This is a genomic window from Streptomyces sp. NPDC000941, from assembly GCF_053599555.1.
Genome location: NZ_JBSFMM010000055.1, coordinates 1 through 54,511, shown reverse-complemented (window position 1 = coordinate 54,511; position 54,511 = coordinate 1). Strand labels below are relative to the sequence as shown.

The window sequence follows — 54,511 nt, the reverse complement described above, 5'->3', positions numbered from 1 at the left end:
GGGGGGGGGGGGGGGGGGGGCCGGCCTGTCCCCCGAGGACGGCCGGCCCGCCGCCCCGCGCGCTCGCGTCTCCGCGCCTCGGGCGGCCGCCCAGGCCGCCCGAAGCCGACGCGAACCGCGCATGTCGGCTGCGTTGTTGGCCGCGCGCGTCGGGTGTGCCCCGAGAGGCACCCTGTGCGGCCATTTCCCAGCGCGGCGCCGACCGGTAGTGGCAGGCTGCTGAACAGCATGAATCAGCAGTACGAAGCCGGAGGTGCACGTCCCGTGACATCGAACGTCGGACCCACGGTCAGGCGACGCCGATTGGGCCAGGAACTCCGCAGGCTCCGCCAGGAGAAAGGGATGACGGCGGAGGAGGTGGCCGAGGAGCTGATGGTCTCCCAGTCGAAGATCAGCAGACTGGAGAACGGCCGCCGCAGCATCAGCCAGCGCGACGTACGCGACCTGTGCCGCACCTACAAGGTCGAGGACAAGGCACTCGTCGATTCCCTTATGCAAATGGCCAAGGAGTCCCGCCAGCAGGGCTGGTGGAACGCCTTCGGTGACGTTCCGTACAGCGTCTACATCGGATTCGAGACCGACGCGGCATCGCTGCGGGTCTATGAACCGCAGGTGCTCCCGGGCCTGTTGCAGACCCCGGAGTACGCCGAGGCGGTGATCAGCGGCGCGCTGCCGGAGGCCCCGCAGGAGCAGATCGCCCAGCGGGTCCAGGTCCGCCTCAGGCGGCAGGAGCGGATCACCGAACCGGCCGCCCCGCTGCGGCTGTGGGCGGTCGTGGACGAGGCGGCGATGCGCCGGGTGGTCGGCAGCCCGAAGGTCATGAGCGATCAGCTGGACTATCTGGTGCGGATGAGCCACGAGCCGCATGTGACGGTGCAGGCGCTGCCGTTCGGCATGGGCTCCCATCCGGGGATGAGCGGGCAGTTCACCATCCTGGAGTTCTCGGACGAGTCGGACACCAGCGTCGTCTACCTGGAGGGCGTGACCAGCGACCTGTATCTGGAGAAGCACACCGATGTGCAGAGCTACAGCATGATGTATGAGCATTTGCGGGCCCAGGCGCTGAACGCGGACCAGAGCCGTCAGTTCATCACGGAGGTGGCGCGGGACCACGCGAACCGGCGCGAGGAGAGTCGCGAAGAGAGCTGAACCGAGAGCTGAACCGCGCGCTGAGTGGACGCCAAAAGACCGGACCCTACACCTCCGCACCACGGCGCGGAAGGGGCCAATGGAATATGCCATCCGGTCGAGTGAACAACCGGCTTTCCCGACGATGTTGACGAGTAACGTCGGTCTCGCCTCCAAACGGGGTGCATCTCATCAACAAAACGTATCGGAGCAAAAGTGTCCATTCAGCAAGGAAAGACGAGTATGTGGGTGAAATCCTCGTACTCGGCGGGAAATGGCGCCTGTGTGGAAGTAGCCTCTCCCGTCGTCGACGAGGTGGCCGTACGCGACTCCAAGGACCCGTACAGCCCGACCCTCAGCTTCGCTCCGGGTTCGTGGTCGACCTTCGTCTCCGACGTCCGCCGCGGGGCCTTCGACCTCGGCTGACCTCTGCCACCCGCCCTTCGGGCACCGAGCCCTCTCGTCCGGCCGCCGTCCCTGCCGAGAGGGCTCGCCGCTGTCTGTGGCACATCACCGCAGTTCGTCGACGTAGCGGTCGGTGCCGGGAACCGTCGGGATGAACGGCGCGACCAGTTCGACGCGGCCGAGCCCCGAGCGGGCCACGTCCTCGTCGAGCCCGGTGAAATGCTTCTCCCAGCACTCGCGCGGATCCCGCTGCAGGAACCACAGCAGCGTCAGCCGCGTGTCCACCCCCTCCACCTGCTTCACATACGACATCCGGTCCAGCGGCAGCGGCGTCGGCCGGAAGACGGTGACCATCGCCGCGGGCGAGCCCGCCAGGCGCTTGGGCAGATGCCTGGCCCGCAGCCACTCCAGAAGCTCGGCGCGGGCCTCGGGACCTTCGGCGTCCACGACCTCGACGACCAGCCCGGCGTAGGGGTGGTCGAGGGCGTGGAAGTCGCGGGGGCCCGCCGCGCCGTCCCGGTAGACGGTCGCCTCATGGTCCTGGAACGCCGTGAAGACATGCGTACGGTCCTGGTAGACGCGGCCGTCCCGGTTGAGCCGCTTGTTGATGCCGACGGTCCACTTCATATGCTCCGCGTAGCGTCCCTCGGTGAGCCAGTAGACCGTGATGTAGCAGCCCGCGGCGACCGGTTGGGCGACCGCGGACTTCTCCGGGTAGCGCAGCTGCCGCAGGTCCCGGGTGGCGACCCAGCGGCGGCCCGCGAACATCCACGGCATGGCCATGGCCCCGGCGATGAAGTGGTCGTCCTCGTACCAGCGGTTGTAGGCGTATTCATGACCGGGGTGCGGCTCGACCATGGTGATCAGGGCGTGTCCCGGGCGCACTCCGTACGGGCCCACGGAGGCCAGTTCCGCGTACGCCTCGGCGCGCGTGTCCTCACTCGAGTCACTGCTCATGTCCCCCATATGTAGCTGACGTCACGTCAGATGGGGAGGGTCGCGACCGTATCGCGGACAAAGCGGTTGCCGTGTGCACTGATCTCTTTAGGCTGCATGCGACAGCGGAAACGTCCGCGCCGACGTCCGCACCAGCGAATCCGTACCAGCGAAGGAGCCCCATGCGCGCCGACCTCCCCGCCCTCGCGACCCGCGCCACCTCGGTCGCCGGCTCCCCGGTACGGGACATCCTCGCGCTCACCGCGCGCCCCGAGGTGATCTCCTTCGCCGGCGGGCTGCCGGCGGCCGAGCTCTTCGACGCGGAGGCGATACGGGCGGCCTTCGACCGGGTCCTCGCCGAGGCCCCGCGCGAGGCCCTCCAGTACTCGACGACCGAAGGCGACCCCGCCCTGCGCGCCGCCACCGCGGCCCGCCTCACCGCCCGCGGGCTGCCGACCGACCCCGACGCGCTGCTCGTCACCAGCGGCTCACAGCAGGCGCTGACCCTGCTGGCCACGGCGCTGCTGGAGCCTGGCGACACGGTCGTGGTCGAGGACCCCACCTACCTGGCCGCCCTGCAGTGCTTCTCCTTCGCGGGCGCGCGGATCGTGTCCGTGCCGAGCGACGAGGACGGCCTCGATCCGGCCGCGCTCGACGCGCTGGTGGAGCGGGAGCGGCCCAAGCTCCTCTACACCATCCCGACCTTCCAGAACCCCACCGGCCGCACCCTTCCCGCCGAGCGCCGCCGCGCGGTGGCGGAGGTCGCGGAGCGGCGCGGGCTGTGGATCGTCGAGGACGACCCGTACGGGGAGCTGCGCTTCGCCGGCGAGCCGGTGCCGTGGATCGCGAGCCTCCCGGAGGCCGCCGACCGCACCGTACTGCTCGGCAGCTACTCCAAGATCATGGCGCCGGGCCTGCGCCTCGGCTGGCTCCGCGCCCCCGCGACCCTCCGCCGCGCCTGCGCCATCGCCAAGCAGGCCGCCGATCTCCACACCCCGACGGTCACCCAGATGGCCGCCGCCCGCTACCTGACCGACGCCGACCTGGACGCCCACCTCGCCCACGTCCGCGACGCCTACCGCGACCGCCGGGACGCCCTGCTCGCGGGCCTCCCCGAGGCCCTGCCCGACGGCTCCCGCTGGAACCGCCCCGACGGCGGCATGTTCGTCTGGGCCTCCCTGCCCGAGGGCTACGACGCGACGGAGCGACTGCGGGTGGCGGTCGCACACGATGTGGCGTACGTGCCGGGCGCCCCGTTCTTCGCGGGCGCCCCGGACCCGGCGGCGATGCGACTGTCGTTCGTCACGCACACCCCGGACGAGATCGCGGAGGGCCTGCGCCGCCTCGCAAAGGCCCTGCACTAGGCGGCTCCCGGCGGCGCGGGTATGGCCTTCTCGGTGTGCGCGTCCTAGCCTGACGGCCCCGATCTGACGCTGCGTCAGTTCACTGGCGCCGTCAGGTCATCGCGATCACCCCGGGGAGGCACCCCATGCTGCTGCGCGACAAGACCGTCATCGTCTCGGGCGTCGGCCCCGGTCTCGGCCTGCGGGTCGCGGCGGCGTGTGTGCGGGACGGCGGCAACGCCGTGCTCGGGGCGCGGACGGAGGCCCAGTTGGCGAAGGCCGCCGCCGAGGCCGACCCCGGGGGCGGGCACACCGCGTGGCGCGCCACCGATATCGCGGACGAGCGGCAGTGCGAAGCCCTCGCCGCGCTCGCGGTCGAGCGGTTCGGGGGAATCGACGCCGTCATCCATGTGGCGGCGCTGGACAGCTATATGGGCGGGCTGGAGGACGCCGACTTCGCCTCCTGGAGCCAGGTCGTCGACACCAACCTGTTCGGCACGCTCCGGATGACCCGCGCCTGCCTGCCCGCGCTCAAGCGGCGCGGCGGCTCGGTGGTGATGATCGGCACGCAGTCGTCGGTCGCCGCGCCCACCCAGGTGCGACAGGCCGCGTACGCCGCGTCCAAGGGCGCGCTCGTCTCCGCGATGTATTCGCTCGCGCGCGAGCTGGGCCCGCACCGGATCCGGGTGAACACCGTGCAGCCCGGCTGGATGTGGGGTCCGCCGGTGCAGGCGTACGTCACGTACGCCGCGCACTCCGAAGGCGTACCGGAGCCCGAGGTGCTGGCCCGGCTCGCCGATCGGATGGCGCTGCCCGAGCTGGCGACGGACGGGGATGTGGCGGAGGCCGCGGTGTTTCTGGCCTCCGACCGGTCGCGGGCGATCACCGGCCAGTCATTGCTGGTCAATGCCGGTGAACTGATGCGGTGACGCGAGCGTCGCAACAGAGATTGCCATAGAGCGGTTGCTATAGCGGGGTCGCACAGAGGGATTGCACGGGGGTTGCGCCCTCCTTCTCCGGCCTGACGGGATCCCGCTCCCGTACGGCCCGTCCGTTGGTGCGGTCGAGCGTGGGCGTGCGCCTGGCGAAGTGCCCGCTCATCGTGGGTTCGCGGACGCGTTCACGACAACCGTCGGGTAGGTCAAGAAAGCGCAAATTCGTTCTGTGCTCTGATTTGCGTTCACATTCATGACCGGAAACATCTTGACCGGCCGCCCGAACAAGCGGTTCAATCCCGGAAGTACCCCGCTCCCGCTCGGGGGAACCCGCCCATGACGAACGTCGCGGCGAAGTGCGGTCCTGTTCATAAGACGGACCCCTGGAGGGGGCATGAACAGCCTCGACTGGACCGTACTCATTGGCTACTTCGGCGTGATGGTCGCCATCGGAGTCTGGTCCCACAAACGTGTTGACGACGTCAGCGACTTCTTCACCGCCGGCGGCAAGATGCCGTGGTGGCTCTCCGGTATCTCCCATCACATGTCCGGCTACAGCGCGGTCATGTTCACCGGCTATGCGGCCATCGCCTATCAATACGGCATCACGTCCTATGTCACCTGGTCATTCCCGATCGCCATCGGCATCGCGATCGGCTCCCAGCTCTTCGCGCCCCGGCTCAACCGGGTGCGCAGCAAGCTGCGCGTCGCCTCGCCGCTCGAATACCTCAAGAGCCGCTACAACGTGCCCACCCAGCAGGCGCTCGCCTGGTCCGGGGTGCTGCTGAAGATCGTCGACGTGGGCGCCAAGTGGGCGGCCATCTCGACCCTGCTGTCCATCTTCACCGGCGTCTCCCTCAACCAGGGCATCCTGATCACAGGCGCGGTCACCGCCGTCTACTGCACGGTCGGCGGGCTGTGGGCCGACGCGCTCACCGAACTGGGCCAGTTCGTGATCCAGTTCATCGCGGGCATCGCCATGCTGGTCGCCGTGCTCCATGAGCTCGGCGGCATCAGCACGCTGTGGAACGTCTGGGACGACCTGCCGGACACCCACCGCGAGCCGACGGTCGGCCCCTACACCCTGACCTTCCTGCTCGCCTATCTGTTCATCAAGACCTTTGAATACAACGGCGGGATGTGGAACCAGGCGCAGCGCTATATGGCCACCGACAGCGCCCACTCCGCCAAGCGCTCGGCCCGGCTGTCGGCCATCCTGTGGTTCGTCTGGCCGCTGGTGCTCTTCTTCCCCATGTGGGTGGCGCCGCTGATCGTCAAGACCGACAAGCCCGCCGACTCCTACGCGCTGATGGCCGAGCAGCTGCTGCCGCACGGCCTGCTGGGGCTGGTCATCGTCGGCTTCTTCTCGCACACGATGGCCATGTGCTCCTCGGACGCCAACGCGATCGCGGCCGTCGTCACCCGCGACATCATGCCCGCGATCTTCAAGTCCGTACGGGGGTGGAGCAGCCGCACCGGGCTGCTCGCGGCGCGCTATGCCACGCTGCTCTTCCTCGCCCTGTCCATGGCCATCGCCACGCAGGTCAACTCGGACTTCTTCGGGGACATCATCACCGTGGTGATCAAGTGGGTCGCCGGGCTCATGGGACCGATCGCGATCCCGCTGATGCTCGGTCTGCTGCGTGCGTTCCGCAAGTCGGGTCCGACGGCGGCGCTGGTCAGCTGGGCGCTGGGGCTGTTCGCCTTCTATTTGGTCAACTACCCGATCAACGACGCGATCGACGGTGGAGTGAACCTGGAGTACCAGGTCTCCGTCCCGCTCGCGGTCTCGCTCGTGCTCTTCATCGCCATCGGCTACATCAAGCCGGAGGACACCCCGGAGCGCGACGCCATTCTCGACTCGCTCAACTCGGATGACGACGGGCCGGGTTCGGCGAGTGCCGCGCTGTCGGTGCCGAAGCGGGGTGCGACCGACCAGAGCTCGGTCGCGGGCGCGACGGACTGAGGCGCGGCGGCAGGCACCCGCGGGGCGGGACCGCTCATCCCGCCCCGCGGGTGCCCCCGCGGACGCTCACCACCAGGGCCCAGGCGAGCAGGCCGAACGCCGCGGTGGAGGTGACCGCGCGCACCACGTTCCAGCGCACCCACCGCTCCTCGAACCGCTCACGCACCGCCGCCAGGTCCAAGTCGCCGATCCGGTCCGGATGGCCGGCGTCGGCCAGCGCGTCGTTCAGCGGCACATTGACCCGGAAGGTGATCACCAGCATCACCAGGTAGAGGGCGACGGCGGCCACGATCAACGGCAGCGCGGACCGCCCCGCTCCGCGCAGATGCGCCGCGGCGGCCAGCGCGGAGAGCAGCAGCGCGCCGCCGAAGATCAGGGCGAACCAGCCGTTGAGGATCGCCACGTTGATCCGCTGCATCGCGTCGACGAAGGTACGGTCGTCCGCCTGCCCGAGGCCGGGCATCACGGAGCACGCGTATCCGTAGAAGAGGCCCGCGCTCAGCCCGGTGGCCACGGTGGCGGCGATCAGCACGGGGGTCTGGAGGGCGTGGTGGTACGTCATGCCGTACAGCCAAGCGCGGCGCGGCGAGACGGGCCATGGCCGAAAGGCTCGATGACATAAGCGAGCGTCTCAGGTCACGGCGGACGATATGAGGTCGCTCAGGCGTCGGTGGTGCAGGCCACCGCGAACATCCGGCTGTCCTCGTATACGCAGTAGCGGACGATCAGCCCGTCCTCGACGGTCACCCGCACCGCGAAGGGAGACCGGTAGCGCTTGCCCGTGGCGCGTACGGTGCCGGCCAGGGTCCCCGTCACCATCGCCTCGGCTTCCTCCACCACGATGACGTCGATCGTGTTTCCCTCCGGGTCCGGGGCCAGGCTCTCGCCCAGCTCGCGGAAGTGGGCGACGGCGTCGGCGCGGGTGGCGCGCGGGCGGATCCACGGGACGTCCGGGTTCTCGGCGATCTGCCAGTCGACCCGCTCGGCGAACAGTTCGCCGAGGCCCTGAAGGTCACCGGCCGCCATCCGCGCCAGGAACTGCTGGACGGTGGCGCGGGTGCGCTCGCTGATGGTCATGTCGGCGGCGGTGGCGGCCATATCGGTCTCCTCGGTGCTGGTGCCGTGCGGTCTGCTGCGCACGATGTTCGCGTGGCCCGGGGAGGAACGTCGATTACCGGCGAGGTAATGGGCGCGAGGGGCCGCCGGCCGGGATACGGCTACGTGCCGGGATACGGCTACGTGCGGGGATAGCGGGCCAGCCAGGCGGGGGCGGAGGCCGCCGGGCCGTGCAGGGCCGGGCCCTGCGTCATCTCCATCGCGAAGTCGTCGGCCAGCTCCAGCATCGTGCCGCGCCCCTCCAGCTCCGCCAGCCACGCGGGCGGCAGCGCGGTCTCGCCGTGCAGCGTGCCCAGGAGGTTGCCGCACACCGCCGCCGTGGAGTCGCTGTCCCCGCCGTGGTTGACGGCGAGCAGCAGGCCGTGGTGCACGTCCTCGGCGACCAGCGCGCAGTACAGCCCGATGGCCAGGGCCTCGTCGCCGGTCCAGCCCTCCCCCAGGGACGCCACCCGCTCGGGCGTGGGCAGCCCCTGCCGTACGGCGCCGAGCGCGTATCGCAGCGCGTCGGTGGTCTCCTCGTGGCCGGGCCGGGTGGCCAGGTGGGCCAGCGCCCGCTGCACCGCCCCGTCCAGCGCGTCGCCGCGCGCGAGCCCGTGCACGATCAGGGCGAAGGCCCCGGCGGACAGATAGCCGGTGGGGTGCCCGTGGGTCTGCGCCGCGCACTCGATGGCCAGTTGGAAGACCAGCTGCGGCTCCCAGCCCACCAGCAGCCCGAAGGGCGCCGAGCGCATGACCGCGCCGCACCCCTTGGAGTCGGGGTTCTTGGGGCTGTCCAGGGTGCCCATGGTCTCGTCGGCCAGCCCGGTCAGACAGGCCCGGCCGGGCGCCCGCTGGGCGTACAGCCACTCCTCGCGGGCCAGCCAGCCCCCGTCCGTCCGCCGCTCGTCGGGCCCCCAGTCGCGCTGGGTGGCGTACCAGCGGCGGTGGGCGGCGTGGATGTCGGTGGGCGGGTGCCAGGCGCCGGTGTCGCGCCGCACCTGGGCGCGGATCAGGCCGTCCACGGTGAAGAGCGTCATCTGGGTGTCGTCGGTGACGCGGCCGCGCCGCCCGTACGCCGGGAGGAAGTCGGTGACGCCCTCGGGACCGTGCTCCGCCCGGATGTCGGCGAGCGAGGAGAACTCGACCGCGGCGCCCAGGGCGTCCCCGAGCGCACCGCCGAGCACACAGCCGCGCACCCGGCTGCGGAAGTCCTGCTGCTCGGCGCGGCCCCATACGCCGGTCGCCGCACTGGCGGTTGCCGTCACGACGTTGCCCCTTCCCCATCGACGCACGTACGGCCATTGGACTGGCTTTCGCACTGTAATCGACACCGAATGATCGCCTTCAGTCCGCCGATGATTGTGAAGGCGTCGACACGGAGGGCACTCGGGATCGCCGCATTCCGAGACACCGAGCCAACAGAAGGGGGCTGTGGGGGCGCGGCACGCAGAGGAGGCCGGGCCCGGACTTCCGGACCCGGCCTCCTCAGGCCACACGGCAGGGCGTGCCGCTAGGCGGCAGGCTTCCTGATGTCCTCGATGACGCTCGCGAAGCCGTCACCACCACGCCCATCGGCGATCGCCCGCCCCATCAGGGCACGGACAGCCGCGAGCGGTCCGGAGTCCAGGCCCCGGGCCTCGCTCGTCTCCAGGATGTGGTCGACCCCCGCCGCCTCCATCGCCAGATTGCCCAGATCCCCCGGATAGTCACGGTTGTCGATACCATCCGCGACCTGGTCCGCCATTGCGGGAAGCAGGGCGAAGAATTCCTTGATGTACGGCAGGAATTCCTTGGCCGTGACACCGTCCGCGCCCACCAGAGCGAGGGAATGGACCATGGCGGCCATGCTGGAATAGAAGACATTGAGCAGCGCCAGGTCGTACAGCGGCGCGACCCCGTGGTCCGCGCCGAGATAGCGGTTGTTTCCGCCCAGCGCCTTCAGCGTCGTCTCATACGCCTCGAACACCGACCGCGACCCGCTGTACAGAAGCAGGGCCTGCGGCGAACCGATGACCGGGGTGGGCACCATGATCGCCCCGTCGAGGTAGTCGATACCGCGGCCCGCCGCCCACGCGGCGGCCTCGCGGGCCCGCTCCGGGGTGTCCGAGGTGAGGTTGACCAGCGCCCGCCCCGCCAACTCCGCCCCCAGCGGCTCGAGGATCGCCTGGCTCACCTCGTAGTCCACGACGCATACGACCACGAGCTCGCCGGCCTGCACCGCCTCGGCGGGCGTCCGCGCCCGCACCGCTCCGCGGGCGACGAGGGCATCGGCCTTGTGCGCGGAGCGGTTCCATACGGTCGTGGGATGGCCCGCCGCCAGGAACGCCCCGGCCAGCGCCTGACCCATCGCGCCAAGACCGACGACCGTCACCGGCGCTCGGTTTTCACCTGCCATGACAGCACCACCTATTTCTTGCTTTCGAGTCCTTGATAAATCGCCTGCGCGCGCTGGGCTCTCATCGATCCTGTTATCCGCCGGGGCCGGACTCAAGTACCCACAAAAAAGTGCGTACTTACCCCGAGGTACGCGGGTGCGCGGCCACCCCGCTACGTTGGCCGGCATGTTCGACAAGAGCTTCTACGATCTGGCCTTCGGCGTGGACCCGGGCGGAGCCCGCAGGGACGCCCATTTCATCACCGCCACCCTGGACGAGGTGAAGCGCGAGCTGGCGTCGGACCTCGCCCAGGGAGTCAACCTGTACCTGCTGTGCTGGTACGGCGCACGCCTGACGCTGGACGTCTACCAGCAGGGGGAGCTGACGGAGTCCATAGACCTCCACCCCTTCATCACCATCTCCGTCGAGGGCTATCCGGACGTCACCTTCACGGGCCCGGGCGAACCCGTCGGCTACGACTTCCGAGATGACAAGGGAGACATCGAGGACGACGAGGACGACGAGGACGACGAGGACGAAGACTTCGAGGACGAGGAAGAAGACGAGGAGGACAACCTCGCCGACCGGTTGTTCATGGACGACCTCGGCGACACGGTCAAGGTCTCGGTCGACTGGGACCGCATCCCGGTGCCATCGCTCATCGGTGAGCTCGCGGGGCCGGACGACGAAGCCGTACTGCTGACCGGGGATCGCCTCGCCGAGTACGGCTATCAGGACTTCGAGGAGTGACGCCACGCCGGTGTCAACCTTTGGTTGACACGCCAGGGGTGTCAACCTAGGGTTGCCTCATGACGAATCCAGTCGGCATGACGACTCCCGTCCGCCTCGACGACCTGATCGAGGTCATCAAGAAGGTCCACCCCCAGCCCCTCGACCAGCTCTCCGACGCGGTCATCGCCGCGGACCACCTGGGCGACGTGGCCGACCACCTGATCGGCCACTTCGTCGACCAGGCGCGCCGCTCGGGCGCCTCCTGGAGCGAGATCGGCCAGAGCATGGGCGTCACCCGGCAGGCGGCCCAGAAGCGCTTCGTCCCCAAGGACCCGGGCGAGCCGTCCGCCCTCGACCCCAACCAGGCCTTCGGCCGCTACACCCCCCGGGCCAGGAACGTCGTGATGGCCGCGATGAACGAGGCCCAGGCCGCCCGCAACCCCGAGATCCGCCCCGAGCACCTGATGCTCGGCCTCCTCAGCCAGCCCGGAGCCCTCGCGGCGAAGGCGATCATCGCCCAGGACGTCCTCCTGGACACCGTCCGCCAGGCCGCCACCGCGGCCCTGCCCCCCGCGGCCGACGAGGTCCCCGACCTCATCCCGTACGACGCGGCCTCCCGCAAGGTCCTGGAGCTCACCTTCCGCGAGGCCCTGCGGCTCGGCCACAACTACATCGGCACCGAGCACATCCTGCTCGCCCTCCTGGAGTACGAGGACGGCGCGGGCATCCTGGCCGGCCTCGGCATCGACAAGCCGGCCGCCGAGGCCCACCTCGCCCAGGAACTGGCCGCCGTGCTGAAGGCCAAGTCCCAGGACTGACCGCACCGCCTCCGGGGGCCGAGTACTCCGTGCTCTGAACCGAGCCGGCAAAAGCAGTTGCGCCTCTCACCCGTCGCGGACAAGGTGCCACGGTACGAGAGGAGTTGCTGTGCAGCGTTCTGAGGTCCCGGCCCTCACGGAGATCGTCGTGGCGGACAAGGAGGCCGGCCCCTACGGCATCACGACCGGCCCTGACGGGGCCCTGTGGATCACCTTCGTCCACAGCGGTCGCATCGCCCGTCTCACCCTTGACGGCGAACTCACCGAATATCCCCTGGACTCGCCCGAGTGCCGCCCCACGGTCATCACCCCGGGGCCCGACGGCGCACTGTGGTTCGCCCGCTCCCAGGACCACCGGCTCGGCCGTATCACGGTCGACGGCGAATCCGAATCCTTCCGCGTGCCGACGCCCGACAGCGGCCCCTTCGGCATCACCCCGGGTCCGGACGGTGCGCTGTGGTTCACCCAGATGAACACCGACCGCATCGGCCGCGCCACCACCAAGGGAGAGATCACCGAGTTCACCCTCCCCGTAGCGGGCGCCTTCCCCTCGGCGATCACCGCGGGCCCCGATGGAGCCCTGTGGTTCACGCTCAACCAGGCGCACGCGATCGGCCGCATCACCATCGACGGCGACATCGCCCTTCACCCGCTGCCCACCCCCGGCGCCGCCCCCGTGGGTATCACCAGTGACGGCACCGCCTTGTGGTTCGTCGAAATCGCGGCGGGCCGGATCGGCAGGATCTCGGTGGCCGGCGAAATCGAGGAGTTCCCGCTCCCCGACCGCACGGCCAAACCCCACGCCATCGTCGCGACCTCCGCCGGGGACTGCTGGTTCACCGAATGGGGAGCCAACCGCATCGGCCATATCACCGCGACCGGCGAGATCACGGAATACGACCTGCCGTCACCGTCATCGGAACCGCACGGCATCACGGTGGGTCCCGACGGTGCGCTCTGGGCGGCGCTTGAGACGGGAGCGGTCGCGCGGCTGGCGGCTTGAGGACATGCAGGACGCACTGTCCGCGCGCGCCGGGATCCGAACGGGCGGGCGGCCGGGCGTATCGTTCCCGCCATGCGTTGTGCGATATGCGGGTCCGGTCGGCTGAGTCCGCTCGGGGAGCTTATGTCGTCCGATTCGATGCAGAAGCGGCTGCGGCTGAAATTTCCCCGTCCGGGGGCGTTCAAGGCGCGGCCGACGTTTCAAGCCGATCTCGCGCGGGCGTGTCGGGACTGCGGGGCGCTGATTCCGTTCCTCAATGAGTGGGAGCGGCGACGGCTGGACGCGGAGGCCGATGACCTGCGGGACGAAGGCGAAGCCAAGGACGAGCCGTGAGCGCACCCAGCCCATCCGAGATACCTCGTGTGCTGGTCGTCCGCAACGCCGAGCGCAGCGGGCCGGGCCGGCTGCTGCCTTGGCTGCGCGACGAGGGGCTGGCCGTAGAAGAGCTGGCGGGCCCCGAGGCTCCGGCCGATCCGGCCGGGTACGACGCCGTGGTGCTGCTCGGGGGCGGGTTTCTGCCGGACGACGACGCGTACGCGCCGTGGCTGCCGGCGCAGCGCGACCTCACGCGCCGGGCAGTGGCCGGGAGGGTGCCGTTGCTCGGGATCTGTCTGGGGGCCCAGGTGTTGGCCGTGGCGGAGGGCGGCCTGGTGCAGGGGTCGTACGGGGTGCCGGAGCGTGGTTCGTGCGCCGTCGAGTTGCGTACGGAGGCCGGAGAGGACCGACTGCTGGCCGGGCTGCCGCGGCGGTTTCGGGCCATTCAGAACCACCGCGACCAGATCACGCGGCTCCCGCCCGGCTCGGCTCATCTGGCGCGGAGCGACGCGTGCCCGGTGCAGGCGTTCCGGGTCGGGGAGTGTGCCTGGGGCGTCCAGTTCCATCCCGAGGCCGGCGCGGACCGGCTCGACGGCTGGGACGAGGCGGCCCTGGCCGAGAAGGGTCTTGACCTGGCCGCCCTCCGCGCCGAGGCGCAGACGGCCGAGCCCGCGTCAACACACGCCGCGCGCCGGCTCGCGGCCAACTTCGCCGCCGTCGTACGCGGCTGTGCGACCCCTTAGTCGCCCAGCACCGGCAGCAGCTCCGGCAGATGGCCGTCCGAGGCCAGGGCCGCCCTCTGGCGGTCGGCCGGGACCTCGCCGTAGGTGGTGGTGCGGGGGCGGGCCGGGCGGCTGGCGGATTCGGCGATGGCGACGAGGTCCTGGATGGAGCGGTACGAGCCGTAGGACGAGCCCGCCATACGGGAGATGGTCTCCTCCATCAGGGTGCCGCCCAGGTCGTTGGCGCCGGAGCGCAGCATCTCGGCCGCGCCCTCCGCGCCCAGCTTGACCCAGCTGGTCTGGATGTTGGGGATATGCGGGTGGAGCAGGAGCCGGGCCATGGCGGTCACGGCGCGGTTGTCGCGGGCGGTCGGGCCGGGGCGGGCGATGCCGGCGAGGTAGACGGGGGCGTTGGTGTGGATGAAGGGGAGGGTCACGAACTCCGTGAAGCCGCCCGTCTCCTGCTGGATCTCGGCGAGCAGCCGCAGATGGCCCAGCCAGTGGCGGGGCTGGTCCACATGGCCGTACATCATCGTGGAGGAGGACCGGATGCCCACCTCATGGGCGGTCCTGATGACCTCGACCCAGGTGGCGGTGGGCAGCTTGCCCTTGGTGAGGATCCAGCGGACCTCGTCGTCAAGGATCTCGGCGGCGGTGCCGGGGATCGTGTCGAGACCGGCCTCGCGCGCGGCGGTCAGCCATTCGCGGATGGACAGGCCGGTGCGCGTCGCGCCGTTGACGACCTCCATCGGGGAGAAGGCGTGGACGTGCATGCCCGGCACGCGCTCCTTCACCGCCCGCGCGATGTCGAAGTAGGCGGTGCCGGGCAGGTCCGGGTGGATGCCGCCCTGCATGCACACCTCGACCGCGCCGACGTCCCACGCCTGCTGGGCGCGGTCGGCCACCTGGGACAGCGAGAGGGTGTAGGCGTCGGCGTCGGTGCGGCGCTGGGCGAAGGCGCAGAAGCGGCAGCCGGTGTAGCAGACGTTGGTGAAGTTGATGTTGCGGGTGACGATGTACGTGACGTCGTCGCCGACCGTGGCGCGGCGCAGGTCGTCGGCGATCCGGCACAGCGCGTCCAGCGCCGGGCCTTCGGCGTGGAGGAGGGCCAGCGCCTCGGGGTCGGTCAGCCGGGTGGGGTCGTCGGCGGCGACGGACAGGGCGGCGCGGACGTCCGCGTCGATACGGGAGGGGGCCATTCCGGGCGCCGCCGCCTCGCGCAGCACCTCCCAGTCGCCGTACACCTCGTCGAAGTCGTCGCGGCGGTCACCGGTGCGGCCCTCGGTGTCGATGGTGCGGTGCAGATCGGTGCGGCCGGAGGCGGTGAAGCCCTCGTCGGGCTCCTGCCAGGGCAGGCCGACCGGCCTCGCGTCCTCGCGGGCCAGGCCGGTGGCCGGATCGGCCAGGGCGCTGACGTGGGGCAGCAGCCGGGGGTCGAGCCAGGGCTCGCCGCGCTGGACGAACTCGGGGTACACCGCGAGCCGTTCGCGCAGCCGGAAGCCGGCGGCGGCCGAGTGCTCGGCGAGCTCGTCCACCTGCGGCCAGGGGCGCTCGGGGTTGACGTGGTCGATGGTGAGCGGGGAGACGCCGCCCCAGTCGTCGATACCGGCGCCGATGAGCCGTGTGTACTCCCCCTCGACCAGGTTCGGCGGCGCCTGGATGCAGGCGGCGGGGCCGAGGATATGGCGGGCGACGGCGACGGTGGCGACGAGGTCGTCCAGCTCCGCGTCCGGCATACCGCGCATCGCCGTGTCCGGCTTGGCGCGGAAGTTCTGGATGATGACTTCCTGGATGCCGTGGTAGGCGCGCGCGACACGGCGCAGCGCGAACAGCGAGTCCGCGCGCTCCTCGTAGCTCTCCCCGATCCCGATCAGCAGCCCGCTGGTGAAGGGGACGGAGCTGCGCCCGGCGTCCTCCAGGACGCGCAGCCGCACGGCGGGCTCCTTGTCCGGGGAGCCGTAGTGCGGACCGCCGGGCTCGCTCCACAGCCGCTCGGCGGTGGTCTCCAGCATCATCCCCATGGAGGGGGCGACGGGCTTGAGCCGCTGGAAGTCCGTCCAGGTCATGGCGCCGGGGTTGAGATGCGGCAGCAGCCCGGTCTCCTCCAGGATGCGGATCGAGATGGCCCGTACGTACGCGATGGTGTCGTCGTAGCCCTCGGCCTCCAGCCACTCACGGGCCTCGGGCCAGCGGTCCTCGGGGCGGTCGCCGAGGGTGATGAGCGCTTCCTTGCAGCCCAGTTCGGCCCCGCGCCGGGCGATGGCGAGGACTTCGTCGGGGGACATGAACATCCCGTGGCCGGCGCGGCGCAGCTTGCCGGGGACGGTGACGAAGGTGCAGTAGTGACACTTGTCCCGGCACAGCCGGGTCAGCGGGATGAAGACGCTGCGCGAGTAGGTGATGACCCCGGCGCGGCCCGCGGCCGCCAGGCCCGCGTCACGGACCCGGGCCGCGGAGGCCGTCAGATCGGCGAGATCCGCCCCGCGTGCCTGGAGCAGCACGGCCGCCTCGGCGGCGTCCAGCGCCACGCCGTCGCGGGCGCGTTTGAGCGCGCGGCGCATGGCGTTGGGGGTGGGGGCAGCCTGGGCGGACGGCTCGGATCCCTGCGCGCTCGTGGTCATTCTCCGAGCATACGAGGGGTATGTGACACCGCCAGACCGCCCCACAAGGTGGGCCCGGGGCGCGTGGACGGCCGCGCGCATGTTCCCTCACGGCCATAGAGTTATCCACAGGCCTTTCCGTGCGTGTCACTCCCGCGTACAACGGTGTGAGCGCTGGTGACGGACGCCACGACGGCCACAGGGGGCACTCATGCAGCGACGCGACGTACTCAGGCTCTCCGCCCTTGCGGGTGCGGCGGGCGTGCTGACACTCGATCCGGTGACCTTCGCCCAGGCGGAGGAGCGCGACGGCGGCGGGGGCACCGGCGGGTCCGGCAGCGAGCAGACGAAGACGGTCACGGGCCATCTGCCCACCGGATCGCCCGACTTCGTCTATCTGCCGGTGGAAGTTCCGCGCGGTGTCCGCGAGATCGCCGTCTCGTACTCGTACGACAGGCCGACGGTCCCGGCCGGCACCCAGGGAAACGCCTGCGACATCGGCATCTTCGACGAGCGCGGCACGGACCTCGGCGGGCGCGGCTTCCGCGGCTGGTCGGGCGGCGCCCGCACCGAGTTCGCGATCAGCGCCGAGCAGGCGACGCCCGCGTATCTGGCGGGGCCGGTGAAGGCGGGCACCTGGCACATCGTGCTCGGTCCCTACACGGTGGCTCCGCAGGGGCTCGACTACAAGGTCACCGTCACGCTGCGGTTCGGCGAGCCGGGCGAGACGCCGAAGCCGGTTTACCCGCCGCAGCGGGCCAAGGGGCGCGGCCGGGCCTGGTACCGGGGCGACTCCCATCTGCACACGATCCACTCCGACGGCAAGCGCACCCCGGCCGAGGTGGCCGCCGCCGCCCGGGCCGCCGGGCTCGACTTCATCACCACCACCGAGCACAACACCACGTCCTCGCATCCGGCCTGGGAGGGGCTGTGGGGCGATGACCTGCTGATCCTCACCGGCGAAGAGGTCACCACGCGCAATGGCCATGTGGTGGCCCTCGGCACCGACCCGGGCGTCTTCATCGACTGGCGCTACCGCGCCCGGGACAACGCCTTCGGGAAGTACGCCCGCAAGATCCGGCAGGCGGGCGGCCTGGTCATCCCGGCCCATCCGCACGGCACCTGCGTCGGCTGCAACTGGAAGTTCGGGTTCAACGACGCGGACGCGGTCGAGGTGTGGAACGCGGACTTCACCCCGGACGACGAGGTCACGGTCCAGGAGTGGGACAACACGCTGGTGGCCGCCGCCCGCGGCGACGGCCGCTGGCTCCCGGCCGTGGGCCACAGCGACGCGCACCGCGAGCCCCAGGTCGTCGGATTGCCGCAGACGGTGGTGCTCGCCGACGATCTGTCGCGTACGGCGATCCAGGACGGCATACGGGCCGGGCGCTGCTGGATCGCGGAGTCCTCGGCGATCGGCCTCTCCTTCGAGGCGGTCGGCGGCCGCGGGCAGCACGCGGGCATCGGCGAGCGGCTGAAGGTCGGCCGGCAGGACGAGGTGACGGTCCGGCTGAAGGTCTCCGGCGTCGGCTCGGGCTGCACCATCCGGCTCATCACCGACCAGGGCCAGCTGTACGGCACGGCGATCCCCGACTCCGGGTCCGGCACCGCGGAGTGGCGTACGACGGCGTCCTACGCGGCGTATGTACGGGCCGAGGTGCGCTACGCCCCGGCGGACGGCGGAGCGTCCGGGGTACCGGGCCGGATGGCGGCGATGACGAACCCGATCTGGCTGGGCGAGCGGTAACGCGAGCGTTGCCTTGGGAGCGGGCCGGGGGCAACCGGGCACTGCCGCGCGGATGCGGCTGACACCGGGACACCCCGGCCCGCCTCCGGGCTACGGCCACGACCTGGTCTTGGCGAGGCCCCCGGTGGCCGAAGGGCTCGGGGTGCCGCTCGGCGAGGCGCCGGCGGTCGGCTTGGGCGTCGCGGTCCCCCCTCTCGCGCGGCCGTCACGCGTCAAGCGGGGCGGAGCGCCGCGCGGACGCGTCGGCCGCCGTCCACCACCAGGTCGGTGCCGGTGATCCAGGACGCCTCGTCCGAGACCAGCCAGCGGACCGCCCGCGCCACGTCGTCCGGTTCACCGATGCGGCCGAGGGGAAGGGCAGCGGCGAGTGCGGGTTCGTCAGCCTCCCAGACGAAGCGGGCCATCTCGGTGCGTACCAGCCCCGGGGAGACCGCGTTGACGCGGACGGACGGGGCCAGTTCGGCCGCAAGTTGGCGGGTGAGGCGGAGGAGGGCGGTCTTGCTCGCGCCGTAGGCGCCGATGCCGGGACCGACGCCGTGGGTGCCCTCGGTGCAGATGTTGACGATCGCGCCGCCGTGGTCGCGCATCCAGCCGCGCCAGGCCGCCTGGGTCAGGCGGAGCGGGGCCTCCACGTTGACCGTGAAGGCCGTCCGCCAGACGAGCGGGTCCGCGTCCATCAGCGGGCCGAGCGGGGCGTTGGTGGCGGCGTTGTTGACCAGGATGTCGAGGCGGCCGAATGCGGAAAGGGCGCGGGATACGGCCTCGTCGAGGTGGGCCGGGTCCGCTACGTCGCCCGCGCACGCGATGGCTCGCGGGCCCAGGCGGCGTACGGCGTCGGCCAGCCCATCCGGGTCGCGCGCCGTGACACACACCGCCACCCCGGCCTCCGCCAGCGCCTCCGCCACGGCGAGGCCGATCCCGCGGGAGGCGCCCGTGACCAGGGCAGCACGGCCTGCGAGGGCGGCACGCCTTGCGGGGTCGGCGGGCCCTGCGGCGTCGGCCCGCCCCGCGGCGTCGGCCCGCCCCGCGGGGTCCGCACGCCCCGCGGCGTCGGCCCGCCCGCCGACGGGCCCGCCCTCCGGCGTGGTGGCCCCGGCAGGGCCGCCGGGCCCGCGGGTAGCGCTGCCCCGACTGCCGGTGCTGTTGTCCGGCCCGCCCGAAGCGCCGTCCGGCTCGCCCGTAGCGTCGCCCGGCCCGCCCGTAGCGCTCACCGCCGCGTCACCCTCTCGCGCCCAGCCCGCGCTCACCTCGTCGTACTCACCTCGCGCTCACCTCGTACTCACCGTCTCCGTGTCGCGCCCCGACCGCAGCACCACACCCGGAAGCGCCCCCGTGACCTGGTCGTCCCGGATGGTCTCGACGCCGCCCACCCGTACGCTCACGACGCCGATCGCCCGCGAGTCCAGCCGCGGGCTGTCCCCCGGCAGGTCGTGCACCAGCTTCGCCTGGCCCGCGTCGATCCGTTCGGGGTCGAAGAGCACCAGGTCCGCGTGGTAGCCCTCGGCCACGCGGCCGCGCTCCCGCAGGCCGAACAGCCGGGCCGGATCGTCGGTGAGCATCCGCACCGCACGCTCCAGGCCGACCAGCTTCCGCCCGCGCAGACAGTCCCCCAGGAAGCGGGTGGTGTACGGCGCGCCGCACATCCGGTCCAGGTGTGCCCCGGCGTCCGAGCCGCCGAGCAAAACATCCGGATGCTCCCAGGTCTGCTGCCGCAGCTCCCAGCTGGCCGGGTCGTTGTCGGTCGGCATCGGCCACAGCACCGTACGGAGCTCGTCGGCGGCGCAGATCTCCACCAGGCAGGCGAAGGCGTCCGTCCCGCGCTCGGCGGCGATGTCCCGTACGACGCGCCCGGTCAGCCCGGCGTTGGCCGCGGAGTAGGTGTCGCCGATGACGTACCGCTCGAAGTTGGTCAGCCGCCGGAAGACCCCGGCCTCGGGGCTGTGCGCGCGGCGCAGCATCTCTTCCCGTACGGCGGGGTCGCGGAGGGTCGCGATCCGCTCGGGGACCGGCAGCCCGAGGATGTCGCCCCACCCGGGGATGAGGTTGAGCGCGCAGAAGGTGCCCAGCGACATGTTCATGGGGGTGAGGATCGGCATGGTCAGCGCGACGATCCGGCCGCCCGCCTCACGGGCCCGCTCGCTCGCCTCCAACTGCCGCGGCACCCGCTCCGGCACGGCGGCGTCGATCGTGAGGACGTTCCAGTTCAGCGGCCGCCCGGAGACCGTGGTCATCTCCACGAACAGATCGATCTCGTCGTCCGAGAACCGGTCGAGACAGCCCGCGACGATCGCCTCGATCTGCGTCCCCTCGTGTTCACCGACCGCCCGCGACAGCGCGATCAGCTCCTCGGGCCGGGCGTGGCGGGAGGCCACCGGCTTGCGGTCGCCGTCCGAGTGGGTGGAGGACTGGGTGGTGGAGAGCCCCCAGGCGCCGGCGTCCATGGCCGCGTGGAGGAGCCGCAGCATCTCGTCCATCTGCGCGGCCGTGGGCTGCCCGCCGATCGCGTCGGGGCCCATCACATGGCGGCGCAGCGCGCAGTGCCCCACCATGAAGCCCGCGTTGACCGCGATCCGCCCGTCCAGCGCGTCCAGGTACTCGCCGAAGGTGTGCCAGTTCCATGGCGCTCCCTCCTCGAGCGCCACCAGCGACATGCCCTCGACCTTGCTCATCATCCGCCGGGTGTAGTCGGCGTCCTCGGGCCGCTCCGGGTTGAGCGGCGCGAGCGTGAAGCCGCAGTTGCCGCCCGCGACGGTGGTCACGCCGTGGTTCAGGGAGGGGGTGGCGTACGGGTCCCAGAACAGCTGCGCGTCGTAGTGCGTATGCGGGTCGACGAACCCGGGCGCGAGCACGAGACCGGTCGCGTCCTCGACGCTCCGGGCCTGCTCGGTCACGGTGCCGGGCTCGGCGATGACCGCGATGCGCCCGTCCCGCAGGCCGACGTCGGCGACATGGGCGGGGGCGCCGGTGCCGTCCACGACGGTCGCGGCGCGTATGAGGTGGTCGAGCACGGTGGTTCTCCCTTCACGCTCGGTTCTGCTCCTCGTGGCGGGTCGTGTTCAGTCGCCGGCCGCCTGGCGGAAGCGGGTCGTACGGTGCACCGGGTCGGTGTCGATCTTCGGGATGACGTGCTCGCCGATCAGCTTGATCGTGTTCATGGTGTCCTCGCTGCTGATCCCGATCGGCAGCCCGAAGGACAGCTGGTCGGCGCCCGCCTGCTCCCACCGCTTGCACTGCTGGAAGACCTCGTCCGGGTCGCCGCAGATCATCAGCTCCTCGGCGATCAGCAGCTCGATGATCTCCTCGGTGTACTCCGGCAGCAGTTCGGGCCACTCCGGAATGCCCTCCGGCCGCGGGAACGTGTCGTGGTAGCGGAACAGCAGCGACTGCAGATAGTTGAGCCCGCCGCCCACCGCGATCTCGACCGCCTTGGCGTGGGTCTCCGCGCAGATCGCCGTGGACGTCACCATCACGTTGTCGTTGACGAAGCCGCCGACCGGTTCGGCCTCCTTGACGGCGTTCTTGTACGAGTCGAGGACCCACTCCATGTCCGAGACCTTCTGGATGGAGAAGCCGAGCACGCCGAGCCCCTTCTTCCCCGCCATCGCGTACGAGGAGGGTGACCCGGCCGCGTACCACATGGCCGGATGCGAGGCCCCGTACGGCTTCGGCAGCACCTTGCGCGGCGGCAGCGTCCAGTGCGTGCCCGTGAAGCCCTGGTACTCGTCCTGCAGCCACATCTTGGGGAACTCGGCGATCGTCTCTTCCCAGATCTCCTTGGTGTGGTTCATATCGGTCACCCCCGGCAGGAACCCGAGGATTTCGTGGCTGCCCGCCCCGCGCCCCGAGCCGAACTCGAAGCGGCCGCCGGAGAGGTGGTCGAGCATGGCGACCTTCTCGGCGACCTTGACGGGGTGGTTGACCTGGGGCAGCGGGTTGAAGATCCCGGAGCCCAGGTGGATCCGCTCGGTGGCGTGCGCGAGGTAGCCGAGGAAGACGTCGTTGGCCGACAGGTGGGAGTACTCCTCCAGGAAATGGTGCTCGGAGGCCCACGCGTACTTGAAGCCCGACCGGTCCGCCTGGATGACGTACTCGGTCTCCTCGATCAATGCGTGGTGCTCCGCCTCCGGGTCGGCCTCCTGCCGACTCCTGGGCACATATCCCTGCACAAAGAGTCCGAATTCCATGGAGGGTCACCGCCTCAGTGTTCTATCGTGCAGACTATCTGACGCTCCGTCAGATTCTGATTGACTCTGACACCACGAGGTTTGACCGTCAAGGGCCGACCTATAGGGCCGCGCCTAAAAGACCGAGACCCCTGCCAGCCATCCGCCGTCCACGACGAACGGCTGACCGGTGATGTACGAGGAGTCGTCCGAGGACAGGAACAGCGCCAGCCGGGCGACCTCCTCCGGCCGCCCGATCCGCCCCTGCGGCACCAACTTCTTGTAGAGCTCGTCCACCGCCGCCGACGCCTCGGCCAGGTCCGCCCCGGGGTCGAGCTGAGCGGGGTTGGTCATCGGGGTGTCGATCGCCCCGGGGCACATCGCGTTCACCCGGACCCCCTTGGGAGCCAGCTCCATCGCGGCCACCCGCGTCATCCCGACGACAGCGGCCTTGGTCGCGGCGTACGAGGTCAGGAAGGCCATGCCGGACAGCGCCACATACGAGGCGGTGTTCACGATCGTCCCGCCGCCGGCCGCCTCCAGCTCCGGCGCCACCGTCCGCATCCCGAGGAACGCCCCGACCTGGTTGACCTGGACGACCGCCAGATACTCCTCCAGCGGGGTGGCGACCAGCTCGTTGAAGCGCAGGATGCCCGCGTTGTTGACCAGCCCGTCGACCTTGCCGAAGGAGTCCTTGGCGGCCGAGACGGCGGCGGCCCAGTCCTCCTCCCGCCCCACGTCCAGGTGGATGTACCGGGCCGCCTCCCCCAGCTCCTTGGCGAGCGCTTCGCCCTGCTCGTCCAGCACATCGCCGAGCAGCACCCGCGCGCCCTCGGCGACGAACAGCCGCGCCTCCTGCTCGCCCTGTCCACGCGCCGCACCCGTGATGATGACGACCCGCCCGTCCAGCTTGCCCATGCCTTCCTCCTGATCAGTCATTGAGGTGCGGAGCGACATCGGTGCCGAAGGCCGCCATCTGGTCGATCAGCTCGGCCCGGTCGCGACAGCGGAACCGCACCTGGATCTGGTCCACCCCCATCGCCGCGTACGCCCGCAGCGACTCGGCGAGCCGGTCCGGTTCGCCGGTCAGCGTCCGCCGGCCGACCTCCCAGCCGGGGGCGCCCACGTACAGGGGCTCCGCGATGGCCCCGATCTCGGCGGGCTCCGCACAGCCCGGATCGTGCCGGGCGGCCCGTTCGCGCAGCTCCCGCAGCCGGGCGAGCTGCCCGGGCAGCCGGTCCCGCGGATCGCCCTGCGGCAGCCAGCCGTCCCCGCGCACCGCCGCCCGGCGCACCGCGGCGGCCGAGGACCCGCCCACCCAGATCGGCGGCCGCGGGGCCTGTACGGGGCGCGGGGCCTGCCCGAGCCCGCTGAACGCGAACCGCTCGCCGCCGAACTCGGGGAACTCCTCCGGCCCCAGCGCGGCCTTCAGCGCGTCGATCGTCTCGTCCAGCAGGGCGCCGCGTGCGGCGAAGTCCACGCCCAGCGCCTCGAACTCCTCCCGTACGTGCCCGGCCCCGACTCCCAGGATCAGCCGCCCGCCGCTGAGGTGGTCGAGCGTGGCGTACTGCTTGGCGGTCAGCAGCGGATGCCGCAGCGCGGCGACCGCGACATGGCTGAGCAGCCGCACCCGCTCGGTGGCGGCGGCCAGATAGGCGAGGGTGGCCACCGGGTCGTACCAGACGGTGCCCATCGCCTGGGCCAGCCGTCTGGGGATCGCGACGTGGTCGCACACCGCGATGTATGCGAAGCCGAGCCGGTCGGCGGCGCGGGCGATCTCGACGAGATCGGCGGGGCCGGCCCGCACTTCCCACGACTCGGCGTAGATGGTGGATTGCGACTGGATCGGAAGCTGGATTCCGTAGCTCAGCCGCCCTTGGGGCAGGATGCGCACGCCGCCGCCTCCTTCGCGGTCGACCGCGTTACTGACGGACCGCCATAGTCGTATCTGACGGTCCATCAGACAAGAGGGCGGGCGCCCCGGCCTCAGTTCTTCGGCCCCGCCCCGGCGCCCTGCCTCAGATCTTCGGACGCACCTCGATCGCCACCTGGTCGTACGCCCCGTACGAGATCCACTCGGTGCCCATCAGCAGAATCACCCAGGACCCGCCCCGCTCCCAGACCAGGCACTGGTCGGCGTCGTCCGGCTTGACGATCCCCTCGGGCAGCGGCTCGCCGAGCCGTTCGCGCAGCAGCCGCGCGGCGCGCTCGTACTCCGCCTGGAAGTCCTCGCGGGAGGCGTCCGGCCGGCAGTCGGGGCCGATGACGGCCTCACCGTCCTCCCCCGTGACGTGCCAGCCGTTGCGCACGAAGGCGTCCTCGTACGCCTCGAGGCTCCACGGCAGGTCCGCGAGCTCGATCATCCGGTCCACCAGGTCGCCGTCGAGGGGCCGTACGGTCATCGCCATGGCGGGCACGCTACCGAGGCGGCCGGGGGAAGGGATCACGGGGTGTCGCGGGTGGGCGGGGGCGGGGGAGATCCCGCCCACCCGCAGCCTGCGCTCAGGCCCCGGGCCCGGCCCAGAGGCCGTCCTCCGTGAGCCCCAGCAGCTCGATCGCGTTGCCGCGCACGATCCGCTCCACGACGTCCCGCGGCAGATGGCCCATCTGGGCCTCGCCGACCTCGCGCGACTTGGGCCAGGTCGAGTCGGAGTGCGGGTAGTCCGTCTCGTACAGGACGTTGCCGACCCCGATGGCGTCCAGGTTCCGCAGCCCGAAGGCGTCGTCGAAGAAGCACCCGTACACATGCTCCGCGAACAGCTCGGACGGCGGCCGCAGCACCTTGTCCGCCACCCCGCCCCAGCCGCGGTTCTCCTCCCAGACCACGTTCGCGCGCTCGAGGATGTACGGGATCCAGCCGATCTGGCCCTCGGCGTACATGATCTTCAGGTCGGGGAACCGGTCCAGTTTGCCGCTCATCAGCCAGTCGACCATCGAGAAGCAGCAGTTGGCGAAGGTGATCGTGGAGCCGACCGCCGGGGGCGCGTCCGCCGAGGTCGAGGGCATACGGGAGGACGAGCCGATATGCATGGCGACGACCGTCCCGGTCTCGTCGCAGGCCGCGAAGAAGGGGTCCCAGGCGTCGGTGTGGACCGACGGCAGCCCCAGGTTCGGCGGAATCTCGGAGAAGCAGACGGCCCGCACCCCGCGCGCGGCATTGCGGCGCACCTCGGCGGCGGCCAGCTCGGCGTCCCACAGCGGGATGAGGGTGAGCGGAATCAGCCGCCCCTGCGCCTCGGGCCCGCACCACTCCTCCACCATCCAGTCGTTGTACGCGCGCAGCGCCAGCAGGCCGAGCTCATGGTCCTTGGCCTCGGTGAAGGTCTGCCCGCAGAAGCGCGGGAAGGTCGGGAAGCAGAGGGCGGACTGGACGTGGTTGACGTCCATGTCCGCGAGCCGGTCGGGCACGGAGTAGGAGCCCGGCCGCATCTGCTCGTAGGTGATGGCCTCGAGTTTCACCTCGTCCCTGTTGTATCCGACGGCGGTGTCGAGGCGGGTGAGCGGCCGGTGCAGGTCCTCGTACACCCACCAGTCCGCGATCGGGCCGTCGTCGCCGGGGGCGCCCATCTTCGGGGCGAACTTGCCGCCGACGAAGGTCATCTCCTTCAGGGGCGCCCGGACGACGCGCGGGGCGATGTCTCGGTACTTCGACGGGAGGCGGTCCCGCCAGACGTGAGGGGGTTCGACCGTGTGGTCGTCCACCGAAATTATCTTCGGGAAGCTCTCCATGTCTGCCACGGTAGCGCTGATCTGACGGTTCGTCAGCTAATGGTGCAGCCCTGGTGGCGACTAGGGGCGCCCCTGGGCAATCGGCACTCTTTACTGACGTATGAGCCGGGGCAGGGCAGACTGGCCGTGCAGGGAAAAGTACGTGCGGGGGGCACCATGGTCGGCAACAAGCGGCTTGGGGATCGGGAGGGTTGCACCGCGTCAGGACCCGAGGGCACCTGGCGCGACGAGGAGGCGGCTCTTGCCCTCTCCGAGGCCCGGATCGAACTGGAGTGGGAAAGGAGCGGCGGCACCAAGATCGTCACGGAGCGCCGGGGCGCCTCAGGGGGCGACTCCGGGGGCGATGTCACCGTCCCCGGCAGCACGGTCTCCGGCCTTGCGGCCCCGGACACCGCGGCCCTGGACACCGCGACTCCGGACACCGCGGCCCCGGACACTGCGACCACAGCCACCGCGACACCGGGCACCGAGACCACAGCCGCCGCGACCCCAGCCGCTGCGACCACCGCCACCGCGACCCCGGACACCGCCGACTCCAGGGGCGCCGCCGACTCCACTGGCGCCGCCGACTCCACTGGCGCCGCCACTCATGACGCCGACTCCGGCCCCCGACAACCCACTCCGCACACCGACGCCGAGCTCGCCGAACCGACCGCGCTCCACGACCACCCCCTCACCGGTGCCTCCGTCGTGCGCCCCGCCCAGCTGCCCGCCGCGGTTGCCGACTTCACGGGCCGCGCCGACGCCGTACGGCAGCTGAGCGAGCTGCTGACCGTCGGCGGCGGTGGGCAGGCCGTACTCGCCATCGCCGGCACCGGAGGAATCGGCAAGACGGCTCTGGCCGTCCATGTCGCCCACGCCGCCCGCCGCCACTTCCCCGACGGCCAGCTCTATATCGACCTCCGCGGCGCGGGCCCCTCCCCCGCCGAGCCGGAAGCGGCGCTCGGGGCCTTCCTGCGCTCCCTCGGCACCCCCGACGCCGCCATCCCGGACGGCGCCGAGGAGCGCGCCGCGCTCTACCGCTCGGCCCTGAAGAGCCGGCGGGCCCTGATCCTGCTGGACAATGCGCGCGACGCCGCCCAGATCCTCCCGCTCCTCCCGGGCGATGACACGGGCGGCTGCGCCGCGCTGATCACCAGCCGGACCAACATGGCCGGTCTGGAAGGCTCCCACCTCGTCGACCTGGACGTGATGAGCCCGGCGGAGGCGTTCGCCCTCTTCGCCCGCATCGTCGGCGAGGAGCGGGCGAGCGTCGAGCGCGACGAGGTCATGGACGTCCTCGCGTCCTGCGGCTTCCTGCCGCTCGCGATCCGTATAGCGGCCTGCCGGCTCGCCTCCCGGCGCACCTGGACGGTCTCCGTCCTCGCCCGCAAGCTTGCCGACGAGCGTCGGCGGCTGGACGAGCTGCGGGCCGGGGACCTGGCGGTCAAGGCGAGTTTCGAGCTGGGCTACGGGCAGCTGGAGCCGCAGCAGGCGCGGGCGTTCCGGCTGCTGGGGCTGGCCGACGGGCCCGACATCTCGCTTCCGGCGGCCGCGGCCGTCCTCGATCTGGACGACGAGAGCGCCGCCGAGCTCCTCGCCTCCCTCGTGGACATCTCGCTCCTGGAGCCCACCGTGCCGGGGCGCTACCGCTTCCACGACCTGGTGCGGCTGTACGCGCGGGCGTGCGCGGAGCGGGACATCCGGCCGACGGCCGAGCGGGAGGCCGCGCTGTCGAGACTGCTGGACTTCTACCTGGCCACGGCGGCCCAGGTGTACGCGCTGGAGCGCCCAGGGGACAGAACGGTCAGCCATTTCCAGGTCACCGACCATCCAGGACTGCGCTTCGGCTCCTCGGGAGCGGCGCTGGACTGGCTGTTCTCCGAGGCCGACGGCCTGATCACCTGCGCGCTGCAGGGCACCGGCGCAAGCACCCGCCGCCGCGCCGCCGATCTGCTGATGGCCGCGCTCGACCTCGCCGAGTCCGGAGCCAGATCGCCTCAGTACGAGACGGCGGCCCGGTCGATCAGCGATGCCGCCCACACCGCGAAGGACTTCCGGACCGAGGCCCGCGCGCGTTCCGCGCTGGGACATCTGTACAGCTTCGCCGGTCGCTTCGCCGAGGCCGACCGAGAGTTGCGGCGCGCCCTGGAGCTGGCCCCCGACGACCCGGTGGTCGCCAGCCGAGCCACCAACCAGCTCGGCATCGTCGCCTACAGCCAGGAGCGGTACGAGGACGCCGAGACGTTCATGAGCCAGGCGCTCGCCGCCTTCCGCGCGGAAGGCAACGAGGCAGGAGAGGCGAGCGCCCTGTCCAACCTGGCCCGCCTCCATGTGCACCGCGGCCGCACCCGGACCGGCGTGAACCTGGCCGAGCAGAGCGTCTCCATCTACCGGCGGCTCGGCGCCCCCCTGCGGCTCGCCAACGCGATGTACACGCTCGGGATAACGCTGACGAGCGTCGGCCGCCTGGACGAGGCCCTTGCCCACCTCAACCAGGCCCTTGGCACCTTCAGGGAGGCGCGTCAACCTCTGTGGGAGGGGATGACTCATTTTCGCCTGGCCGAAACCCATCTGGCCGCGAATCGCCCCGCCAAGGCGGTGATGCACGCCGAGCGGTCGCTCGCTCTGGGCGGCCTCGGCGGTGAGTGGCGCCGCCTGTCCTTTCTCACCGTGCACGGCAAGGCCTTGATGGCACTGGGGCAGCAGGCCCGGGCACAGGAGTCCTGGCGCGAGGCGGCGGCCATCCGAGAACGCCTCAACTCCGCGGCGCCCGAGGAGGTCCGCCGATTGTCGGCCACGACACCCGGAATCCAGATAAATCGACATCCCATTCTCGGCCACCCAGGCCCCCTCCAGGGCACCGGCCACCTGTCCGAAACCGATCCCGCGACCTGACGCTTCGCCAGTTTTTCCCGTTGTCAACTCTGGCAGGCCTTGTGGAGACGCCCTGCCCCTACTGACGTAAGGGGCATCGACAGGGCAAACTGGCCCGTGCAACTGGGAGGCATAGGCAGGGGGAGACCATGGCCGGCGAGAAGAGGCGAGGGCAGGAGCAGCCCTTCCGCTTCACCGTGCTCGGACCGGTACGGGCCTGGCGGGACGAGGAACCGCTCAGCACGGGCTCACCACAGCAGAAAGCCTTGCTCGCCGCCCTGCTGCTGCGCGGCGGACGCACGGCGACCGCGCCGGAGTTGGTGGACGCGGTATGGGGCGAGGACCCTCCGGAAGCGGCCGTCTCGGCGCTGCGCACCTACGCCTCCCGGCTCCGCAAGGCCTTCGCCCCGCACTCCGATGTCCTGGTCAGCGAGTCGGGGGGCTACGCCGTCCAGGTGGGCACTGGCGCGCTGGACACCGATGTGGCCGAGAGCCTGGCCGCGGAGGCGGAGAAGGCGCGTAACTCCGGGGACGCGGTCCGGGCGCGTGAACTGATCGGCCAGGCGCTGGCCCTCTGGGACGGCGAGCCGTTGGCCAACGTGCCCGGCCCGTATGCGGACACCCAGCGCACCCGGCTGTCGGAGTGGCGTCTCGTTCTCATCGAGACCGGGCTCGATCTCGACCTGGAACTCGGCCATCACATGGACGTGGTCTCCGAGCTCACCGCCCTCACCGCCACCCACCCGCTCCGGGAGCGGCTGCGTGAGCTGTTGATGCTGGCGCTCTACCGCAGCGGGCGGCAGGCCGAGGCGCTGGCCGTGTACAAGGACACCCGGGAGCTGCTGGCCGAAGACCTCGGTGTGGACCCCTGCGCGGAGCTGTCCGAGCTGCATCAGCGCATTCTGCAGGCCGATGCCGAACTGGCCGCCCCCGTGGATGCCCGGGCGTCCGGCGGCCTCGTCTTCGTACGCCCGGCCCAGCTGCCCGCGACGGTCGCGGACTTCACGGGGCGCGTCTCCTTCGTCAAGGAACTGAGCGACCAGCTCGCCACGGCGGAGGGGCATGTCATGGCCGTGTCAGCGGTCGCGGGCATCGGCGGCGTCGGCAAGACGACACTGGCGGTCCATGTCGCGCACGCGGCCCGCCACAACTTCCCGGACGGCCAACTGTACGTCGATCTCCAGGGCGCTGGGCCCGTGCCCGCCGAACCGGAAGCCGTCCTGGGAGCCTTCCTGCGCGCCCTGGGCGTCCCGGACACGGCCATCCCCGACGGCGTCGAGGAGCGCGCCGCGCTCTACCGCTCCACGCTGGACAACCGACGCGTGCTGACGCTGCTGGACAACGCCCGGGACGCCGCGCAAGTGCGGCCGCTGCTGCCCGGCACGGAGGGCTGCGCCGCGCTGATCACCAGCCGTATCCGCATGGTCGACCTGGAGAGCGCCCACCTGGTCGACCTGGACGTCATGAGCCCCGAGGAGGCCCTGGTCCTCTTCACCCGCATCGTGGGCGAGGAGCGGGTCGCCGCCGAGCGGGACGCGGCCATGGACGTGGTGGCCGCGTGCGGCTTCCTGCCGCTGGCCATCCGCATCGCCGCATCCCGGCTCGCCGCGCGCCGCACCTGGACCGTCACGACCCTGGCCCACAAGCTCGGCAACGAGCGGCGCCGACTGGACGAGCTGCGGGCGGGCGACCTGGCGGTCAGGGCCACCTTCCGGCTGGGCTATGGGCAGTTGGAGCCACAGCAGGCGCGGGCGTTCCGGCTGCTGGGGCTCGCCGACGGACCCGACATCTCACTCGCGGCGGCCGCCGCCGTCCTCGACATGGACGCCTTCGACACCGAGGAGCTCCTCGAGGCCCTCGTCGACACCTCACTCCTGGAGTCCGCCGCCCCTGGGCGCTACCGCTACCACGATCTCGTACGCCTCTACGCGCGTGACTGTGCGGAGCGGGACCAGTCGGTTGCGGACGGCGAGGCTGCGATGTCGCGGCTGCTGGACTTCTATCTCGCCACGGCCGCGCGGGTGTACGCGCTGGAACGGCCGGGCGACCGGCTGGTCGACCACCTGTCCCCGACCGAGCAGGCCGGGCTCGACTTCGCACACCAGGACGCCGCGCTCGACTGGCTCTTCACCGAGTCCGACTGCCTGCTGGCCTGCGCCCAGCAGGCTGCCTCCGGCACGAGCCTGCGCCGGGCCGCCGACCTCTTGGCGGCCGCCGTCGACCTCGCCGAGTCCGGAGCCAACTCGGCGCGGTTCGAAGCGGTCGCCTCCGCCATCAGCAAAGCCGCCGACGCGGCCGGAGACCCGCACGCGGGCGGGCGCGCCCGATTCCTGCTCGCCAAGGTGCTCGAGCTGGCCAACAGGCTCAACGAGGCCGACGCGGAAGCTCAGCGTGCCCTGATGCTGGGTAACGCCGCGGAGGACAGGGTGCCCGTGGGCCGGGCCCTGACCGAGCGCGGCATCGTCGCACTCGGTCAGAAGCGTTTCGGTGACGCCGAGACCCACTTTCTCCAGGCGATCGAGACATACCGAGCCATGCACGACGCCCCCTGCGAAGCCAGCGCACTGTGCGGCCTGTCGCGTGTGTACGTGGAGATGGGTCGTACGGCGAACGCCGTCGAGCTGGCACGGCAAGGGACCGAGATCTACGCGAGCCTGGGGCGTACCCTGCGCCTGGCCAACGGGAAGTACTCGCTGGGACTCGCCCTCGCCGGGGCGGCTCAACCCGCCCAAGCGATCGACGAGTTCAGCGAAGCCCTGGCCCTCTTCCGTGAGAGCCGACAGCCGCTGTGGGAAGCCATGACTCACCAGCGGCTGGCCGAGGTCCGCTTGGCCCTGGACAACTCGGCTTCGGCGGCTCAGCACGCCGAGCAGGCACTCGCTCTGCGCGGCTTCGGCGGCGAGTGGCGGCGCGCCATCGTACTGACCCTGCTCGGCAAGGCGCTGATGAATCTGGGTCAGGGCGGGCGCGCACAGGCCTGCTGGCGTGAGGCGCTGTCCCTCCACGAGCGGCTCGGGGCCTCCGAGGCCGACGAGGTACGTGAGTTGCTGGCCCCCACCGTGGCCGCATAACGCCTCACGGCTGCTCGTTCATCATTCGTTTATCGCCGTCCGGAACTCTGTATGTCAGTCGATCCGTCCCCGCGGGGGGCAGGCGGATCGGTTGTAAGTACACACCGTTAAGGTGGGCGGCCCTGTTGGCGCCCGTCCGGCGACCCACGGGGGAGTCGCCGGCCGGGCGCCGCAGTCCCCACGGCTTACATCCGATGGAGTGGAATGTATGAGTGAGAGCAAGAAGCCAGAATCCGACGCCTACCGCCCCATGGAGGGTCATCCGCCGGCGCCACCCAACCCCGTGATCGCCGGAGAGGGCCACGCACCGGCCCCTCCCGCGGTCAAGGGGGAAGGTCACCCGCCGGTGCCCACCCCTCTCATTGCCGGAGAGGGCCACGCACCGGCCCCTCCGGTCACCTTGGGGGAAGGTCACGCACCGGTGCCCACCCCCCTCATCGCGGGGGAGGGCCACGCACCGGCCCCTCCCGCCGCGAGCAAGGAGGCTGGTGACGAGGGTGAGATCAGCACGATGAGCGAGGGCCACGCCCCTTCGGGTGGCTCGCGGTAAGAGAGCACTCGCCACCCATCCAGCCATGAGGTAGCACACCGCGGGGGGCCGATGTCGACGGCACGGAGGGGAGGCCGTCGGCATCGGCCCCCTTCCGCATGCCCAGGCACCGCCTTCCGGCCAGGCTTCGGCCATTTCGAGCCACATGGCCGAACAAATGTACCCATGATTGGCGCGTTTGCAATACAAAATATATAACCCGCCCCCAGCCGGAGGAACCGGAATGACTCGCACCAGAAATGCCTTTGCAGCCTTGGCCATTGCAATAGCCATCCCACTTGGCGTCGCGACCCAGTCGACGGCATTCGCAATTGCAGACGACAGTCATCTCCCTCTCGTGGGCACAAGCTCCGGTGAGTACGTCGCCGCCGGCGCCACGACGACCGATGAGGGCCACTTCCCCAACGTGCACCCGAGGTAGGGGCGGAGGGGTATTCCTCACCTGAAGGGGCCGGGCGGAGAGCCCGGCCTCTTCGCGTTCCCGCGTATTGACCCGCACATTGGCCCCCGCGTTGGCCCGCACATTGACCCTCGCATTGATGTCAGGCCCTACAAAGGATCCGAAGGGCCGCCGCACCGGCCGCCCCGCGCACCAAGGAGCCCCGCCGTGCAACTCCACGTCATCCTGCCCGCCGAGTCGCCCGCGACCGACATCCACGAGCTGGCCGCCCTCGCCCAGGAGGCCGAGCGCCTTGGATACGACGGCATCTGGCTGCCCGACCATCTGCTGCCGCCCGGCCCGTACGGACCGGAGAAGTACGGCGGCGTCTACGAGCCGCTGACCGCGCTCGCGTATCTCGCGGCGGTCACCCGCAGGGTCACCCTCGGCACCTCCGTCCTCATCCTGCCGCTGCGCGACCCGCTGCTCGTCGCCCGGCAGGCGGCGACGCTGGCACGGGTGAGCGGCGGCCGGTTCGTGCTGGGGGTGGGGGCCGGGTGGGAGGAGTACGAGTTCGACGCCGCCGGGGCGGACTTCGCGACCCGGGGCGCCCGGACGACCAGCGCGCTGCGGCTGATCCGGCAGCTGCACGAGAGCGGCGGCGGGCCGTACGAGGACGCGTTCCACTCCTTCGACGAGCGCGCCGTCTTCCAGCCCGTACCCGAGCACCCCGTGCCGTTCCTCATCGGCGGCAATTCGAACGCCGCGCTGCGCCGGACCGCGCAGGTCGGCGACTGGTGGCAGGGGGTGGGGCTGGACCCGCGGGAGTTCGCCGGGCACCGGGCGAGGCTGCGGGAGCTGAGCGGCGGGCGGGAGATCCGCGCGGGGGCGCGGATCGGGTGGGACGACGACGGGCGCGATACCGGGAAGACGCGCGAGGAGGTGCGCGAGGAGGTGGAGGCGTGGCGGGCCGTTGAGGCGGACCATCTGGCCGTGTGGTTCGGATCCCCGGAGGGCGACGGCTTCCTTCGGCGGATGCGGGCGCTGGCCGAGGCCGTGGGCCAGGGCGACCGGGCTTGAGCGGGGGGAATCGGGCACGAGGGTAGCCCAAAAAAATGCGCGGCACGTAAAGATGCGCTCCACGCACCTTTGCGTGCCACGCAAGTTTCGCTATCCTTCTGGGCATGGGGTTGCGAGAGCGGAAGAAGGCCGAGACACGCGCGTCGCTCAGCTGGGCGGCGATCCGGCTGACCGTCGAGCGCGGGTTCGACAGCGTCAAGGTGGAGGACATCGCCGAGGCCGCGGGGGTCTCACCGCGCACGTTCAACAACTACTTCTCCAGTAAGGGCGAGGCGATCGCCGCCCGCCATCTCGACCGGTGCCTGGGTATCGCGGAGGCGCTGCGCGAGCGCGCGGCGGCGGAGCCGCTGTGGGACGCGGTCCTCCACTCCGTACTGCCGCAGTTCGAGCCCGACGCGGCGGTGGCCGCCCATCCCGTTCCCGATGCGGCGCAGTGGACGGCGGGGGTGCGCGTCATGCTCACCGAACCGGTTCTGCAGGGCGAGATACTGCGGGCCGGGGCCATCGCCGAGGCCGAGATCACCGCGGCCGTCGCCGACCGCACCGGCATCGATCCGCAACAGGACCTGTATCCGCACCTCGTCGCGTCCGCGGTCATGGCCGCGACGAACGCGGCCATGGCACACCACCTCCGCACCGATCCGCCGGTGCCGATGAGCCGTCTGCTCAGGGACGCCTTCACCCTGATCGCGGCGGGGCTGCCCACGCCCACCCCCTAGGCATCCCTCTCCACGCGCAGAGCCCGGCGACCGACCGGGCCGATACCCCCTGCCCAAAAACCCGAAAGCCTCAAAACCCGAAAGCCCGAAAAGGACTCTGCTCATGATCGATGTTGTCATCGCGGGCGCCGGACCCAACGGCCTGATGCTCGCCTGCGAACTCGCCCTGGCCGACATCCGCCCCGTCGTCCTGGAGCGCCTCACCGAACCGTCCACCGAGCAGCGCGCGAACGGCGTGGTCGGCCAGGTCGTGCGGATGCTCGACCGGCGCGGGCTGTACGAGCGGCTGACCTCGCCCGGCGCCACACCGGAGCCGGCGCCCAGTTTCGTGTTCGGCGCGTTCCCGCTCGAGCTGAGCGACCTGCCGGACAACTCCCTCTACACCTTGTCGGTGCCGCAGCGCCGGATCGAGCAGATGCTCGCCGAGCGCGCCGCCGAACTGGGCGTCGAGATACGCCGCGACCACGAGGTCATCGGTCTGGCGCAGGACGAGAAGTCGGTGACGGTCGAACTCCGAGGGCGGGAGCCGATCGAAGCGGCGTTCCTGGTCGGCGCCGACGGCGGGCGCAGTGTGATCCGCAAGGCCACCGGGATCGGCTTCCCCGGCGTGACCGCCGACGACTCGGTGTCGCGCATGGGACAGGTGAGCGTGGACCCGGGCGCGGTCGGCGCCGACGGCGGCCTGGTCGTGCCCGGCTTCGGCGCCGTACCGCCGTTCCGGCATCTGCGCACCGAGCGCGGCCTGATCGCCTGGGCGCCGTTCCCGGGCCGCGATCCGTTGCTCAGCACGGTGGAGTGGGACCAGCCGGCCGAGGGCGAGGCTTCCCTCGACGAGCTGCGGGCCAGCGCCTCCCGGGTGCTGGCCACGGACGTACCGCTCGCCCCGCCGACCGGGCCGGGCCCGCATGTGATGAGGCGGCTGTTCGGCGGCAACACCCGCATCGCGGAGCGCTACCGCGCGGGCCGCGTCTTCCTGCTCGGCGACGCCGCGCATGTGCACTCGGCGATCGGCGGCCCCGGGCTCAACATGGGCCTCCAGGACGCGGTGAACCTCGGCTGGAAGCTGGCCGCGGAGCTGCGCGGCCACGCACCCGAGGGACTGCTGGACAGCTACGAGGCGGAGCGAGCCCCGGTGGCGCTGCGCGTCGCCATGCACACGCAGGCGCAGTCGCTGCTGATCCGCCCGGGCGGCGAAGTGACGGCGCTGCGCGAACTGTTCGGCGAACTTCTCGCCCAGCCCACGACCCGGCAACACCTCGCGGATCTGATGTCCGGCGCGGACATCACCTACGACATGGGTCCGGCGACCGGGCCGCTCGTCGGCCGCTGGGCACCCGATCTGCCCGGCCTGCGCGAGGCGACCCGCACCGCCCGCCCCCTCCTCCTCGACCCCACCGGCACCCTCGACACGGGCCCCTGGGCACCGCACGTCGACACCCTGACCATCCCGGAACTCGACACCGCGCTGCTGCTGCGCCCCGACTGCTACGTCGCCTGGCAGGGCACGACGGACGACGGTCTGCACGAGGCACTGAGCAGGTGGTTCAGGGCGGCTTGAGCGACGAGGGCTGGACGACGGCGCGGCGCGGTCCCGCGTCGGAAATTCCCCAGCACCTCAAACCTAGGGCTGTTAGGTTAAACCTAGACCCACTAGGAAGAGAGGTAGGGCCCAGCCATGCCCAAGCCCACAACCGACACCCTCGACGTCCCCGGCGCCACCCTCCACTACGAGACCCGCGGCCGCGGCCCCGTCCTGCTGCTGATCCCCGGCGGCGCCGCCGACGCCGGGCTGTACGAGGGCATGGCCCCCGACCTGGCCGCCCACTACACCGTCGCCTCCTACGACCCACGCGGCCTGTCCCGCAGCCCCCTCGACGGCCCGCTCACCGACCAGCGGGTCGACGTATGGAGCGACGACGCCCACCGGCTGCTCGAAACTGCTCTCGCCCCACGAGAGCGCGTACGTACTCGGCTGCAGCTCAGGCGCTGTCGTCGCGCTCGACCTCCTGGCCCGCCACCCCGACCGGCTGCGCCGGGTCGTCGCTCACGAGCCCCCGCTGATCGAGGTCCTGGCCGACCCCGCCCCGCACCGCCGCCTCTTCGCCGAGGTGCGCGAGACGTTCCGCAGGGACGGGGTCGGCCCCGCGATGGCGCGGTTCAACGAGGGCCTGGGCGGACGGCCGTCGGACCGGCCGACCGAACTGCCTCCCGAGATCCAGGAGATGGCCGCCCGCATGCACGCCAACCTCCCGGTCTTCCTGGAACACATCCTGTGCCCCTTCACCGCGACCGCCCCCGACCTCACCGCCCTACGCCCCGCCGCGGACCGGCTGATACTGGCGGTCGGCCGGGACTCATGGGAACAGGAGCCGCTGTACGGGCCGGCCCTGCGGCTGACACAGCTGCTCGGGCTCGGCGGTGAGGTCGTGGAATTCCCGGGCGGGCATGTGGGCGCCACGGAACATCCGAAGGAGTTCGCGGGGCAGCTCCTGGCGCTGCTCGACCTCGACTGAGTCCCCTACCCGATCGCTGACGTCGAGCCGTCAGCCAATCCGTGCTCGAAGGCGTTCGCTGAGCACGACATCATGCGGCAGCCGCTCCAGGTCTCGCGCGTCCACGCCCACACCGTGCCGCGCGATGATGCCGGCCAGCGAGGCCCAGTGGTCGGCCGCCATCTGCTCACCGGTCTGGCCGTCGCCCGGCTCGTCCGGCCCGACCACCATCCGGGCGTCCGTCTCGACGTCCTCGGCCGACATCCAGTCCCGGACATCCCCCGGGCCCCAAAGGCTCCAGCCTCGATCGTCGAGCAGGACCAGGCTGCGGCCGTCCGCCAGTACGGCCACAAGCCGTGCCGACATCGACATCTGCCCAGCGCGCGTATCACCGCTGTCCAGCTCGACGTGCGTGACCAAGCGCGTCACACCAGTCATGCCGCCCTCCTCCCGGCTGGAGATGTTCACGAGAAATGGACGTCAGACGTTATCGGATCTGGGTCAGGGCAGCGGCGGCGACCGACGCCCCTGCGGGACACGTCCCCGTACTTGCCGACCTCCTGTTTCCCCCGGCCGCTGATTCCCAACGCGGCGAGGTCACGATCACCGAGGGCAAGGTACGGCCGCGACGCCAGCTGCGCCTGGGTGTACTTGCTCGGTTGCGATGCGGCGGAGGGCGAGGACGTGGCGGAGGCGGAGGACGAGCGCGTGGCGGAGGACGAGGCCGAGGATGCTGGACGGGAGGACGACGGCCGCGGCGCGACCTCCCTGCTCGAACGCCCGGCGCCGAGGAGGCTCACGGCAAGTACGAGCACCAGTCAGGCCCTTCCGCGGGGGTGCCTTCTCCGGGCTCGCTGATCACGATCGAATCGCGGCATACCGGCACGGTAGTGACGCCGCGCCGGGACCGGTCCGCAGACGTCCCGCCGTAGTCGGCCAGAGTTGCCGAGAATGGAACCACCACTATCAACGGAAACCTTGATCAACGATCTGTCGATTGCTGAACGCCGACGTGCTTCGCCCTCTTCCGCCAGTGCGTGATTCTGGACCTCACAGCGAGAGTATCTGGGTGGTCGGGCCCCAAGACCCGTAGGCAGTCGGTCAACAATTGCTCGAACGCACACGTGGCGCCAACTGCGTCCCCGACTTCCCCCCGCCACTCTGCGATGTTGCCGCGGGTGTCGAGGGTGTCGGGGTGGTCGGGCCCCAGCACGCGCAGATAGTCGGCCAACAGCTGTTCGAAGGCGCTCATGGCACCTGCCGCGTCCCCGGCTTCCGCGCGCCAGGAGACCTGGTCGTGCCGGACGTCGAGGGTGGCAGGGTGGTCGGGCCCCAAGACCCGTAGATAGTCGGCCAGCAGCTGTTCGAAGGCGCTCGCGGCGCCTGTCGCGTCCCCGGCTACCCCTTGCCAGGCCGCGATTCTGGCCCTGACGTCGAGGGTGTCGGGGTGGTCGGGCCCCAGCACGCGCAGATAGTCGGCCAACAGCTGTTCGAAGGCGCTCATGGCACCTGCCGCGTCTCCGGCTTGCCCTCGGTGGTGTGCGATTCTGGCCCGGAAACCCAAGGTGAATGGATCGTCGGGCCCCAGCACCCGTACATAGGAGGTCAGCACTTCCTCGAAGGCACTCGCGGCGCCTGCCGCGTCGCCCGCTCTTCCCCGCCAATCCGCGATGCTGGCCTGGCTGACGAGCGTACGAAGGTGGTCGGGCCCCAGCACCCGTAGCGAGTCGGCCAACAGCTGTTCATAGGCGCTCACGGCGCCGGCGGCGTCACCCGCTTTCCCCCGCCAGTCCGCTATTCGCCCACAGATGTCGAGGGTGTCGGGGTGGTCGGGGCCCAAGATCCGTAGGTAGTCGGCCAACAGCTGTTCGTAAGCGCTCACGGCGCCGGCGGCGTCGCCCGCTTGCCCTTGCCAGCTCGCAAGGCTGTCACGGATGTCCAGGGTGTCGGGGTGGTCGGGGCCGAGATGGTTGTGGGCGGCGCTTGCCAGATGCTTGAAATGATGGACGGCTGCGGCAGCTTGGCCACTCTTACCCAGGCTGTGGCCAGCGCGGTGGAGCACCGGATGGGCTCTGTCAGCCTGGTACAGGGCTTCTTCGGCGCAGTGGATGAGCGCTGTGGCATTTGCGCGCAGGGCTTGGGCGAGGGCGGTGTCGCGCTCCATGGCGGGCCAGACCACGATGAGGGCGTCGGCGGCCGTGTGGACCAGGTGATCGCGCGTGTCGCGTGTGAGGGTGTCGCGGGTGGCGCGTTGGACGAGCTGGTGGACACGGACCGCCTGATGGGCGTTTCTGGGGGTGTGGTCGATGAGGCTGAGCCGGTGCAGTGCGCGGACTGCCCGCTCGGCTTCCTGCGCTGTGGCTATGTCCGGCTGAGACTTCCCTGCGGTGTCTGCGCGGTGCTGGGTGAGGTGGGCCAGGGCAGGGATGCTGGCCAGCACGGGGCCGGGGATGCCGTTGGGATCGAGGGCGGCGATGAGCTGGAGCATGGGGCGAGCCAGGCCCACGGGTGGGAGCTGATCGGCGCGGTCGAGGGACAGTGACCAGGCGGCAGCCACACTCACGGGTTGGTTGTCGGGCAGCCCTGAGGCGTCGGGGAGCAGGTCGGCGAGGGTTTGGACGCGGTCGGCCAGCCGGGTGCGGTAGTCGGCGCAGTCCAGATCGGCGTCGATGAGGTACGCGACGGCCTGAGAGAGGGCCAAGGGGAGGTGGCCGAGGTCGGCGGCGAGGGCGGCGAGCTGGTCGGCGGGCTCGGTGCGGCCGTGGGCAGCCAGTCCGGCGGTGAGGTAGGCGGCGGCTTCACCGGGGGTGAACAGGCCCACCGGTACCAGTCGTCGGCCGCTGCCACCGAGGGCAGCGTCCCGGCGGCGGGTGGTGATCAGGGTGCGGCCATGGGGGCTGGTGGGTGGCCACAGCCCGCGCAGGTCGGCCGGGTCGGCGAGGTCGTCCAGCACGATCAGCCAGCTGCGCTGGGATGCGCCGTGCCTGGGCTCAAGCCAGGCCAGAAACGCCCGCGCGGCGTACTCCGGGTCAGCAACCTCGGTGCCGAGCACCTCGGCGGCGGCCTGGGCATACGCGGAGACGATCGCGGTGCGAGTGCCGGCGCTGACCCACACCAGCAGGTCCACTCCTCCCGCCTGCCACAGGGCACGGGCGTGGTGGACAGCGAGCTGAGTCTTGCCGACCCCGCCCATACCGACCAGCACCTGACACCGCGCCGCCGCGCCACTGTCGGCCACCATCTGCTGTATCTGTTCAGCAGCGGCCCGGTCCTGGAAGCAGCCAGCCTGCCGCGGCAGCACTCCGACCTGATGGGGCCACGTCACCGCAGGCCGAGGCGCGGCGTAGTAGGCGACCTGGCCGCCGTCAGCCACATAGCCGACAGCCAGGCTGCGGTCGCGGGCGTGCGCCATGACGCTTTCCAGCCGATGAGCCTCGGAAGGCGTCCCGATCGGCGGTGGGCTGAGGGTAGCCGGTCCGTTCAGCCCTGGGACGGATCCGGCACGGTAGGGGAGCCGACGTGCGCGCCTCCGTGGATCACCCCAGCGGCAATCGAGCCGCCGCCCGCGCGAATGTCCGCATTGCCGCCCACGGCCAAGCCCCCCGACCCGGCGCTCACGCCGCCCCGCGAGGCATGCTCCTCGAGCAGGCTTCGCAGTTCATCGGCAGCCTGACCGCGCTCGGCACCGGCCATGCTCTCCAGCACCGCCTCGATACGGGCTTGCCAGGATGCCTCCTGACGGATCCGGGCCCGCTCCCCCTCCATCGGGTCGGCGGCTTCCATCGCGATGGCAGTCTGATCCAAGCGCTCCAGCTCCGCTTCCTCGTGCTGCGTGTCACCCCGGCCGAACCACCGCGCCACCGCCTGCCGCAACCCGGCCCATGTATCCGTACCCGCGGCTGTCACCACCGCCGTGCCGCCAGACGCGGCCAGCGCGATCAAAGCCTGATCGAGCATCCCTGCCCTCCCCCGGTCGCAGATGCTGTTCTGACGGTAGCGCCGCAAGCAGCAGCCCACCATGCCCGGCGGCGTGGTCAGATCCTTTGTTCCCACCAGCCGGTCACATCGGCTCGCCCCCACACGTCGCCTCGAGCACGCGTATGTCGACTCTCCTAACCAGCACCGGGAACTCGCACCGGGCCGAACTTGGCAGTTGAGGCGCTGCACGCCGCATGCGTGCCCGTCTTCCGCATGGATACCACGCCAGTTCCTCGGACGCGGACGCCTGCGCGCCCTCCCCCACCCCCTTGCAAAAAATCGCTTGATGGAGAGCAAGCATTTTTTTGCGAGGGGGTGGGGCAGGGGCCTCTATGCCGACGTCACTCCCACCGTGGCTCGCCACAGACGTCGGGGCGCTCCTTCGCCTCCGCCGGAAACTTGACGTTCCCGGCGTCGGTCATCCACTCCCGCCCACCTGCGACCGGACGCAGGAAGGCAACGCGGGGCCCCGACATCCTGTGGTCGAAGAGAAGATCGTCGACGTGACAGACGGCCTGGAGGACGCCGACGCGCCCCGTGGCAGCGTCGTACGCTTCCTGGCCCACCTTCGGGCCCCTGTACGGCGTCGGCCGGCTCATACGGGCAACCCCCAACGGGCCGTACGACCCGGCGTTTCGTGGGACGGATGACGGCGGCGCAAGATCTCGTACGTGGTCGCCTTGCCGTAATCCCCGTCCTGCTTGGCCTTCTCGCGCAACGCGATGTACTCCCCGCACTTCGCGCAGTCTTGGGTTCCGGCGGTCATGCCCCGCACCATCAACGACTTCACCGCCGCGTCCCCCGCTCCAGATGCTTACGGATCGCCTTGGCCAAAGCCTCAGCCCGCTGCTCCAACTCCTTGAGAGTGGGGCGCGGCCCGGAACCCCCCTGCGTCTCTGGTGGAGGTGTCTCCGCGCCCCGGCCGACCGCGCGCACGAGCCCTTTCAGGGCCCACTCCGCGAGGGTGTGTACACCCGCACGAAGTAGCTCTCGAACGTTTTTCGGATTGGTGGCGCCAGAAACACTCATGCGTTTCAGCCCGGTAATGACAGTGGCCATTTAACTGCCTCCCATCTCTGAGAAGTTGCTGGGCAGACGGGCTTTTCGGGCGCAGAGATCGACTGGCTTCAGCTGCCGCCCCAACCCGACCCTCGGTGCCTGAACTACTTTTCTGTACCTACATGGGTATCTGCAAGTGAAACTGCCGCTACGGTGAAAGTGGCACATGCCTCCGCGTCAACAGAGGCTGTCGCCAAGGGAACAGGAGATGGCAGACTCGGTACGGCAACGTGCCGATGCCGTACAGGGGCACGTGGAGGGAACAGAGATGGCAGCACGACGAGGTGCTACGTTCCGCCGCCGGGAACTCGGCAAAGAGCTTCGCCGCCTACGAGAGAAGAACGGCCTCACCATCCTGGAGGCAGCCGAAGGGCTCGGGTTCTCCGACGCCAAGCTCAGCCGGGTGGAGACAGGCCTCAACGGGTTACCTCGTGTAGCGGACATGGAGAAGCTGCTCGACCGCTACGGTGTCACCGACGTCGATGACCGCGAATCTCTGCTGACCCTCCACCGCGAGTCGCTCACCAGTGACTGGTGGAGGCCGTACCGCAGCGTGATGCCGTCGGGCTTGCACACGTACGTCGGGCTAGAGATGGACGCTCGCGCAATGCGTTCTTGGCAGTCGACCGTCGTCTTCGGGCTGCTGCAGGCGGAAAGCTACGCACGGGCTCTGTTCATGACCGCCAAGCCTGTTGACGAGACGACAACGGAGTTCGTGGAACACAACACGCGCGTACGCATGGAGCGAAAAGAGATCATCACGCGGGAAGAGAACCCGGTAGAACTCCGGGTCATTCTCGATGAGTCGGCGCTTCGCCGCGTCGTCGGCGACCCAGAGGTCATGCGGGAGCAGTACAAGACCATCGCCGAACTCTGCCAGCTCGACAACGTGACCGTCCAAGTGCTGCCGCTATCCCTGGCCACGTACCGGGCGACCGACAATTTTATCGTCCTTGACTTCGACGGTGGCGTGGACTCGGTTGTCGGACTCGAATACAGCAGCGTGAGCTTCACTGACAAGAAAAGCGAGGTATGGAAGTACAACCGCCGCTTCGACGCCATGCGCGAGGGCGCCCTACCTCCCACAGAAACCCCCCGTTTCCTCACGGAACTAGCACGAGAGTTGGGTTAGTCATGATCGTCCGCATACCTGAAGACGCCTGGTTCAAGTCCTCCTACAGCACGCAGGAGGCAGGCGCCTGCGTAGAGATCGCAGACCTGACCACCGCGGTCGGCGTCCGCGACTCGAAGGACAAGACCGGCCCCGCCCTCCTCATACCTGCCACCGCGTGGGCCGCATTCGTGAGCGGGGTGCGTACCGGCCGTCTCTGACGGCCAACCCGCGATGGGCGGCCCCGCCGCGGTCACCCCTGGCGCGCGCCGCCCATCATCGCTCACTGCCTGGGCACAGACTGACCACGTCACACTGCAGGATCGCCTGGTAGGGCTGCCCCTCGAACTCCGCAGCACGCGCATGGCGGACATCCGGCAGGAACCGCCACTGCGAGGGTTTGATGTGCCTCGTCCGGTCAGCCCTCTCCACGTGGGTGTTCAGTGTCCGAGCCCGCGGGTCGTTCGTCTCGACCAGAACCTCGTCCGCTTCGAGCGGAAAATGGTCGTGCAGCAGACACAGGCCGAAACGGTCGATGTTTCCGTGTTTCTTCAGTACCGCGATCAGGTCCCGTATGAATTCTGCGTCCTGCGGTCCCAAACCCTCGGCTTCCTCAAATCGGGGAAGCGCGGGCCTTTGCGTGGTCACCTTTTCGCTGGGCATAGTCTTCTCCTACGGATCAGCCTATGGACCCCCGGTAGATCGTAAGCCGCTGCGCACCGCCCCGCAATCCGGGGCAGTCCGTTCGGGGCGCGACCAACAGGGTTGAACGTCGGCTTCCCGCTGCGCGTCTGCCGTCTCCACTCCTCCTCTCATGAGTAGGAGTGGAGGATGATGGCAATCCGGTGGTGGCGCTGGCTGGCGCGGTTGATCGTGGTGGTGGGGTGGTGGGCATGGTGGCCGACAGAGGCGCAGGCAACTGCCCATAAGGGCTGCGATGCGGGGTCCATCAAAAATCCCGGCGTTGATGCCACGATCCAGTTCACCCATCATCATCAGACGTTCGTCCAGGCACATGCGATCACGACGGTCAAGGTGCCCATGGCTTGGTCCCAGGCGGATTCGCTGACACTGAGCGATGAATCCGACGACTACCGACGGGCGATGCGCTGTCTGCTGCGCGGAGAAGAAGCATTTCCGCCCCGTCGGCCGGAGGAATGGCGTCTCGACCCTCCTCGGGTGAAAGCCGAGGGACACTGGGTGACGGTTCACTATGAGGCGTATGCCTGGATCTATAAATTCGGGACGACCCGGCTCGGGCCCTGGCAAATCAAAGTCAGCAAAGGAAAGAACATCTGGCAGGTCGCCCTGCCGCAAAAGAAGCTGCCGGAAATACTGAAGAAAGCGCGATGGACAAACATCGAAATCAAGCCGGGCGGCCTCAGCGTTCGCAAGGAAAAACCAAAGGCGTCGCTCGCAAACGAGAAATCTCGGGCTTGGAAAGGCCGACAGCGGCAGGATGTGTCGGTCGGCCTGGCACCGCCCTGGCACGCTTCGTTCGCGCTGGAAAGCGCCAAACGGCCCTTCTGGAGCAGACTGGGCATCGGCCTGTGGTGGGTGTGCGGCTCGGCGGTGTTCGCGCTGGCGGTGCTCCGTACCCGCACGCGCTCGTCGGTCCGGCCGAGATGGCTGGTGTGGTGCCGACAGTTGCCCGGGCGGCTGGCCCGCGTGGTGGGCGTGGGCCCCAGGACAACGGGCTTGCGGTGCACCCAGCCGCGCGCGACCACCCCACCCGAGCCGTCGCGGCCACGCGCGCGACGGCCACGGTGGTGGACGCGCGAAGCCGACAAAGACGTCAGAGACCACCCGACGCCGGCGGCCCTGCTGTGGTGGGCCGGGCTCAGCGCGGGGCTTGGCCTGACTCTCGCCCTGCTCCCGCCGAAACTCCGCTCATTCACCGTGTGGCAGAGCTTCCTCGGCATCGCGGCAAGCGTGGCCCTTATCGTCGGCGCTCGCCCATGGTGTGCCATCCCGTTGTCCGATGCTCCACAGGCCGGGCCGGAAAATCCTGCCCGGCACAGTCGGACGCTCGCCCATGGCACCATCCTGACTTCGGCAGCGATGGCCGCGCTCGGACTGCTGGTGGTTGTGGCCCCCCAACGCTTCCACCTACCCCGGCACATGGCACCACCCGACTCCGGTGCCGTCGGGCAGATGGTCCTTCAGCTGGTCATGGTGTGGGTGTGGCTGGCCGCGATGGCGGCTTGGGCATGGCGGTTCGCCGGCGAAGGCGGGTTGGTCCCCAGATCCTGGGCGGAGGCCTGGAACAGGGCGCCCGGACGCTCTCTGGGAGTCGTCGGCTCGCTTCTGGGCGTGGTCGCGGTGCTGATGCTGGTCTCGTACTGGCGGTCCGCCGACGTCAATTGGCGACGTGCCACCTGGCTCAGTTCCGAGCACGACCACAGGTACAGCGCCGAACACGCCAAGTACCTCCGGGACACTCTGGTGAGCTTCGGACCGACCGGGCTTCAGTGGGCTTACGTCTACACGTGGGTGCTGACGGACATCGCTCTCGTGGCGCTGCTGAATGCCCGCGCGAAGGCCGCGCAGCAAAAGGCCGACCGCTCCGTGGAGCAGGTCTCCCTGGGGCCGTCTCAGAACGACATGCGGCTGACCTCGCTTGTCTTCGCCATTGTCGTGGCGACCAGGCAGTCGCTCTTCGCGGGCTCCTCCCTGCTGCTCGTCGTCTGGCTCCTGCTGAATATCGCCGCTCTCTACGCCGTACGGGGAGTAGGTCGCCGATATTCGGTGCTGACTCAGGCGGGAGGAGACTTTCTCACCCAGGCGTTGGGGACCGCGCAAGGCCGTGCCGACATGCTGGAGAAAGCCCACGAGTACCGCAACGTACACAGCCGGCTGCGCCTGGTGGACCAGGGCCATGCGGAAAAGGGGACCACCAGGGAGATGCTGGAGGACCGGCTGCGCCGGCTGCGCCATTGGCGGCCCGCCGGCTGCGACCGCGACTGTCTGCCCGATCAGGTGTCCGTCATGGACGTGGCCCTGAGCTGGGGACCGTATGACAGCTGGTGGGACAACGCACGGCATGCGGCACGCCTGGCGTTCCTCTTCGGGATTCCGGCCAGTGGCGCCATCGTGTGGGCCACATACCTCAAAGGTGCCAAGCAGCTCATGCAGACGAACGCCAACACCACGGCGCTGCCGGAGATCGTGGCGAGGTTCCTCACCTGGCAGATCGCATGGGCCGGCGCGGGACTCATCCTGGGTGCTCTGTGGCGCATGCTGCCGGGTCGCCGCGGCCCGGCGCGCGCGTTGAGCCTGACGGTCGCCTACGCCATTCCCATCGGCGTGGGCGGCGTGGTCAACCGCATCACCGACACCGAGCTGGGCAACGCGATCCTCAGCGCATCACTCATGCTCATCGTCCTGACGGTGACGAGCATCGCGATGGATGCGGCGACTTTCAGCAGCGAGAGACAACTCTGGCCGACTCGGTTCAGCCTTCTGCTCTCGATCTACCAGATGCGCGCGCTCTCCGTACAGCTCGCCTACCTCGTTGCCCAGCTGGCGGCCGCGGCAGGAATCTGGAAGGTGCTCGCGGGCGGGGTGCTCAACCCGCATTAGGCGCCGGACCGTCCCGGCGCGCGCTAGCGCGCGCCTGTGCCCGAGTTGGTGAAGTCGGCCTTGATGGCCGGCTTGGTGTCGGTGACCGAGGTGTCGGCCTTGCGCGGAGCCGGGGCGGCGGAAGCGTCGTCGTTGCTGATGGCTGCGGTCAGGGCCAGGGCGGATGCGGCGACCACCGTGGCGACCGTGGTACGGACGGCGCGGGTGCGGCGGAAGGCGGTGGCATTCATGGTGAGCTCCCCCGGAAGATCGGTGACCGGCCGGCTCGAAGCCGGTCTTGCTCGGTACGGCTATGAGCTTTCCGCGCTTCGCTGCCGCCTCGCTAACGTCCCGCTAACGACGGCCGACGCCGCGTTTGGTCGGTCACTCCGGCCGCGAGCGCAGCCGCGTCTTGAGCACCTTGCCGCTCGCGTTTCGCGGCAGCTCAGTCAGGAACTCCACCTGCCGGGGCACCTTGTAGTTGGCCATCTCTCGCCGTGACCAGGCGATCAGATCGTCCGCCGTCAGCGTCGTCCCCGCGCGCCGCACCGCGTATGCCTTCCCCACCTCGCCCAGCCGCGGGTCCGGGATGCCGATGACCGCGATGTCGGCGATATCGGGGTGGCGGGCGATCAGCTGCTCGATCTCGGCCGGGTAGGCGTTGAAGCCGCCCACGACGAACATGTCCTTGATGCGGTCGGTGATCCGCAGATTGCCGTCGGGGTCCATGACGCCGACGTCGCCCGTGCGGAGCCAGCCGTCCGGGGTGATGGCCCGGGCGGTGGCGACGGGGTCCTCGAAGTAGCCGCGGGTGATGTGATAGCCGCGGACCCAGACCTCGCCCGGCTGTCCCGGCGGGAGCTGCGCGCCGCCGGCGCCGACGACCATGATTTCGGTGTCGGGGATGGCGCGGCCGGAGGTGGCGGAGACGACCTCGGGCGGGTCGCCGCGGCGGCACATGGTGACGGTGCCGGAGGCCTCGCTGAGGCCGTAGGCGGTCAGGACGGTGGCGACGCGGAGTTCGCTGCGGAGGCGTTCGACCAGTTCCAGGGGGACGACGGCGGCGCCTGTGATGACCAGGCGCAGGGTGGACAGGTCGTGCGCGGCGCGGGCCGGGTGGTCGAGGAGGGACTGGTACAGGGTGGGCGGGCCGGGGAGGACGGTGATGCGTTCGGCGGCGATGTTGGCGAGGGCGGTTTCCACGTTGAAGACGGGCTGCGGGACCATCGTCGCGCCGCGGGTCAGACAGGCGATGATGCCCGCTTTGTAGCCGAAGGTGTGGAAGAACGGGTTGACGATGAGGTAGCGGTCGCCCTCCGTGAGGCCTGTGACCTCGCTCCAGGTGGTGTAGACGCGGACGGTCTGGGCGTGGGTGATCACGACGCCCTTGGGGTTGCCGGTGGTGCCCGAGGTGAAGGTGATGTCGGAGGGGTCGCCGGGGCGTACGGCGGCGGCGCGGGTGCGTACCGCCTCGGAGGAGATGCGCTCGCCCGCCGCCAGGAAGTCCTTCCAGGAGCGGAAGTCGGCGGGGGCGTCGTCGGCCAGGACGACCACCTCGCGCAGGTACGGCAGACCGGGCAGCGGGTCGCGGCCCGGCCCCTCGCCCGTCGCGCGGCGCAGCGAGGCCACGTACGAGGTGCCGAGGAAGGTGCCGGTGACGAAGAGGTGGGTGGCGCGGGTGCGCCGTAGGACGTACGCCGCCTCCGCGCCCTTGAAGCGGGTGTTGACGGGGACGAGCACCCCGCCCGCCGTGACCGCGCCGAGCGCCGCCACGATCCAGTCGAGGGTGTTGGGCGCCCAGATCGCGATCCGGTCGCCCGCCTCGACGCCCGAGGCGAGGCACGCCGCCGCGGCCCGCTCCACGCGCTCGCCGAGCTCCGCGTACGAGATCCGGGTGCGGCCCTCGACGACCGCCTCGGTGTCGCCGTAACGCTCCACCGCCGCCCGTACCAGCGCCGGGATGGTCTCGCGCATCGGGTCACCTCTCGCAGTACCGGTCCGCGTAGCTGACTGTCCGTCAGATTAGCGGTAGCCTTCCCCGCTGTCAGCATCGATGCGCCAATGAACGCGACCACGGAGGTGGCGATGGGGGCGACCTTGAAAGACGCGACCGCGATAGCCGGCATCGGCCAGACCCCCTTCGCCAAACGCCTCCCCGAGTCCGAGAAGACCCTGGCCTGCCGGGCGATCCTCGCCGCGCTCGACGACGCCGGGATCGCCCCGTCCGAGGTGGACGCCTTCGCCTCGTACACCATGGAGGAGACGGACGAGGTCGAGGTCGCCAAGGCCATCGGGGCCGGGGATGTGACCTTCTTCAGCAAGGTCGGCTACGGCGGGGGCGGCTCCTGCGCGACCGTCGCGCACCTGGCCGCCGCGATCGCCACCGGCCAGGCGAGCGTCGGGGTGGCCTGGCGCTCGCGTAAACGCGGCAGCGGCCCGCGGCCGTGGACGAACATCCGCGTACAGCTGCCGACCCCCGCGCAGTGGACCCGGCCGTACGGGCTGCTGCGGCCCGCCGACGAGATCGGCCTGCTGGCCCGCCGCTATATGCATGAGTACGGCGCCACCCGCGACCACTTCTTCAACGTCGCGCTGGCCTGCCGCAACCGGGCCAACCAGAACCCGGCCGCGATGATGTACGAGCGGCCGCTGACCCGGGAGATGTATATGACGGCCCGCTGGATCAGCGAGCCGCTGTGCCTGTTCGACAACTGCCTGGAGACCGACGGCGCGCTGGCCTGCGTCATCGTCTCCGCCGAGCGGGCCCGCGACTGCCGGCGCCCGCCCGTGTACATCCACTCCGTGGCCCAGGGGCTGCCCGCCCAGCACCACGGGATGGTCAACTACTGGAACGACGACCCGCTCACCGGGCCCGCCTGGACCGCCGCCCGCCAGCTGTGGAAGTCGGCCGACCTCGGGCCGCAGGACGTGGACGTGGCGCAGATCTACGACGCCTTCACCCCCCTGATCCCGCTGTCGCTGGAGGGCTACGGCTTCTGCGCGCGCGGCGAGGGGGCCGCGTTCACCGAGGGAGGCGCGCTGGAGATCGGCGGGCGGCTGCCGCTCAACACCGGCGGGGGCGGCCTCAGCGAGGCGTACGTGCACGGCTTCAACCTCATCACCGAGGGGGTCAGACAGCTGCGCGGGACCAGCACCGCGCAGGTGCCGGACGCCGCGACCTGCCTGGTCACGGCGGGTGAGGGGGTACCCACATCGGCCCTGCTGCTGAGGAGTTGAGCGAGGAGATGACACGGTCCGGTATCCGGGACGGTTCCGGTGGCGCGGCGGAAGACGGGCTCGCAGACGGGCTGCTTGTGCCCGTCCCCGACGACGACGGGGCGCCCTTCTTCGGCTACGCGGCGCGCGGCGAGCTGCGCGTCCAGACCTGCGCCGACTGCGCCGAGCCCCGCTTCCCGCCCCGCCCCTGCTGTCCGCACTGCCAGTCCTTCGAAAGCGAGTGGATCCGGACAAGCGGTCGTGGCCGGATCTGGTCGTACGTCGTACCGCATCCGCCGCTGCTGCCCGCGTACGCCGCGCAGGCGCCGTACAACGTGATCCTCGTCGAGCTCGTGGACGCCCCGCGCATCCGGCTGGTGGGCAATCTGGTCGCCGCCGCCGACGCCGCGCTCGACTCGGTCGACCCGGCGCGGATCCGCATCAACGCCCCGGTGCGGGCGGTCTTCCACCAGGCGGCGGGCGGGGTCGCGGTGGTGCGCTGGGTCCTGGAGCGGCCATGACGGTGCGTACGGAGGTCAGGGACGGCGGCGTCGCGGTCGTCACGCTCGACCGGCCCGAGCGGCACAACGCCATCGACCTGGAGACGGCCGCGGAGCTGGCGGCCGTCTGGCGGGGCTTCCGGATGGACGATTCGGTGCGGGCCGTGGTGCTCACCGGGGCGGGCGACCAGGCGTTCTGCACCGGCCTCGACCGCGCGGTACGGGTGCCACAGCCCTCGTCGCCGTATTCGGTCGACGATCCGCTGGTGAGCATCGGCCCGAAGGCGAACGACCTGTGGAAGCCGGTCGTCGCCGCGGTGGGCGGAATGGCCTGCGGCGGGGCGTTCTATCTGCTGGGCGAGGCGGAGTTCATCGTCGCCGCCGAGCACGCCACGTTCTTCGACCCGCACACCAGCTACGGCATGGTCAGCGCCTACGAGGCGGTCTACATGGCGCAGCGGATGCCCGTCGGGGAGGTCGCGCGGATGGCGCTGATGGGCACCGCGGAACGCCTCACGGCCCGGCGGGCCCATGAGATCGGCCTGGTGAGCGAGGTGACCCCGGCCGGCGCCGACCCGGTCGCCGCCGCCTTGCGCGCGGCCGCCGTCATCGCGTCGTATCCATCAGCGGCGGTGCAGGGGACGGTACGGGCGGTGTGGGCGGCCAAGGAGGCTGCGCTGACTCAGGCGCTGGCGCACGCCCCGCAGTTGGTCGCGCTGGGGAATCTGCCACCGGAGCGCCAGGCCGGGCTTTTCGCGGCCCGGACTCCGGGATTCCGTACGCGCTGAGGGGCGCCGGCCGGGGTACGTTTTCTCAGTTCGCTCAGTTCGCTCAGTTCGGCACCTTGATCACCGAGTCGACGGTGCAGGTGAAGGACGTCTGCTCGGTGAGGTAGTGGTACGCGGTGGCGGTGACCGTCTGGGAGCTGCCGGCCGATACGTAGACGGACTGGTAGTCGATGCCGAGCTGGCTGGAGGTGGAGGAGTCGGCCCACTTGACGCTGATCGAGTAACGCATGGACTGCGTCTCGGGGTTCCTGACGTTGAGCGTGTACTGGAACTCGTGCGTGGACTCGTCGTAGTCGCAGTCGCTGGCGGAGACGTCGTACCTGCCGTCCGAGTTGTAGGTGGGCGACGGGGAGTAGCTGTACGAGGGCGACGGGGTGTAGGACGGCAGGTCGGAGGGGGTGTACGACGGGAGGCCCGACGGCAGATCCGTGGGCAGGTCGGTGGGCAGATCGGTCGGCAGGCCGCTGGGGTCGGACAGCGGCTCGTTGCCGCCGGAGACGAAGCCGCCGGACCCGCTGCTGTGCCTGCCCTTCTTGCCGCAGCCGGTCAGGGCCAGCAGCCCGATCGCGGCGACGGCGACAAGGCGCATGGAGCGGCGATGCATGAATTACCCCCGTTGGAAAGACACATTCAGGCCGACACCGGGCCGTTGACGAGTGCACGCCACCCTAGTGAAGGCGGCTCCCTACCCCAAAGTCACTTCAGGAAGGGTTACATCCCGGCCGACCTGGCCCGCCCCGGCCCGTTCAGTCGACGGAGACGACCTCACACGTCACTACGGTTCCCGCAACCCCAGGATCATCCAGAGGAACTTTCACGGTCTTCGTCTGCTTCGCGGCGAAGCGCGCGTGCGCGCTGCCCGAGGTCACCTTCGAGTCCTTGTCGCGGAAGTCCATGGTGACGATGTACGTCTGGGACCTGTCGGTCTGGTTGGTCACCTTCACGGTCGCGGCCGGCTCGCCGTTCTTGTCCTTGCCGGCACACTTGACGACGGCCACGGCCGGCGCAAGCTCCCCCGGCTTGGAGGAGGAGCCGGACGACGAACCGCTGCTCGACGAGGAGTCGTTGTCGTTGTAGCGGTCGTGGTAGCGGTAGCCACCGGAACCCGAACCGGAGGAACCGGAGTCCGAGTCGTAGTCGTCGGAGCTGGAGCCGGAGTCGGAGTAGCCGCCGGAGCCGGAACCCGAACTGGAACTGGAATGGCTCGAGTTGGAGCTGGAGCAGCCGCCCCCGCCGCCCGAGCCGTGCCGCCCGTGCCCCCGGCTCTTGAAGCCGGTCAACGCCACCAGCACCACCGCGAGTACGGCCGTCAGCCGCAGACCACGCCGCATCATGTGTTCAGCCCCCGATTCCCCGTCGACCTTCCCGGCCCCCACCGGGTCCGGGCAGCGCCCGCCACCGTAGCAGGAGCTGTCAGGTACACGGCGGACGACCCGTCGGCCGACACAACGGGACCGCGACGGACTCTGCGACGGACTACCCCTGGCGCGCCGACGCCCGCGACTGGCCGGTGCCCTTGACCGCGTCCAGCGCGTAGACACAGCGGTCCTTGCTGCACGCGTACACCACGCCGCCCGCGGCCACCGGCGAGCCCGTGATCTCGCCGCCCGTCGCAAGCTTCCACCGCAGCTGTCCGCCCGCCGCGTCCACCGTGTAGAGGCAGTGGTCGGCCGAGCCGAAGTGGACCCGGCCGTCCGCGACGACCGGGGAGCCGATGACCTCGCCGCCCGCCGCGAAGCGCCACTTGGGCGTGCCGGTGACCGCGTCCAGCGTGTACAGCGCGGAGCCGCTGCCCAGATGCACCGACCCGTCCGCCACCAGCACCGGCTCGATCGACTGACGCGCCTCGGTGGCGATCCGCCAGCGGTCGCGGCCGTTCGCCGCGTCCAGGGCGTAGACCGTGCCGAGGTAGTCGGCGATGTACACGCCGCCACCCGTCACCGCGGGCCCCGGCGCGTACGCGGGGGCGCACAGGAAGACGGCGGGCGACTCGAAGCGCCACCGCACCTCCCCGCGCGCGATGTCGATCGCCAGTACGCGCGTGCCCGCCGCCACGTACACACACCCGTCGGGGGCCGACAGCAGCCGCACCGGGACCCCGCCGCAGGACGCCGCGTCGCCGATCGGGTACGACCAGCGCTCCACGCCCGTGCGCGCCTCCAGGGCGCGCAGCCGCGCGTCCGCCCAGACGAAGACCGTGCCGTCGTAAATGGCCGGCCCGGACTCGGGCGTCTCGAAGTCGGTCTGGGCGCCCTGCATCTCCCACAGCAGTTCGCCGTTCGCGGCCTCCCATGCCTGGACGCCGCCGCCGCGGGTGCCGGTCACCACCGTGCCGCGGTCGACCTTGAGGGAGTAGACCCAGCCGTCCGTGGACAGCCGCCACCGCTCGGCGCCGTCCTCGGCGTCCAGCGCGTACAGCGTCGGGCCGTCCGAGGCGTGGATCCGGCCGTTCGAGACGGCCATGGCCCAGGCCACGTCGCGGGTCTTGAACTGGCGCCGCCCCGTGGCCACGTCCAGCGCGTGGACCTCGAAGGACGTCACGTACAGCAGCTCGCCCGCGACGGCCGGGGTGCCCCATACGTCGTTCGACATGCGGAACCGCCAGGGGCGCCAGCGGCCGTGCGCACCGCCCCCGCCGGGGGCCTCGGAGGCGTCCGGGGAGGGGGCCGAGGTGGGCGGGGACGACGGCGGCGGAACGGCGCCGGTCACGATGCCGCCCTCACCTCCGTTCCCGCCGCCGGTCAGGCCGGTCGGCGGGCGCACCCAGCCGGTGGCGGGGCCCGTCTCGTGCTGCGGCTGCGGCTCGCGCCCGTCGGTGGCCCGGCGGCCGGGGCCGATGGGCACCTTGGAGCCGGGCAGCCGGACCGACGCATCGGCTCCGACGGGCGCCGGGCCCGTGGCACCCGCGGGACGCCCCGTAGGACCTGTCGGGCCGGCGGCTACGCCGGGGCCGGCGGGGCCAGTGGGGCCCCCGGGTCCGGTGGGGCCTTGGACGGAGGGCGGCGCGGCCTGGGAGCCCGACGGGCCCGCCGCCCCGGGCGCGGCGTGCAACGCGCTGCTGGACGGTTTCTACCGGCCGCTGGTCGAGCTGCGCAACCAGGGGCGCGGCTACGCCGTCTCGCTGGTCAAGGCGGGGGTG

At 70.7% G+C, this 54,511-nt stretch carries 45 protein-coding genes and 2 pseudogenes; 23 read left to right on the top strand and 24 right to left on the bottom strand.

The genetic code is table 11. From position 1 onward, the window contains the following. The first annotated feature begins 264 nt into the window (after nt 1–264). Complete coding sequence (locus ACWDSL_RS19755) at nt 265–1,149, top strand: helix-turn-helix domain-containing protein (RefSeq protein WP_450487033.1); 885 nt, start codon at nt 265–267, stop codon at nt 1,147–1,149. Nucleotides 1,150–1,344: 195 nt separating this feature from the next. Beyond that, nucleotides 1,345–1,554, top strand: a complete 210-nt coding sequence (locus ACWDSL_RS19750; RefSeq protein WP_450487031.1) for a DUF397 domain-containing protein — start codon at nt 1,345–1,347, stop codon at nt 1,552–1,554. 84 nt (nt 1,555–1,638) lie between these two features. On the opposite strand, the gene ACWDSL_RS19745 is transcribed toward ACWDSL_RS19750, so the two are convergent. Further along, a complete protein-coding gene (locus ACWDSL_RS19745; protein WP_450487029.1) occupies nt 1,639–2,490 on the bottom strand; it encodes a hypothetical protein in 852 nt (283 codons plus the stop codon). Nucleotides 2,491–2,651: 161 nt separating this feature from the next. Here ACWDSL_RS19745 and ACWDSL_RS19740 point away from each other — a divergent pair, with 161 nt between their 5' ends. The 3 genes from ACWDSL_RS19740 to ACWDSL_RS19730 all read left to right on the top strand — a co-directional run bounded on the left by ACWDSL_RS19740 (nt 2,652) and on the right by ACWDSL_RS19730 (nt 6,713). Beyond that, on the top strand, nt 2,652–3,833 hold the full coding sequence (locus ACWDSL_RS19740; protein ID WP_450487027.1) for an aminotransferase-like domain-containing protein: 1,182 nt from the start codon (nt 2,652–2,654) through the stop codon (nt 3,831–3,833). A 125-nt stretch (nt 3,834–3,958) separates the two neighbouring features. Then, nucleotides 3,959–4,741 carry an SDR family oxidoreductase gene (locus ACWDSL_RS19735; protein ID WP_450487025.1) on the top strand — a complete coding sequence of 261 codons (783 nt, stop codon included), beginning with the start codon at nt 3,959–3,961 and terminating at the stop codon, nt 4,739–4,741. Between the two features lie 400 nt (nt 4,742–5,141). Continuing rightward, a complete protein-coding gene (locus ACWDSL_RS19730) occupies nt 5,142–6,713 on the top strand; it encodes a sodium:solute symporter family protein (protein WP_450487023.1) in 1,572 nt (523 codons plus the stop codon). A gap of 34 nt (nt 6,714–6,747) precedes the next feature. On the opposite strand, the gene ACWDSL_RS19725 is transcribed toward ACWDSL_RS19730, so the two are convergent. The 4 genes from ACWDSL_RS19725 to ACWDSL_RS19710 form a co-directional block, all read right to left on the bottom strand. Next, nucleotides 6,748–7,275, bottom strand: a complete 528-nt coding sequence (locus ACWDSL_RS19725) for an anthrone oxygenase family protein (RefSeq protein ID WP_450487021.1) — start codon at nt 7,273–7,275, stop codon at nt 6,748–6,750. A 98-nt stretch (nt 7,276–7,373) separates the two neighbouring features. Continuing rightward, the gene (locus tag ACWDSL_RS19720; RefSeq protein WP_450487019.1) at nt 7,374–7,853 is read right to left on the bottom strand and encodes a nuclear transport factor 2 family protein; all 480 of its coding nucleotides are present in this window, start codon (nt 7,851–7,853) and stop codon (nt 7,374–7,376) included. A 95-nt stretch (nt 7,854–7,948) separates the two neighbouring features. Further along, on the bottom strand, nt 7,949–9,073 hold the full coding sequence (locus ACWDSL_RS19715; protein ID WP_450487017.1) for an ADP-ribosylglycohydrolase family protein: 1,125 nt from the start codon (nt 9,071–9,073) through the stop codon (nt 7,949–7,951). 245 nt (nt 9,074–9,318) lie between these two features. Then, the gene (locus ACWDSL_RS19710) at nt 9,319–10,203 is read right to left on the bottom strand and encodes an NAD(P)-dependent oxidoreductase (protein WP_450487015.1); all 885 of its coding nucleotides are present in this window, start codon (nt 10,201–10,203) and stop codon (nt 9,319–9,321) included. A 166-nt stretch (nt 10,204–10,369) separates the two neighbouring features. Here ACWDSL_RS19710 and ACWDSL_RS19705 point away from each other — a divergent pair, with 166 nt between their 5' ends. The 5 genes from ACWDSL_RS19705 (at nt 10,370) to ACWDSL_RS19685 (ending at nt 13,794) form a co-directional block, all read left to right on the top strand. Then, nucleotides 10,370–10,933, top strand: a complete 564-nt coding sequence (locus ACWDSL_RS19705; protein WP_450487013.1) for a hypothetical protein — start codon at nt 10,370–10,372, stop codon at nt 10,931–10,933. Nucleotides 10,934–10,992: 59 nt separating this feature from the next. Further along, nucleotides 10,993–11,733, top strand: a complete 741-nt coding sequence (locus ACWDSL_RS19700; protein ID WP_450487012.1) for a Clp protease N-terminal domain-containing protein — start codon at nt 10,993–10,995, stop codon at nt 11,731–11,733. Between the two features lie 109 nt (nt 11,734–11,842). After that, nucleotides 11,843–12,736 (top strand): Vgb family protein, encoded by an 894-nt coding sequence (locus ACWDSL_RS19695; RefSeq protein WP_450487010.1) that lies wholly within the window; start codon nt 11,843–11,845, stop codon nt 12,734–12,736. A gap of 138 nt (nt 12,737–12,874) precedes the next feature. Beyond that, the gene (locus ACWDSL_RS19690; protein ID WP_450487008.1) at nt 12,875–13,069 is read left to right on the top strand and encodes a hypothetical protein; all 195 of its coding nucleotides are present in this window, start codon (nt 12,875–12,877) and stop codon (nt 13,067–13,069) included. Beyond that, nucleotides 13,066–13,794: a type 1 glutamine amidotransferase gene (locus ACWDSL_RS19685; protein WP_450487006.1), complete on the top strand. Its 729-nt coding sequence runs from the start codon at nt 13,066–13,068 to the stop codon at nt 13,792–13,794. Before ACWDSL_RS19690 ends, ACWDSL_RS19685 begins: the two co-directional genes overlap by 4 nt. Here ACWDSL_RS19685 and ACWDSL_RS19680 read toward each other — a convergent pair. Beyond that, nucleotides 13,791–16,394, bottom strand: a complete 2,604-nt coding sequence (locus ACWDSL_RS19680) for a bifunctional FO biosynthesis protein CofGH (RefSeq protein WP_450487004.1) — start codon at nt 16,392–16,394, stop codon at nt 13,791–13,793. The genes ACWDSL_RS19685 and ACWDSL_RS19680 overlap by 4 nt on opposite strands. Nucleotides 16,395–16,584: 190 nt before the next feature. Here ACWDSL_RS19680 and ACWDSL_RS19675 point away from each other — a divergent pair, with 190 nt between their 5' ends. Further along, nucleotides 16,585–18,120 (top strand): CehA/McbA family metallohydrolase, encoded by a 1,536-nt coding sequence (locus ACWDSL_RS19675; RefSeq protein WP_450487003.1) that lies wholly within the window; start codon nt 16,585–16,587, stop codon nt 18,118–18,120. 212 nt (nt 18,121–18,332) lie between these two features. Here ACWDSL_RS19675 and ACWDSL_RS19670 read toward each other — a convergent pair. From ACWDSL_RS19670 to ACWDSL_RS19640, 7 genes and pseudogenes are all read right to left on the bottom strand, one after another. After that, nucleotides 18,333–19,079 (bottom strand): annotated as a pseudogene (locus tag ACWDSL_RS19670) (SDR family oxidoreductase); the annotation flags it as partial. A 309-nt stretch (nt 19,080–19,388) separates the two neighbouring features. After that, entirely contained in the window at nt 19,389–21,128 is a 1,740-nt protein-coding gene (locus tag ACWDSL_RS19665) for an N-acyl-D-amino-acid deacylase family protein (protein WP_450487001.1), read from the bottom strand. Nucleotides 21,129–21,176: 48 nt separating this feature from the next. After that, complete coding sequence (locus ACWDSL_RS19660; protein WP_450486999.1) at nt 21,177–22,304, bottom strand: LLM class flavin-dependent oxidoreductase; 1,128 nt, start codon at nt 22,302–22,304, stop codon at nt 21,177–21,179. Nucleotides 22,305–22,418: 114 nt separating this feature from the next. Then, nucleotides 22,419–23,201: an SDR family NAD(P)-dependent oxidoreductase gene (locus ACWDSL_RS19655; protein ID WP_450486997.1), complete on the bottom strand. Its 783-nt coding sequence runs from the start codon at nt 23,199–23,201 to the stop codon at nt 22,419–22,421. A gap of 13 nt (nt 23,202–23,214) precedes the next feature. Next, entirely contained in the window at nt 23,215–24,177 is a 963-nt protein-coding gene (locus tag ACWDSL_RS19650; RefSeq protein ID WP_450486995.1) for a TIGR03619 family F420-dependent LLM class oxidoreductase, read from the bottom strand. A 124-nt stretch (nt 24,178–24,301) separates the two neighbouring features. Continuing rightward, on the bottom strand, nt 24,302–24,691 hold the full coding sequence (locus ACWDSL_RS19645) for a hypothetical protein (RefSeq protein ID WP_450486994.1): 390 nt from the start codon (nt 24,689–24,691) through the stop codon (nt 24,302–24,304). A 94-nt stretch (nt 24,692–24,785) separates the two neighbouring features. After that, on the bottom strand, nt 24,786–26,012 hold the full coding sequence (locus ACWDSL_RS19640) for an amidohydrolase family protein (RefSeq protein ID WP_450486992.1): 1,227 nt from the start codon (nt 26,010–26,012) through the stop codon (nt 24,786–24,788). Between the two features lie 156 nt (nt 26,013–26,168). On the opposite strand from ACWDSL_RS19640, the gene ACWDSL_RS19635 reads away from it, so the two are divergent. From ACWDSL_RS19635 to ACWDSL_RS19610, 6 genes and pseudogenes are all read left to right on the top strand, one after another. Further along, nucleotides 26,169–28,889, top strand: coding sequence for an ATP-binding protein (locus ACWDSL_RS19635; protein WP_450486990.1), 2,721 nt, complete (start codon nt 26,169–26,171; stop codon nt 28,887–28,889). 128 nt (nt 28,890–29,017) lie between these two features. Beyond that, nucleotides 29,018–31,939: a BTAD domain-containing putative transcriptional regulator gene (locus ACWDSL_RS19630; protein WP_450486988.1), complete on the top strand. Its 2,922-nt coding sequence runs from the start codon at nt 29,018–29,020 to the stop codon at nt 31,937–31,939. A gap of 1,157 nt (nt 31,940–33,096) precedes the next feature. Further along, nucleotides 33,097–33,948, top strand: coding sequence for a TIGR03619 family F420-dependent LLM class oxidoreductase (locus ACWDSL_RS19625; protein WP_450486986.1), 852 nt, complete (start codon nt 33,097–33,099; stop codon nt 33,946–33,948). Nucleotides 33,949–34,052: 104 nt separating this feature from the next. Further along, the gene (locus ACWDSL_RS19620; RefSeq protein ID WP_450486984.1) at nt 34,053–34,667 is read left to right on the top strand and encodes an acyl-CoA-like ligand-binding transcription factor; all 615 of its coding nucleotides are present in this window, start codon (nt 34,053–34,055) and stop codon (nt 34,665–34,667) included. 103 nt (nt 34,668–34,770) lie between these two features. Beyond that, entirely contained in the window at nt 34,771–36,225 is a 1,455-nt protein-coding gene (locus ACWDSL_RS19615; RefSeq protein WP_450486982.1) for an FAD-dependent monooxygenase, read from the top strand. Nucleotides 36,226–36,583: 358 nt separating this feature from the next. After that, nucleotides 36,584–37,180 (top strand): annotated as a pseudogene (locus tag ACWDSL_RS19610) (alpha/beta fold hydrolase); the annotation flags it as partial. A 30-nt stretch (nt 37,181–37,210) separates the two neighbouring features. Here ACWDSL_RS19610 and ACWDSL_RS19605 read toward each other — a convergent pair. The 5 genes from ACWDSL_RS19605 to ACWDSL_RS19585 all read right to left on the bottom strand — a co-directional run bounded on the left by ACWDSL_RS19605 (nt 37,211) and on the right by ACWDSL_RS19585 (nt 41,903). Then, nucleotides 37,211–37,597: a hypothetical protein gene (locus ACWDSL_RS19605; protein WP_450486980.1), complete on the bottom strand. Its 387-nt coding sequence runs from the start codon at nt 37,595–37,597 to the stop codon at nt 37,211–37,213. Between the two features lie 544 nt (nt 37,598–38,141). Then, a complete protein-coding gene (locus ACWDSL_RS19600; protein WP_450486978.1) occupies nt 38,142–40,571 on the bottom strand; it encodes a tetratricopeptide repeat protein in 2,430 nt (809 codons plus the stop codon). Between the two features lie 68 nt (nt 40,572–40,639). After that, nucleotides 40,640–41,116 carry a hypothetical protein gene (locus ACWDSL_RS19595; RefSeq protein ID WP_450486976.1) on the bottom strand — a complete coding sequence of 159 codons (477 nt, stop codon included), beginning with the start codon at nt 41,114–41,116 and terminating at the stop codon, nt 40,640–40,642. A 362-nt stretch (nt 41,117–41,478) separates the two neighbouring features. Beyond that, entirely contained in the window at nt 41,479–41,736 is a 258-nt protein-coding gene (locus ACWDSL_RS19590) for a hypothetical protein (protein ID WP_450486974.1), read from the bottom strand. Next, nucleotides 41,733–41,903: a hypothetical protein gene (locus tag ACWDSL_RS19585; RefSeq protein WP_450486973.1), complete on the bottom strand. Its 171-nt coding sequence runs from the start codon at nt 41,901–41,903 to the stop codon at nt 41,733–41,735. Before ACWDSL_RS19585 ends, ACWDSL_RS19590 begins: the two co-directional genes overlap by 4 nt. A 561-nt stretch (nt 41,904–42,464) precedes the next feature. On the opposite strand from ACWDSL_RS19585, the gene ACWDSL_RS19580 reads away from it, so the two are divergent. Further along, nucleotides 42,465–43,328, top strand: coding sequence for a helix-turn-helix domain-containing protein (locus tag ACWDSL_RS19580; protein WP_450486971.1), 864 nt, complete (start codon nt 42,465–42,467; stop codon nt 43,326–43,328). A gap of 2 nt (nt 43,329–43,330) precedes the next feature. Beyond that, nucleotides 43,331–43,528, top strand: a complete 198-nt coding sequence (locus tag ACWDSL_RS19575) for a DUF397 domain-containing protein (protein WP_450486969.1) — start codon at nt 43,331–43,333, stop codon at nt 43,526–43,528. Nucleotides 43,529–43,583: 55 nt separating this feature from the next. On the opposite strand, the gene ACWDSL_RS19570 is transcribed toward ACWDSL_RS19575, so the two are convergent. After that, nucleotides 43,584–43,970 carry a hypothetical protein gene (locus ACWDSL_RS19570; RefSeq protein WP_450486967.1) on the bottom strand — a complete coding sequence of 129 codons (387 nt, stop codon included), beginning with the start codon at nt 43,968–43,970 and terminating at the stop codon, nt 43,584–43,586. A gap of 168 nt (nt 43,971–44,138) precedes the next feature. Between ACWDSL_RS19570 and ACWDSL_RS19565 the strand changes: the two genes are divergently transcribed. Continuing rightward, nucleotides 44,139–46,889, top strand: a complete 2,751-nt coding sequence (locus ACWDSL_RS19565) for a DUF6185 family protein (RefSeq protein WP_450486965.1) — start codon at nt 44,139–44,141, stop codon at nt 46,887–46,889. 23 nt (nt 46,890–46,912) lie between these two features. On the opposite strand, the gene ACWDSL_RS19560 is transcribed toward ACWDSL_RS19565, so the two are convergent. After that, nucleotides 46,913–47,119, bottom strand: a complete 207-nt coding sequence (locus ACWDSL_RS19560) for a hypothetical protein (protein WP_450486963.1) — start codon at nt 47,117–47,119, stop codon at nt 46,913–46,915. Between the two features lie 133 nt (nt 47,120–47,252). Further along, nucleotides 47,253–48,842: a FadD3 family acyl-CoA ligase gene (locus ACWDSL_RS19555; RefSeq protein ID WP_450486961.1), complete on the bottom strand. Its 1,590-nt coding sequence runs from the start codon at nt 48,840–48,842 to the stop codon at nt 47,253–47,255. Nucleotides 48,843–48,953: 111 nt separating this feature from the next. Here ACWDSL_RS19555 and ACWDSL_RS19550 point away from each other — a divergent pair, with 111 nt between their 5' ends. The 3 genes from ACWDSL_RS19550 to ACWDSL_RS19540 are packed head-to-tail and all read left to right on the top strand — an operon-like array spanning nt 48,954 to nt 51,372. After that, nucleotides 48,954–50,105, top strand: a complete 1,152-nt coding sequence (locus ACWDSL_RS19550) for a lipid-transfer protein (protein WP_089509857.1) — start codon at nt 48,954–48,956, stop codon at nt 50,103–50,105. 8 nt (nt 50,106–50,113) lie between these two features. After that, on the top strand, nt 50,114–50,605 hold the full coding sequence (locus tag ACWDSL_RS19545; RefSeq protein ID WP_450486959.1) for a Zn-ribbon domain-containing OB-fold protein: 492 nt from the start codon (nt 50,114–50,116) through the stop codon (nt 50,603–50,605). Further along, nucleotides 50,602–51,372 (top strand): enoyl-CoA hydratase/isomerase family protein, encoded by a 771-nt coding sequence (locus ACWDSL_RS19540; protein WP_450486957.1) that lies wholly within the window; start codon nt 50,602–50,604, stop codon nt 51,370–51,372. The genes ACWDSL_RS19545 and ACWDSL_RS19540 overlap by 4 nt, the downstream gene beginning before the upstream one ends. Before the next feature lie 43 nt (nt 51,373–51,415). Here the strand turns inward: ACWDSL_RS19540 and ACWDSL_RS19535 are convergent, their stop codons facing one another. From ACWDSL_RS19535 to ACWDSL_RS19525, 3 genes are all read right to left on the bottom strand, one after another. Next, nucleotides 51,416–51,961, bottom strand: coding sequence for a hypothetical protein (locus ACWDSL_RS19535; RefSeq protein WP_450486955.1), 546 nt, complete (start codon nt 51,959–51,961; stop codon nt 51,416–51,418). A gap of 157 nt (nt 51,962–52,118) precedes the next feature. Beyond that, the gene (locus ACWDSL_RS19530; RefSeq protein ID WP_450486953.1) at nt 52,119–52,706 is read right to left on the bottom strand and encodes a hypothetical protein; all 588 of its coding nucleotides are present in this window, start codon (nt 52,704–52,706) and stop codon (nt 52,119–52,121) included. A gap of 142 nt (nt 52,707–52,848) precedes the next feature. Continuing rightward, a complete protein-coding gene (locus ACWDSL_RS19525; protein ID WP_450486951.1) occupies nt 52,849–54,216 on the bottom strand; it encodes an outer membrane protein assembly factor BamB family protein in 1,368 nt (455 codons plus the stop codon). Nucleotides 54,217–54,511 lie beyond the last annotated feature (295 nt).

Excerpts from the sequence above, each read along its gene's own strand:
- ACWDSL_RS19745 (WP_450487029.1), bottom strand. The coding sequence starts at position 2,490 with ATGAGCAGTGACTCGAGTGAGGACACGCGCGCCGAGGCGTACGCGGAA.
- ACWDSL_RS19740 (WP_450487027.1), top strand. The coding sequence starts at position 2,652 with ATGCGCGCCGACCTCCCCGCCCTCGCGACCCGCGCCACCTCGGTCGCC.
- ACWDSL_RS19735 (WP_450487025.1), top strand. The coding sequence starts at position 3,959 with ATGCTGCTGCGCGACAAGACCGTCATCGTCTCGGGCGTCGGCCCCGGT.
- ACWDSL_RS19730 (WP_450487023.1), top strand. The coding sequence starts at position 5,142 with ATGAACAGCCTCGACTGGACCGTACTCATTGGCTACTTCGGCGTGATG.
- ACWDSL_RS19725 (WP_450487021.1), bottom strand. The coding sequence starts at position 7,275 with ATGACGTACCACCACGCCCTCCAGACCCCCGTGCTGATCGCCGCCACC.
- ACWDSL_RS19710 (WP_450487015.1), bottom strand. The coding sequence starts at position 10,203 with ATGGCAGGTGAAAACCGAGCGCCGGTGACGGTCGTCGGTCTTGGCGCG.
- ACWDSL_RS19705 (WP_450487013.1), top strand. The coding sequence starts at position 10,370 with ATGTTCGACAAGAGCTTCTACGATCTGGCCTTCGGCGTGGACCCGGGC.
- ACWDSL_RS19700 (WP_450487012.1), top strand. The coding sequence starts at position 10,993 with ATGACGAATCCAGTCGGCATGACGACTCCCGTCCGCCTCGACGACCTG.
- ACWDSL_RS19690 (WP_450487008.1), top strand. The coding sequence starts at position 12,875 with ATGCAGAAGCGGCTGCGGCTGAAATTTCCCCGTCCGGGGGCGTTCAAG.
- ACWDSL_RS19680 (WP_450487004.1), bottom strand. The coding sequence starts at position 16,394 with ATGACCACGAGCGCGCAGGGATCCGAGCCGTCCGCCCAGGCTGCCCCC.
- ACWDSL_RS19675 (WP_450487003.1), top strand. The coding sequence starts at position 16,585 with ATGCAGCGACGCGACGTACTCAGGCTCTCCGCCCTTGCGGGTGCGGCG.
- ACWDSL_RS19660 (WP_450486999.1), bottom strand. The coding sequence starts at position 22,304 with ATGGAATTCGGACTCTTTGTGCAGGGATATGTGCCCAGGAGTCGGCAG.
- ACWDSL_RS19655 (WP_450486997.1), bottom strand. The coding sequence starts at position 23,201 with ATGGGCAAGCTGGACGGGCGGGTCGTCATCATCACGGGTGCGGCGCGT.
- ACWDSL_RS19645 (WP_450486994.1), bottom strand. The coding sequence starts at position 24,691 with ATGGCGATGACCGTACGGCCCCTCGACGGCGACCTGGTGGACCGGATG.
- ACWDSL_RS19640 (WP_450486992.1), bottom strand. The coding sequence starts at position 26,012 with ATGGAGAGCTTCCCGAAGATAATTTCGGTGGACGACCACACGGTCGAA.
- ACWDSL_RS19635 (WP_450486990.1), top strand. The coding sequence starts at position 26,169 with ATGGTCGGCAACAAGCGGCTTGGGGATCGGGAGGGTTGCACCGCGTCA.
- ACWDSL_RS19630 (WP_450486988.1), top strand. The coding sequence starts at position 29,018 with ATGGCCGGCGAGAAGAGGCGAGGGCAGGAGCAGCCCTTCCGCTTCACC.
- ACWDSL_RS19620 (WP_450486984.1), top strand. The coding sequence starts at position 34,053 with ATGGGGTTGCGAGAGCGGAAGAAGGCCGAGACACGCGCGTCGCTCAGC.
- ACWDSL_RS19615 (WP_450486982.1), top strand. The coding sequence starts at position 34,771 with ATGATCGATGTTGTCATCGCGGGCGCCGGACCCAACGGCCTGATGCTC.
- ACWDSL_RS19605 (WP_450486980.1), bottom strand. The coding sequence starts at position 37,597 with ATGACTGGTGTGACGCGCTTGGTCACGCACGTCGAGCTGGACAGCGGT.
- ACWDSL_RS19600 (WP_450486978.1), bottom strand. The coding sequence starts at position 40,571 with ATGGCGCACGCCCGCGACCGCAGCCTGGCTGTCGGCTATGTGGCTGAC.
- ACWDSL_RS19595 (WP_450486976.1), bottom strand. The coding sequence starts at position 41,116 with ATGCTCGATCAGGCTTTGATCGCGCTGGCCGCGTCTGGCGGCACGGCG.
- ACWDSL_RS19590 (WP_450486974.1), bottom strand. The coding sequence starts at position 41,736 with ATGAGCCGGCCGACGCCGTACAGGGGCCCGAAGGTGGGCCAGGAAGCG.
- ACWDSL_RS19585 (WP_450486973.1), bottom strand. The coding sequence starts at position 41,903 with ATGACCGCCGGAACCCAAGACTGCGCGAAGTGCGGGGAGTACATCGCG.
- ACWDSL_RS19580 (WP_450486971.1), top strand. The coding sequence starts at position 42,465 with ATGGCAGCACGACGAGGTGCTACGTTCCGCCGCCGGGAACTCGGCAAA.
- ACWDSL_RS19575 (WP_450486969.1), top strand. The coding sequence starts at position 43,331 with ATGATCGTCCGCATACCTGAAGACGCCTGGTTCAAGTCCTCCTACAGC.
- ACWDSL_RS19570 (WP_450486967.1), bottom strand. The coding sequence starts at position 43,970 with ATGCCCAGCGAAAAGGTGACCACGCAAAGGCCCGCGCTTCCCCGATTT.
- ACWDSL_RS19565 (WP_450486965.1), top strand. The coding sequence starts at position 44,139 with ATGATGGCAATCCGGTGGTGGCGCTGGCTGGCGCGGTTGATCGTGGTG.
- ACWDSL_RS19560 (WP_450486963.1), bottom strand. The coding sequence starts at position 47,119 with ATGAATGCCACCGCCTTCCGCCGCACCCGCGCCGTCCGTACCACGGTC.
- ACWDSL_RS19555 (WP_450486961.1), bottom strand. The coding sequence starts at position 48,842 with ATGCGCGAGACCATCCCGGCGCTGGTACGGGCGGCGGTGGAGCGTTAC.
- ACWDSL_RS19550 (WP_089509857.1), top strand. The coding sequence starts at position 48,954 with ATGGGGGCGACCTTGAAAGACGCGACCGCGATAGCCGGCATCGGCCAG.
- ACWDSL_RS19545 (WP_450486959.1), top strand. The coding sequence starts at position 50,114 with ATGACACGGTCCGGTATCCGGGACGGTTCCGGTGGCGCGGCGGAAGAC.
- ACWDSL_RS19540 (WP_450486957.1), top strand. The coding sequence starts at position 50,602 with ATGACGGTGCGTACGGAGGTCAGGGACGGCGGCGTCGCGGTCGTCACG.
- ACWDSL_RS19535 (WP_450486955.1), bottom strand. The coding sequence starts at position 51,961 with ATGCGCCTTGTCGCCGTCGCCGCGATCGGGCTGCTGGCCCTGACCGGC.
- ACWDSL_RS19530 (WP_450486953.1), bottom strand. The coding sequence starts at position 52,706 with ATGATGCGGCGTGGTCTGCGGCTGACGGCCGTACTCGCGGTGGTGCTG.